Origin of the sequence: Nocardia spongicola (assembly GCF_047200775.1) — a bacterium.
Lineage (GTDB): Bacteria > Actinomycetota > Actinomycetes > Mycobacteriales > Mycobacteriaceae > Nocardia.
Genome location: NZ_JBJZOO010000020.1, coordinates 1 through 57,671 on the forward strand (window position 1 = coordinate 1; position 57,671 = coordinate 57,671).

The 57,671-nt window shown below is 63.8% G+C and carries 44 protein-coding genes (1 of these 44 running past the window's edge); 22 read left to right on the forward strand and 22 right to left on the reverse strand.

Annotated elements, in window-relative coordinates; translation table 11 throughout:
- Positions 1 to 42: 42 nt before the first annotated feature.
- The 4 genes from ACL02S_RS21915 to ACL02S_RS21930 all read right to left on the reverse strand — a co-directional run bounded on the left by ACL02S_RS21915 (position 43) and on the right by ACL02S_RS21930 (position 5,032).
- Positions 43 to 198: a hypothetical protein gene (locus ACL02S_RS21915; protein WP_412804359.1), complete on the reverse strand. Its 156-nt coding sequence runs from the start codon at positions 196 to 198 to the stop codon at positions 43 to 45.
- Between the two features lie 187 nt (positions 199 to 385).
- Entirely contained in the window at positions 386 to 610 is a 225-nt protein-coding gene (locus ACL02S_RS21920) for a DUF397 domain-containing protein (RefSeq protein ID WP_412804360.1), read from the reverse strand.
- A gap of 244 nt (positions 611 to 854) precedes the next feature.
- The gene (locus ACL02S_RS21925) at positions 855 to 1,775 is read right to left on the reverse strand and encodes a DNA-3-methyladenine glycosylase family protein (protein WP_412804399.1); all 921 of its coding nucleotides are present in this window, start codon (positions 1,773 to 1,775) and stop codon (positions 855 to 857) included.
- Positions 1,776 to 2,245: 470 nt separating this feature from the next.
- A complete protein-coding gene (locus ACL02S_RS21930; protein WP_412804400.1) occupies positions 2,246 to 5,032 on the reverse strand; it encodes an FAD-binding and (Fe-S)-binding domain-containing protein in 2,787 nt (928 codons plus the stop codon).
- Positions 5,033 to 5,203: 171 nt separating this feature from the next.
- Here ACL02S_RS21930 and ACL02S_RS21935 point away from each other — a divergent pair, with 171 nt between their 5' ends.
- Positions 5,204 to 7,084, forward strand: a complete 1,881-nt coding sequence (locus tag ACL02S_RS21935; protein ID WP_412804361.1) for an ABC transporter ATP-binding protein — start codon at positions 5,204 to 5,206, stop codon at positions 7,082 to 7,084.
- A 247-nt stretch (positions 7,085 to 7,331) separates the two neighbouring features.
- On the opposite strand, the gene ACL02S_RS21940 is transcribed toward ACL02S_RS21935, so the two are convergent.
- Positions 7,332 to 8,336, reverse strand: a complete 1,005-nt coding sequence (locus ACL02S_RS21940) for an acrylyl-CoA reductase family protein (protein ID WP_412804362.1) — start codon at positions 8,334 to 8,336, stop codon at positions 7,332 to 7,334.
- 143 nt (positions 8,337 to 8,479) lie between these two features.
- Here ACL02S_RS21940 and ACL02S_RS21945 point away from each other — a divergent pair, with 143 nt between their 5' ends.
- From ACL02S_RS21945 to ACL02S_RS21955, 3 genes are all read left to right on the forward strand, one after another.
- The gene (locus tag ACL02S_RS21945; RefSeq protein WP_412804363.1) at positions 8,480 to 9,085 is read left to right on the forward strand and encodes a TetR/AcrR family transcriptional regulator; all 606 of its coding nucleotides are present in this window, start codon (positions 8,480 to 8,482) and stop codon (positions 9,083 to 9,085) included.
- A 35-nt stretch (positions 9,086 to 9,120) separates the two neighbouring features.
- Positions 9,121 to 9,537 (forward strand): PaaI family thioesterase, encoded by a 417-nt coding sequence (locus ACL02S_RS21950; RefSeq protein ID WP_412804401.1) that lies wholly within the window; start codon positions 9,121 to 9,123, stop codon positions 9,535 to 9,537.
- A 978-nt stretch (positions 9,538 to 10,515) separates the two neighbouring features.
- On the forward strand, positions 10,516 to 11,085 hold the full coding sequence (locus tag ACL02S_RS21955; protein WP_412804364.1) for a PaaI family thioesterase: 570 nt from the start codon (positions 10,516 to 10,518) through the stop codon (positions 11,083 to 11,085).
- Positions 11,086 to 11,142: 57 nt separating this feature from the next.
- On the opposite strand, the gene lon is transcribed toward ACL02S_RS21955, so the two are convergent.
- Together lon and ACL02S_RS21965 are read right to left on the reverse strand one after the other, a co-directional pair.
- Entirely contained in the window at positions 11,143 to 13,443 is a 2,301-nt protein-coding gene (gene lon / locus ACL02S_RS21960; RefSeq protein WP_412804402.1) for an endopeptidase La, read from the reverse strand.
- Positions 13,444 to 13,667: 224 nt separating this feature from the next.
- Positions 13,668 to 14,372 (reverse strand): flavodoxin family protein, encoded by a 705-nt coding sequence (locus tag ACL02S_RS21965; protein WP_412804365.1) that lies wholly within the window; start codon positions 14,370 to 14,372, stop codon positions 13,668 to 13,670.
- 168 nt (positions 14,373 to 14,540) lie between these two features.
- Between ACL02S_RS21965 and ACL02S_RS21970 the strand changes: the two genes are divergently transcribed.
- From ACL02S_RS21970 to ACL02S_RS21995, 6 genes are all read left to right on the forward strand, one after another.
- Entirely contained in the window at positions 14,541 to 15,896 is a 1,356-nt protein-coding gene (locus tag ACL02S_RS21970; RefSeq protein WP_412804366.1) for a DUF445 domain-containing protein, read from the forward strand.
- Positions 15,897 to 16,008: 112 nt separating this feature from the next.
- A complete protein-coding gene (locus ACL02S_RS21975; protein ID WP_412804367.1) occupies positions 16,009 to 16,800 on the forward strand; it encodes a TIGR03084 family metal-binding protein in 792 nt (263 codons plus the stop codon).
- Positions 16,801 to 17,246: 446 nt separating this feature from the next.
- Complete coding sequence (locus ACL02S_RS21980; RefSeq protein WP_412804368.1) at positions 17,247 to 18,026, forward strand: hypothetical protein; 780 nt, start codon at positions 17,247 to 17,249, stop codon at positions 18,024 to 18,026.
- Complete coding sequence (gene lhgD / locus ACL02S_RS21985; protein WP_412804369.1) at positions 18,023 to 19,207, forward strand: L-2-hydroxyglutarate dehydrogenase; 1,185 nt, start codon at positions 18,023 to 18,025, stop codon at positions 19,205 to 19,207. Before ACL02S_RS21980 ends, lhgD begins: the two co-directional genes overlap by 4 nt.
- A gap of 154 nt (positions 19,208 to 19,361) precedes the next feature.
- Positions 19,362 to 19,832: an SRPBCC family protein gene (locus tag ACL02S_RS21990; RefSeq protein ID WP_412804370.1), complete on the forward strand. Its 471-nt coding sequence runs from the start codon at positions 19,362 to 19,364 to the stop codon at positions 19,830 to 19,832.
- Positions 19,833 to 19,842: 10 nt separating this feature from the next.
- Complete coding sequence (locus tag ACL02S_RS21995) at positions 19,843 to 20,415, forward strand: ribonuclease H family protein (RefSeq protein ID WP_412804371.1); 573 nt, start codon at positions 19,843 to 19,845, stop codon at positions 20,413 to 20,415.
- Between the two features lie 84 nt (positions 20,416 to 20,499).
- Here ACL02S_RS21995 and ACL02S_RS22000 read toward each other — a convergent pair whose 3' ends face one another.
- From ACL02S_RS22000 to ACL02S_RS22040, 9 genes are all read right to left on the reverse strand, one after another.
- Complete coding sequence (locus tag ACL02S_RS22000; RefSeq protein WP_412804372.1) at positions 20,500 to 21,291, reverse strand: hypothetical protein; 792 nt, start codon at positions 21,289 to 21,291, stop codon at positions 20,500 to 20,502.
- Between the two features lie 133 nt (positions 21,292 to 21,424).
- Positions 21,425 to 22,603: an MlaD family protein gene (locus tag ACL02S_RS22005; protein WP_412804373.1), complete on the reverse strand. Its 1,179-nt coding sequence runs from the start codon at positions 22,601 to 22,603 to the stop codon at positions 21,425 to 21,427.
- Entirely contained in the window at positions 22,600 to 23,703 is a 1,104-nt protein-coding gene (locus tag ACL02S_RS22010; protein ID WP_412804374.1) for an MCE family protein, read from the reverse strand. The genes ACL02S_RS22005 and ACL02S_RS22010 overlap by 4 nt, the downstream gene beginning before the upstream one ends.
- Entirely contained in the window at positions 23,700 to 24,797 is a 1,098-nt protein-coding gene (locus ACL02S_RS22015) for an MCE family protein (RefSeq protein ID WP_412804375.1), read from the reverse strand. Before ACL02S_RS22015 ends, ACL02S_RS22010 begins: the two co-directional genes overlap by 4 nt.
- A gap of 8 nt (positions 24,798 to 24,805) precedes the next feature.
- On the reverse strand, positions 24,806 to 25,804 hold the full coding sequence (locus ACL02S_RS22020; protein WP_412804403.1) for an MCE family protein: 999 nt from the start codon (positions 25,802 to 25,804) through the stop codon (positions 24,806 to 24,808).
- Positions 25,804 to 26,847 carry an MCE family protein gene (locus ACL02S_RS22025; RefSeq protein WP_412804376.1) on the reverse strand — a complete coding sequence of 348 codons (1,044 nt, stop codon included), beginning with the start codon at positions 26,845 to 26,847 and terminating at the stop codon, positions 25,804 to 25,806. Before ACL02S_RS22025 ends, ACL02S_RS22020 begins: the two co-directional genes overlap by 1 nt.
- Positions 26,844 to 28,349 (reverse strand): MlaD family protein, encoded by a 1,506-nt coding sequence (locus ACL02S_RS22030; protein ID WP_412804377.1) that lies wholly within the window; start codon positions 28,347 to 28,349, stop codon positions 26,844 to 26,846. The genes ACL02S_RS22025 and ACL02S_RS22030 overlap by 4 nt, the downstream gene beginning before the upstream one ends.
- 7 nt (positions 28,350 to 28,356) lie before the next feature.
- Positions 28,357 to 29,220 (reverse strand): ABC transporter permease, encoded by an 864-nt coding sequence (locus tag ACL02S_RS22035; protein ID WP_412804378.1) that lies wholly within the window; start codon positions 29,218 to 29,220, stop codon positions 28,357 to 28,359.
- A gap of 4 nt (positions 29,221 to 29,224) precedes the next feature.
- On the reverse strand, positions 29,225 to 30,079 hold the full coding sequence (locus ACL02S_RS22040) for an MlaE family ABC transporter permease (RefSeq protein WP_412804379.1): 855 nt from the start codon (positions 30,077 to 30,079) through the stop codon (positions 29,225 to 29,227).
- A 521-nt stretch (positions 30,080 to 30,600) separates the two neighbouring features.
- Here ACL02S_RS22040 and ACL02S_RS22045 point away from each other — a divergent pair.
- Positions 30,601 to 31,275, forward strand: a complete 675-nt coding sequence (locus ACL02S_RS22045) for a chymotrypsin family serine protease (RefSeq protein ID WP_412804380.1) — start codon at positions 30,601 to 30,603, stop codon at positions 31,273 to 31,275.
- Positions 31,276 to 31,359: 84 nt separating this feature from the next.
- Here ACL02S_RS22045 and lppU read toward each other — a convergent pair whose 3' ends face one another.
- Positions 31,360 to 31,971, reverse strand: coding sequence for an LppU family putative lipoprotein (gene lppU, locus ACL02S_RS22050; protein ID WP_412804381.1), 612 nt, complete (start codon positions 31,969 to 31,971; stop codon positions 31,360 to 31,362).
- Positions 31,972 to 32,069: 98 nt separating this feature from the next.
- On the opposite strand from lppU, the gene ACL02S_RS22055 reads away from it, so the two are divergent.
- The 3 genes from ACL02S_RS22055 to ACL02S_RS22065 all read left to right on the forward strand — a co-directional run bounded on the left by ACL02S_RS22055 (position 32,070) and on the right by ACL02S_RS22065 (position 34,888).
- Positions 32,070 to 32,294, forward strand: a complete 225-nt coding sequence (locus tag ACL02S_RS22055) for a hypothetical protein (RefSeq protein ID WP_412804382.1) — start codon at positions 32,070 to 32,072, stop codon at positions 32,292 to 32,294.
- Positions 32,281 to 33,558: a serine hydrolase domain-containing protein gene (locus ACL02S_RS22060; RefSeq protein ID WP_412804404.1), complete on the forward strand. Its 1,278-nt coding sequence runs from the start codon at positions 32,281 to 32,283 to the stop codon at positions 33,556 to 33,558. Before ACL02S_RS22055 ends, ACL02S_RS22060 begins: the two co-directional genes overlap by 14 nt.
- 427 nt (positions 33,559 to 33,985) lie before the next feature.
- Entirely contained in the window at positions 33,986 to 34,888 is a 903-nt protein-coding gene (locus tag ACL02S_RS22065) for a L,D-transpeptidase (RefSeq protein WP_412804383.1), read from the forward strand.
- Positions 34,889 to 35,029: 141 nt separating this feature from the next.
- Here ACL02S_RS22065 and ACL02S_RS22070 read toward each other — a convergent pair whose 3' ends face one another.
- The 4 genes from ACL02S_RS22070 to ACL02S_RS22085 all read right to left on the reverse strand — a co-directional run bounded on the left by ACL02S_RS22070 (position 35,030) and on the right by ACL02S_RS22085 (position 39,116).
- Positions 35,030 to 37,060 (reverse strand): M13 family metallopeptidase, encoded by a 2,031-nt coding sequence (locus tag ACL02S_RS22070; RefSeq protein ID WP_412804405.1) that lies wholly within the window; start codon positions 37,058 to 37,060, stop codon positions 35,030 to 35,032.
- Positions 37,061 to 37,142: 82 nt separating this feature from the next.
- Entirely contained in the window at positions 37,143 to 37,601 is a 459-nt protein-coding gene (locus ACL02S_RS22075; protein WP_412804384.1) for an acetyltransferase, read from the reverse strand.
- Positions 37,602 to 37,709: 108 nt separating this feature from the next.
- A complete protein-coding gene (locus ACL02S_RS22080) occupies positions 37,710 to 38,222 on the reverse strand; it encodes a DUF4190 domain-containing protein (RefSeq protein WP_412804385.1) in 513 nt (170 codons plus the stop codon).
- Between the two features lie 108 nt (positions 38,223 to 38,330).
- The gene (locus ACL02S_RS22085; RefSeq protein WP_412804386.1) at positions 38,331 to 39,116 is read right to left on the reverse strand and encodes a pirin family protein; all 786 of its coding nucleotides are present in this window, start codon (positions 39,114 to 39,116) and stop codon (positions 38,331 to 38,333) included.
- Positions 39,117 to 39,778: 662 nt separating this feature from the next.
- Here ACL02S_RS22085 and ACL02S_RS22090 point away from each other — a divergent pair.
- The 4 genes from ACL02S_RS22090 to ACL02S_RS22105 all read left to right on the forward strand — a co-directional run bounded on the left by ACL02S_RS22090 (position 39,779) and on the right by ACL02S_RS22105 (position 47,706).
- Positions 39,779 to 41,098: an MFS transporter gene (locus ACL02S_RS22090; RefSeq protein ID WP_412804406.1), complete on the forward strand. Its 1,320-nt coding sequence runs from the start codon at positions 39,779 to 39,781 to the stop codon at positions 41,096 to 41,098.
- A 229-nt stretch (positions 41,099 to 41,327) separates the two neighbouring features.
- The gene (locus ACL02S_RS22095; protein ID WP_412804387.1) at positions 41,328 to 43,013 is read left to right on the forward strand and encodes a glycoside hydrolase family 183 protein; all 1,686 of its coding nucleotides are present in this window, start codon (positions 41,328 to 41,330) and stop codon (positions 43,011 to 43,013) included.
- Positions 43,014 to 43,149: 136 nt separating this feature from the next.
- Positions 43,150 to 46,779 carry a hydantoinase B/oxoprolinase family protein gene (locus ACL02S_RS22100; RefSeq protein WP_412804407.1) on the forward strand — a complete coding sequence of 1,210 codons (3,630 nt, stop codon included), beginning with the start codon at positions 43,150 to 43,152 and terminating at the stop codon, positions 46,777 to 46,779.
- A gap of 111 nt (positions 46,780 to 46,890) precedes the next feature.
- Entirely contained in the window at positions 46,891 to 47,706 is an 816-nt protein-coding gene (locus ACL02S_RS22105) for a hypothetical protein (RefSeq protein ID WP_412804388.1), read from the forward strand.
- A gap of 22 nt (positions 47,707 to 47,728) precedes the next feature.
- Here the strand turns inward: ACL02S_RS22105 and ACL02S_RS22110 are convergent, their stop codons facing one another.
- Complete coding sequence (locus ACL02S_RS22110; RefSeq protein WP_412804389.1) at positions 47,729 to 49,189, reverse strand: CCA tRNA nucleotidyltransferase; 1,461 nt, start codon at positions 49,187 to 49,189, stop codon at positions 47,729 to 47,731.
- A 144-nt stretch (positions 49,190 to 49,333) separates the two neighbouring features.
- On the opposite strand from ACL02S_RS22110, the gene ACL02S_RS22115 reads away from it, so the two are divergent.
- The 4 genes from ACL02S_RS22115 to sigM form a co-directional block, all read left to right on the forward strand.
- A complete protein-coding gene (locus tag ACL02S_RS22115; RefSeq protein ID WP_412804390.1) occupies positions 49,334 to 49,870 on the forward strand; it encodes an NUDIX hydrolase in 537 nt (178 codons plus the stop codon).
- Complete coding sequence (locus ACL02S_RS22120; RefSeq protein ID WP_412804391.1) at positions 49,867 to 52,437, forward strand: DUF6049 family protein; 2,571 nt, start codon at positions 49,867 to 49,869, stop codon at positions 52,435 to 52,437. The genes ACL02S_RS22115 and ACL02S_RS22120 overlap by 4 nt, the downstream gene beginning before the upstream one ends.
- 710 nt (positions 52,438 to 53,147) lie before the next feature.
- Positions 53,148 to 57,002 (forward strand): murein biosynthesis integral membrane protein MurJ, encoded by a 3,855-nt coding sequence (locus ACL02S_RS22125; RefSeq protein WP_412804392.1) that lies wholly within the window; start codon positions 53,148 to 53,150, stop codon positions 57,000 to 57,002.
- A gap of 282 nt (positions 57,003 to 57,284) precedes the next feature.
- Positions 57,285 to 57,671, forward strand: the 5' portion of a protein-coding gene (sigM, locus tag ACL02S_RS22130) for an RNA polymerase sigma factor SigM (RefSeq protein ID WP_412804393.1). 210 nt of this gene lie beyond the right edge of the window; only the first 387 of its 597 coding nucleotides appear in the window; its start codon is at positions 57,285 to 57,287; its stop codon lies beyond the right edge, outside the window.

The following is a 57,671-nucleotide window of genomic DNA, read 5'->3' on the forward strand; positions in this document are numbered from 1 at the left end:
CGCCCGGCCCCCGGGTTCCCCCCCGGGCCGCCCGACGCACTTTTACAGTATTGCCACTACACCGAGAGCCACGATCCACACCACCAGGCCGACGAACAGCGCCGACAACACCGATCCGGTGAGGATGAGAACACCGAACGCCGACACCGCGAACAACAATCCGACGATCAGCCATTCCACCCAATCCCCCGGCCACATTTTTTTGTTCCGGAGATGGGAACCCTTGAGCCCTCGGTCCACGAGAAAAAATTACCCCGAATCGCTCGGGGTAAACATGATTTCGTTGTCGAATCTGTACACGTTCGTGATCCGCGTACGCAGGCTTCCCACCCATACGTCCGGGACCAGCCACTTCAGGCCGGTACTCGCCGAGTTCGTGCGGCGATTACCTGGTACGGGCGAACTCGCCGTCATGTACGCCCGCGGTGAAAGCAGCCCACTCGCCCGGCGTGAAGATCAACACCGGCCCCTCCGGGTCTTGCCCATTACGCAGTCCGACATGTCCGTCGGCGAGCAAAGCCACCTCGACACCGTTGTTTCCCGCCCCTGCCGTTGCCTTCCGCCAGGTAGCCCCGGTCAGATCGATATTGGCATCGCCCCGAACGCTCATGACATGGACTCCTTCGTTTCCAGCCGGATCAGCTGTCTACAGATCACCCGAGCCGATACACCCACCGGACGCATCCGTGCCCGATCGTACCGCCGACCGCCGTCGCCGTCCGGCATACGACTGAGCTGACCACCACGCCGTGCGCGATACGATTCCGGCCGAGTCCACCAGGTCGACCAGGCAAGCGGATCGTATTCGCACCGGGCACATCGGTAACCGGCGTAAATGCGATGCGTGTATCCGCTCAGCGCCTGCTGTGGTCGGTATGCGGGGAACGCGGGCCGAACTTCGGTTTGCGCAGATGGCCGCTGATCGCGAGGAGGCGGATTGCCCGGTATCGGTGCGGGCGCAGCGGTTCCAGGTATTCGACCATCGCATCGTCATCGATAGGGCGGCCGAGCAGAGTCCAGCCGACCATGGCGGCGAGGTGGTAGTCGCCGACCGACAATGCGTCCGCATCCCCGAAAGCCCGCTGCGCGATCTCCGCGGCGGTCCATACCCCGATACCGGGAACACTGCGCAGCATACGGGCCGCATCGGCGGGATCGGCCTGCGCCGTGCGCTCCAACGACTCGGCTATTCCGGCCGCACGGATAACGGTCTGCATCCGCTGCGGTCCGACATCGGCCCGATGATAGGTCCAGGACGGAATCCGCCGCCAGGTATCGGCATCCGGCGGTAACCGCATTCCCTCCGGAGCAGGGCCCGGCGCGGGTTCCCCGAACTGTCCTACCAGCTTTCGCCACGACGCGTACGCGGACCGTGTGTGTACCTTCTGTTCCAGTACTGCTGGCACCAATGCCTCGAAGACCAGGCCGGTACGCAACATACGCAGGCCGGGAAAGCGCCGGTGCGCATCGACGAGTTTCGGATGATCGGGGACGAACCCCGAGAGATCTTCGTCCAGACACAACATGCGCTCTAGGCGGTCGAGGAATTCCGCCGCGCCCGGACCCCAGGCACGAGCCCGCACCGCACACCGGCCGGATCGAGTCAGGCGATAGGTCACCGGTCCGGTGGGAAGCCGGGAGGCGTGCCAGTGTGCGCCGTCATCGGTCACCCGGTGACACGGATCGCAGCGGCCACGGCCGAGCGGAGCAAGGGTGCTCGCCAGATCGATCGGCCGGTCCGCCGTCACGGTCCGGACGGATCCCGGCTCGACCATCGCACTGCGCACCGCATCATTCTGCCCGCCGCGACGCGCGGTACCGCGGCATGCCCCCTGCGCACCCGGGTGATTATCATCTGACGTACAAGGAAACGCTCGATATCGATTCCGTATGAGCCAAGCTCTCGTATTCCACTCGACACGACGCGGAATACGGCGATCCCGATTGCGATCGGCGAATGGCCTGCGTCGTCACTACGGAGGTTCCTGATGATCACCACCATGCTCAACTGGTTACTCGATGCTTGGGGCGATCTCTTCGCCGGAAGCTCGGGTTACCAGATTCCGCCGGGTACCTTACCCTTCGGTAGCTGAGCCGCACGGCGAAAACCACCAGGACGTGATGACCGCGGGCAATGCGGCATGAGCGGACGCTCAGTCCGAGACGAATCCGCCTGACACCAGAGAAGCGGATGATCCGCGCCATGGACTCGACAACAGCAGCACGCGACGAGATCCGGAAAAGCTCACTCTCCCAAGAGGAATTGCGCTAGATGCCTGCCGCGCCGCCCGGCCAAGGCGGATGCCTGGGTGCGGCAGGAGAAGCCGTCCGCGAGGAGGATCGAGTCCGTGTCCGCCGCACGTAGTGCGGGCAGTATGCCGTTCTCGGCCACGGCAGCCGAAATATCGTAATGACCGGTCTGCATGCCGAAATTTCCCGCCAGACCGCAACATCCGGTGATTTCGGTGATATCCACCCGCATATCGGTCAACAACTGACGATCGATATCGAATCCGAGTACCGCATGCTGGTGGCAATGCGGCTGGACCACCACCGACTGGCCTGCTCGTACCGGCGGACGCCAGGTCGGCTGCTCGGCGAGAAACTCGGCCAGCGTGCGCACCGCGGCGGCGATCGGCACAGATCTCGGATCGTCCGGAAGCAGTTCCGGCAGGTCCGCGCGCAGGACCGCGGTGCACGACGGTTCCAGGCCGACGACTACGCCGCCTGCCTCGACGTGCTCGGCCAATGCCGCCACCGTTGCGCGCAGCCGCGCGCGGGCGCCGTCGAGCTGGCCGGTGCTTATCCAGGTGAGCCCGCAGCACACCTGGCGGTCCGGAATCCGGACGCGGTAGCCGAGGCCGCTCAGCAGCCGCGCCGCGGCCAGCGCGATCTGTGGATCGAAAGCATTGGTGAAGGTGTCAACCCACAACATCACCACACCGCTGCCCCCGGCCGTGTTCCGTTCCTCCGGCGCATAGGCCGATTCGGCGAGCGCGGCGCCGAAGTCCAGATCACGCCAGATCCGGCGGAAGCTGCGCTCGGCCAACCGGGGCAGCTCACGGTGCGGATCGATACCCGCCACCCGCGACCCGATACGCCGCGGCACAGCGCGCTCGATCATGGCGTTGACCACGCGCGGCATCCGAGTCGCGATGGTCAGCCAGCGGGGCAGCCACCCCAGCGAATAATGATCGACCGGACGTAGCCTGCGGCGGTAGCGGCGGTGCAACACCTCCGACTTGTAGGTGGCCATATCCACCCCCGCGGGACACTCCGACCGACATGCCCGGCACGATAGGCACAGGTCGAGCGATTCGGCGACAGCCTCCGACGACCACGGCAAGGCGCCACGCACCACTTCCTGCAGAACCCTGGCCCGCCCGCGGGTGCTGTCCTTCTCATCTCTGGTCGCCAGATAGGACGGGCACATGAAACCACCCTCGGCCCGGCACTTACCCACACCGACACAACGATGGACCGCCGCGCCAACATCACTGTCATGCGGAAACGCGTAACCGCTCGACGATCGGACCGGCGGCAACCCAGCCAATCGCAGATCGGCATCGAGCGGACGCGGCGCGACGAGCACTCCTGGATTCAGCAAGCCGTCCGGATCGAACAGCGCTTTGTATCCGGCGAATACCTCGAGCACCGCGGGGGAGTACATCACCGAGAGCAGCTCCGAACGAGCCCGGCCGTCACCGTGCTCACCGGAAAGCGAACCCCCGTACCGGACCACCAGCTCGGCCGCGTCGAAGAGGAAAGCGCGGAAGCGCTGCGGTGCGTCGGCGATGGGGAGATCGAGCCGGACGTGGATACAGCCGTCACCGATATGCCCGTAAAGCAGTCCATCCACGCCGTGGTCGCGGGTCAGCGCGGCGAAATCGCGAAGATAGGCGCCGAGCCGGTCCGGCGGAACAGCCGCGTCCTCCCATCCCGGCCAGGCCGGATGTCCCTCCGGGGTACGGCCGGCCAGCCCGGCGCCATCGGCTCGGATCTGCCAGAGCGCGGTGGCGGCACCGGAATCGGTGACGATCCTGGTATCGACCGGGTCCGCGGTGCGGCACAACCGCTGTGCGACGGCCACCGCCTCGGCCTGTGTCTGTCCCGCGGTCTCCACGAACAGCCAGGCGCCACCGCGCGGCAGATCCGGGACCGGTCTTCCATGCGCGCGTACCGCCTCGACCAGCCGCGCATCGATACCTTCTACCGCGATCGGCGCGCAGGCCATTACGGCGGCGACATCATCGGCCGCGGTGGCGATATCGGGGTAGCCGAGTACGGTGAGCACCGTCGCCCCTGGCACCGCGACCAACTCCACCGTGGCATCCAGCAGCAGGCCACAGGTGCCTTCACTACCGACGAAGGCCTTGGCCGCCGACGCACCGTGCTCGGGCAGTAGCCGGGCCAAGTTGTAACCGGAGGCTTGGCGGTCGAAACGTCCGAGATCGGTCCGGAGCACCGCGAGGCTCGCCCGGCTGAATTCAGTGAGGCCCGGCACCACGGACAGGTCTGCGGCCAGGGTGCGCTCGGTGCCGGTGCCGTCCACGATGCGCAGTTCGCGCACGGTGTCACAGGTGCGCCCCCAGGCGACGGCCCTCGGCCCGCACGCGTTGTTGCCGATCATGCCCCCGAGGGTGCAGCGACTCTGCGTGGAAGGGTCGGGGCCGAAGCGCAGCCCGTGCGGGCGGACGGCACGCTGTAACTGCGAGAGCACCACCCCAGGCTGCACCGTGGCGACACCGGCTGCCGGATCGATCGCCACGATCCGGTTCATGTACCTGCTGAAGTCGAGCACCAGACCGGGGCCGATCGCGTTGCCGGCCACCGAGGTTCCCGCACCGCGCGCGGTCACCGGAAGTCCTTGCTCACGGGCGTATTCCAGGGTGGCCATCACATCGGCGTCGGTGCGTGGGAAGACGACACCGACCGGACGCACCCGATAGTTCGACGCGTCCGAGGAGTACTCCGCGCGGCGGCGCTCAGAGGTGTCGACCTCACCCTCGATCGTGCTGCGCAGCGCCGCCATCCGGTTCTCGGTCACCTCGCCAGCCTAGGCGTGCGGGCTCGCGGCCGGCAGAATCATTACCTCGTCGCGTCTCCGCGAACTCGACCTCAACCAATGTCTTGATCTCAACCAATATTGAGGTCTTAGTGTCGGTGGCCGGGTGTCCGATAGCGGGACGAGAGAGAGGACGACGTGAGCATCGAATCCGTGGCGCGCAGCCAACTGTATCGACGTGCGAATGCACCGCAGGAGCTGAGGCCGTTCCGCCGCGCCACCGTCGAGCGCATCCTCCGGTTCGCGGCGCCCCATCGCCGTCGGATCAGCGCGTTCCTACTGTTCAGTGTGATGTCGGCGCTGCTAGCGGTGGCCACACCGGTGCTGGCGGGGCGGGTCGTCAACGACATCATCGAGGGTGCGCCCGCTCGGGTCGTGATCATCCTCGCGCTGGTGATCGGCGTGCTCGCGGTGTGCGACGCCGGGCTCGGACTGGCGACTCGCTGGATGTCGGCAGGGATCGGCGAAGGGTTGATTCTCGATCTTCGCACCGCTGTGTTCGACCATGTGCAGAAGATGCCGATCGCGTTTTTCACCCGGACCAAGACCGGTGCGTTGGTCAGTCGCTTGAACAACGATGTGATCGGCGCCCAACGCGCGTTCAGCGACACCTTGTCAGGGGTGGTGGCCAACCTGGTGACCCTCGTGCTCACGCTCACTGTGATGGTCGGTATTTCCTGGCAGATCACGCTGCTGGCACTGATGCTGCTTCCGGTGTTCGTGGTCCCGGCGCGCCGGATGGGCAACCGCCTAGCGGACATGCAGCGGGAAGCGGCCCGGTTGAACGCGGCGATGAGCACGCAAATGACGGAACGGTTCTCCGCGCCGGGCGCGACACTGGTCAAGCTGTTCGGCCGACCGGAGCGAGAATCCGACGAGTTCGCGGTGCGGGCGCGCCGGGTCCGGAACATCGGCGTACGCACCGCGATGCTGCAGACCGTGTTCATCACTTCGCTCACGCTGGTCTCGGCGCTGGCGATCGCCCTGGTCTACGGGCTCGGCGGCTGGTACGCGCTGCGCGGGCAGCTGGACGCGGGTGCGGTCGTCTCCCTGTCGCTGCTGCTGACCAGGCTCTATACGCCGCTGACCGCGCTGGCGAACGCCAGGATGGAGATCATGGCCGCGCTGGTGAGCTTCGAGCGGGTCTTCGAAGTGCTCGACCTGAAACCGCTGATCGAGGACGCACCCACCGCGAGCCCGGTCCCGGCAGGCCCGGTTTCGGTGGAGTTGGACGAGGTGAGCTTCAGCTATCCGGCAGCTGACAAGGTGTCGCTGGCTTCACTGGAAGACGTGGCAACCTTGGACTCCCGCGGCGGAGTGGAAGTGCTGCACACCGTGTCGCTACGCGCAGAGCCCGGTGGGATGATCGCGCTGGTCGGCTCCTCGGGATCGGGGAAATCAACTATTGCCCAACTGATTTCCCGCCTCTATGACGTGGACCGCGGCGCGGTGCGGTTGAACGGTGTCGACGTACGCGAGCTGACCACTCGGTCGATCCGGGAGACGGTCGGACTTGTCACCCAGGACGGGCACCTGTTCCATGACACGCTCCGAGCCAATCTGCTGCTCGCCCGTCCAGAGGCCACCGAGGACGAACTCTGGGATGCGCTGGAGCGCGCCCGGCTGCACGAGCTGATCGCCGCACTGCCGGACGGACTGGAGACGGTGGTCGGGGAACGCGGCTACCGGCTGTCCGGCGGGGAGCGCCAACGTCTGACCATCGCGCGCCTGCTGCTAGAGCAGCCACGAGTGGTGATCCTGGACGAGGCGACCGCCGCACTGGACTCGACCTCGGAAGCCGCTGTGCAAGAGGCGCTTTCCGAAGCGTTGCAGGGCAGAACCGCGCTGGTGATCGCCCATCGCCTGTCAACGGTCCGCGCGGCCGACCAGATCCTGGTGCTGGAAGACGGTCGAATCGTAGAGCGCGGCACCCACACCGAGCTGCTGACCGCGGACGGTCGCTACGCGCAGTTGTACCGCACCCAGTTCGCCGACGAGCCTGCCACGGTCGCGGCATGATCTACGCGCACCTACTCGCGGAAGTCGGCGATATCGCAGCTCGGTGCCCGGCACGAGTCGCAGGCACGATGCGGTTTACGCGGTTCAGCGTAGTGTTCGAGGCATCAGGCCTGCCTACGCTGTGACCGGTCAGCTATCACTGCGCGGGTAACCGTGAGCTGTCCGCAGGCTCACCCGGCCACGATCCCGAGCAAAGGCCGAAGTCCGCTCGGCTGAACCGAGCCGATCTTCCGCACAGTGACAGCGATCAGAATTCGCCCGCGACACCGAGGACAGTCCGGCCCGAATGAGTTCCGTCCTTGATCGAATGCAGCACCCGATGCGCTTCGGTGACCGGAGCGTAGTTCTCCAGAGTCGAAAGATGCCGCGGACGTAGCTCTTTGCCGAGCCGAGACCACAGCTCGCGGCGCCGCTCGATCGGGACGTTCACCGAATCGATACCCATGAGCGCGACCCCGCGCAGGATGAACGGCAACACCGTGGTCGGCAGTTCGGACCCGCCGGTGAGACCGCTGACCGCGGCCGCTCCGCCGTAGCCGATGGCGCTGAGGACAGCGGCGAGCGAGGCGCCGCCGACACTGTCGACAGCCGCGGCCCAGCGCGCTGTGTTCAGCGGCCGCCGGGCGGCGCTCGGATCCTCCGGAAGCCTGCCGATCACCGCATCGGCGCCGATTTCGCTGAGCAGATCGCCCGCGTCGGTTTTGCCGGTGGAGGCGATGACCTCGAAACCGAGGCCGGCAAGGATGTCGATGCTCACGCTGCCTACCCCGCCGGTCGCGCCGGTGACCAGGACCGGGCCCGCATCGGGAGTGAGGCCGTGGTCGAGCAGGGTTTGCACGCTCAGAGCCGCGGTAAAGCCCGCGGTGCCGAGCGCGGCGGCTTCGCGCGGGCTCAGATCCGTCAATTTGACCACCCAGTCCGCGGGCACCCTGGCGTATTCGGCGAAACCGCCGTGCTGGGAGACACCGATCTCGTACCCGTGTGCGATCACCAGGTCGCCAGGGGCGAAATCGACAGAGGAGTTCCCGGAGGACTCGACCACCTCGCCCACGAGATCGATACCGGGGACGATCGGGTACTTGCGGACCACCCCGCCACCCTTGGTGATCGCCAGAGCGTCCTTGTAGTTCGCGCTCGAGTAGTGCACTTTGATCGTCACATCGCCCGGCCCGAGGAAACTCTCATCGACCTGCTGCCTGGTCAGGACGATCCCGTCATCCGATTCGTGTGCCACCATCGCCCAGAACTCCATGCCGACGAGCATACGAGTGCCCGGCCCGGTCCGGGTGTTATTGCGCGAGCGGCTCCAGGTCGCCTCGGCCACTGAGCTGATGCCATGTGCTGCATCGGATGCGGTCTATTGCGCTACCATGCGGACAGAACTAAATTCTGTATATGCAGATTCATGATCGGCTGCTCTTGGCAGCCGAGCGACAGTTCGCCGAACACGGGGCGCTGGACGCGAAGCTGACGCAGATCCGCGACGCGGCGGGTGCCAGCGTCGGGGCGCTCTACCATCACTTCCCGGACAAGGCCGGCTTGTATCGACAGGTATGGGCCAACGCACTCGCCGACTACCAACAGCACTTCTGGGCGGTGATCGGCGGCAACACCAGCGCACGCGAAGGCATCATCGCCGGTGTGCGCGAACACCTGCGCTGGGTGGGCGACAATCGCTACCGGGCAATGGTGCTCAGTTCAGCGCGTCCACCAGGGCTGCGCGAAAACGAGAGCAATCGCCGTTTCATGACCGACGTCGCGCGCTGGTGGCGCACCCATGCCGGCTACGGAGCAGTGCGCGATCTTCCGCTCGACCTGGTCTACGCGCTGTGGCTGGGACCGGCACAGGAGTACACCCGCCAGTGGCTGGTCGGCGAGATGCGCGGCACTCCAACCGAAGTCGCGAGCGAGCTCGCCGAGGCCGCCTGGCTCGTGCTCGCCACCGATCCCACCCGGACGATCGACACCCCCACCGAAACCGAAAGAGAGGTGCGGGATTGACTGCCGCAACCCACGGCATCGCCGCAGCCAGCGACATCACAGCCGCCAAGCAAGTACTCGCCGCACAACCATTCGCCGACCTGGTCGGCACCGAGATCACCGCGTTCGGCGATGGCGCCACCACACTGGTCGTTCCCATTCGCCCGGAACTCCGCCAGCAATTCGGCTTCGTGCACGGCGGCGTGCTCTCCTACGCGGCTGACGCCGCACTCACCTTCGCCGCCGGAACAGTCCTCGGCCAGAATGTCCTCACCGGCGGTTTCACCATCACCTACCTGCGTCCGGCCGCGGGCATTCGCTTACGCGCGGAAGCAACTGTCACCGATTCGACACGTCGGCAAGCCGTCGTGCGCTGCGAGATCTACACCGAAACCCCGGATCGTGAACCGGTGTTGTGCGCGGTGGCGCAGGGGACCGCTCGGAGCATAGAGCGGGACCTCACCGGTGCGTGATACCGGCCGCCGCCGAATCGTGCGCTGATGTCGGTGGGCAGCGCATTGCGCTCCAGCTGCCTCGGCACCAGGAAATCGCGGGCAGTGGCCTTTTCGCCGCCTCGGATTCGTCGTCTCGGATCGAGCCGTCCTTCCTACCGTGACAGCCCACGAACCAATGGCCGGATATACCGGCAAAAGAGCACGTCAAAAGCTCGTAAACGGGATGAGCCCAGGAGAAGGAGCCGGACCGGATACGGTTCCGGACAGCTCGGGCATGAGTACCGTATGTCGTATTTACCCACCGTAGCGCCCGTCCAAACCAACTTCATGCGGTGAATTCGATGTGATCTATTGCATTCTCAGGCGGGGCACACTACATTCTGGTTAGGAAAATTAAATATGAAATTTTTACGAAAACTGCTGCTGGTGAGCGGCATTCCCTGAGTGCAGGATGTGGATGCAGGACAGGCAGCGCTCCGCGACGTAGCGGATGTGAGCGCCGAAACATGCTATACCACTTTCCCTCGAAACCGGTCGATATTATATCGGTAGAGGAGAATCTGCGCTCTCATAGGGGCCAGCAGCATTTCCGGGCGGCGGTTGACACCAGTGCCGATACGCGAAGCCATCGTCGAGGTACGTGCGCGTAAGCGAGTGCAAACCGTATTCGAGCAACGAAGCTCGACACTTTCGCCAGGACTGCACGAGAGTGAGAGCAACCGCCGCTTCATGACCGACATAACGCGTTGATAACGCATCGACGTCGGGTACGAAGCATTTCTTGATTCTCTCATTTCATTTCGGTCTATGCGCCACGACCCATTTCGGTCTGTGCGTTACGGAAAATATACGACCGAAACATCCACCGTAAGTAAATGGGCAGCGAGACCCCCAGTGCCCAACCGAAATCGCGAGTGAGTTCGCCGACGTCGTCCGGCTCATGCTCGCCTCCGGTCGCCCTGAACTATCGAAGCTCGAGCCATCGAAGGAGAGGTCATGACACTGACCGCCACACCCCTGACCGACACCGCTCCCTTGACTGTCGACGCCGACGCCACCGCCGACGCCACCGCCACCGCCGATGTCGGCACCGGTGTACGCGCACTCCGGTGCGATGAACTCGACGCCAGTCTCGACTTGAACCGCCTGCTCGAAAGCGCCCGCTTAGTACTCGCCGCGCAACCATTCGCGCGGCTGCTCGACACCGAGGTCACTGCGGTCAATCACGGCACGGCCACCCTGGTCGTCAATATTCGTCCGGATCTGCACCAGCACATGGGATTCGTCCATGGCGGAGTGATCTCTTACGCGGCCGATATCTCCCTCACCTTCGCGGCCGGACCTATCTTCGGGGCGAACATCGTCACCAGCGGTTTCACCATTACCTACCTGCGGCCGGCCGCGGGCATACGCCTACGTGCGGAAGCAATCGTCGTCGACGCGACCAAACGACAGGCCGTCACCCGCTGCGATATCTACGCCGAAAACCCTGGCTGTGAACCAGTGCTGTGCGCAACGGCACAGGGGACCATCCGGGCCGTGGGAGAAAGCCCCCACCGCCGGTAAGACAGCAGACAGAACCGGGTGCGGAAGTTTCCGCACCCGGTCTCGTCGCTACTGCGGTCAAGCCGTCGCCGCGAAGGCCTGCTGCTCCACCGCCGGTTCGATAGCGTAAGCCAGGATTTCGGACACCTCGGCGACCGGCCGGACATCCAGTGCGGCAAGCACTTCGGCAGGCACATCGTCCAGGTCCGGCTCGTTGCGCGCCGGGATGAATACCGTCTTCAGGCCGGCCCGCTGCGCGGCGAGCAGTTTCTGCTTCACACCACCGATCGGCAGCACCCGGCCGTTCAGCGTGACCTCACCGGTCATACCGACATCCGAACGCACCTTGCGGTCGCACGCCAGCGATACCAAAGCAGTCACCATGGTGACCCCGGCGGAGGGACCGTCCTTGGGCACCGCGCCCGCGGGGAAGTGGATATGGATGTTGCGATCCAATACCTCCTGCTCGACACCGATCTCCGCCAGATGCGAACGCACGTAGGTCAAGGCAATCTGTGCGGATTCCTTCATCACGTCGCCGAGCTGACCGGTGAGGGTCAACGAGCGCTCCCCGGCCGCGGCATTGGCCTCGATATAGAGGACATCACCACCCGCACCTGTCACGGCGAGACCGGTCGCCACACCGGGCACTGCGGTGCGTTCCACCGAATCAGGGAGGAAACGCGGACGCCCCAGGTAATCCTTCAGATTGCCGAGGCCGATGGTCAAGGCTCCGGTGTCTTCCTCAACCGGCTCCGGGGAACCCGACGCGTGCTCGGACAGCCGAGTCGCGGCTTTGCGTAGTGCCTTGGCGATCAGCCTTTCCAGCTGCCGGACACCGGCTTCCCTGGTGTAGTCGGCCGCGATCTCGCGCAATGCCTCCTCGGTGATGGTCACCTCGTCTGCGGTCAGCGCATTGCGCTCGAGCTGCCTCGGCACCAGGAAGTCGCGGGCGATGGCCACCTTGTCGTCCTCGGTGTAGCCGTCGACGGTGATCAGCTCCATCCGGTCCAGCAACGGACCAGGGATGGTGTCCATAACGTTCGCCGTTGCGATGAACAGCACATCGGACAGGTCGAGGTCCAGATCCAGATAGTGGTCGCGGAACGTGTGATTCTGCGCCGGGTCGAGCACCTCGAGCAGAGCCGCCGCCGGATCACCACGGAAGTCCGAACCGACCTTGTCGATCTCGTCCAATAGGACCACCGGGTTCATCGAACCGGCTTCCTTCACCGCGCGCACGATGCGACCGGGCAGCGCGCCGACATAGGTGCGCCGGTGACCACGTATCTCGGCTTCGTCGCGCACGCCGCCCAGTGCGACACGAACGAATTCGCGGCCCAAGGCCCGCGCGACGGATTCACCTAACGAGGTCTTACCGACACCGGGCGGTCCGACCAACACCAGCACCGCGCCGGAACCACGTCCGCCGACGATCTCCAGGCCACGGGCGGCCCTGCGGGCACGCACCGCCAGATACTCGACCATCCGGTCCTTGACCTCGTCCAAACCGTGGTGATCGGCATCAAGGACCGCGCGGGCGGCCGAGACATCGGTGCTGTCGGTGGTCCGTACCGTCCACGGCAGTTCGAGCACGGTATCCAGCCAGGTGCGGATCCAGCCGGATTCCGGGCTCTGATCGCTGGCCCGCTCCAACCTGCCGACCTCACGCAATGCCGCCTCGCGCACGGTATCGGGCAGGTCTGCCTGCTCGACACGGGTACGGTAGTCGTCGGCTCCGTCCGGCTCGTCCTCGCCGAGTTCCTTGCGGATGGCGTTGAGCTGCTGGCGCAGCAGGAACTCCCGCTGGCTCTTCTCCATACCCTCGCGGACATCCTCGCTGATCTTTTCGGTGATCTCCGCTTCAGCGATATGTTCTTTGGTCCACTCGATCAGCGTGGTGAGTCGTTCCACCACATCAGGGGTTTCGAGCAGTTCACGCTTCTGCGCCGAGGTCAGGTACGGCGCGTAGCCCGCGGTGTCGGCGAGTGCCGATGGATCGGTCAGCTGATTGACCGCGTCGATGATCTGCCACGCCTCACGCCGTTGCAGCACCGAGACGACCAGTTTCTTGTACTCGGCAGCCAGTTCCTCGGTACGGCCATCCGGAGCGGACTGCTCCACCAGCTCGGCCTCGACCCACAATGCGGCGCCAGGCCCGGTGACCCCGTGGCCGAGCTTGGCACGGCGCTCGGCCTTGAGGACGGCTGCCGGGGCGCCCCCACGCATCCGGCCGACCTGTTCGATGGTGGCGACCACACCATAGGTGGCGTAGCCCTCGGTCAGTCGCGGTGCGAGCAGCACGGAATCGGTCTCGGCCGCGCGTGCGGCATCGATCGCGGCCTGTGCTGATTCGTCCAGTTCGATGGGCACGACCATGCCCGGCAGCACGATCGGATCGGTCAGGAACAGCACCGGCAGGTTCTGGGGTGTAGTCACGTCTTCGACCCTTCCAAATGTTGAGCGTTGCCTACTCAACCCCAGGTCGTTCACGTTTGTTCCCCCTGCTCAGCGCGTTCGCCGCAGGCGAAACACAGGCTCCTTGCCACCGCGTCTCGCCCGGTGACGTCTTGCTCAGGGCTCAGGCGTGTTCTGGTCGGGTCTCACCGGTAGTCGGGGTTCTCGAAGTCGAACCGGCACCCGGCATCCCATTCCGAACGCTGGTTGCCGTGCGCGGGGATACCGTGATTGTCCTTCAGTAAACGTGCCAGGTGCAGCAGATTCCAGGTCATGAAGGTGGTGTTGCGGTTGGTGAAATCATTCTCCGGCCCACCCGAGCCGACATCGAGATATGACGGTCCCGGTCCGGCCTCCCCGATCCACCCGGCGTCCGCCTGCGGTGGGATGGTGTAGCCGAGATGCTGGAGGCTGTAGAGGATATTCATAGCGCAATGCTTCACCCCATCCTCGTTTCCGGTGATGAGGCATCCACCGACCCGGCCGTAGTACGCGTACTGACCTGCCGCGTTGAGGGTTGACGAATTCCCGTAGAGCCGCTCGATCACTTTCTTGGTGACCGAGCTGTTGTCACCCAGCCAGATCGGCCCGGCCAATACCAAGATATCGGCAGCCAGCACCTGCTGCTGCAGTACCGGCCACTCATCGGTGTTCCACCCGTGTTCGGTCATATCCGGCCAGACACCAGTCGCGATGTCGTGGTCGACTGCCCGGATATGAGAGACCTGAACACCCTGCTTCGCCATGAGCCTGGCGCTGACATCGATGAGTCCCTGAGTATTGCTCTGCTCGGGTGAGCGCTTCAGTGTGCAATTGATGAACAGCGCGCGCAGGTCATCGTAGGTAGTCATGTCGTGCAGTGTCCTGCCGGTACCTCGACGGAACAAGGATGACGCGCAGAAGATCTCTCCCGGCACATCTGGCGTTGACACTCCGCCAAGCCAATGAGAACGTGGGGGCCTTGTTATTCCGTCATTCCATACCGGCGGTAGCGTCGGCTCGGCTCAGGGGGTCCATCGATGTCGTCGCTCGCCGCCGGCGTGTTCATCGATTGGGAAGCACTGACCGGGCAACCGAAGTTCGTGGTCGATCTGATCACGTTTCCGATCTTCAGCGCACTGGCGGGATGGCTGACCAACTGGACCGGCGTGCTGATGCTGTTCTGGCCGGTCCAGTTCCGCGGCATCCGCATTCCCGGACTGGGAGTGCTCTATCCGTTCTTCCCCCGTCGAGTCCAGGTGCTGCCGACCTTCTCCAGCGATGGCAGACGCCTCGGATTCCAAGGTTTCATTCCGGCGCGAGCCGAGAAGATGGCCAGTATCTGCGTGGACAAAGCGCTGATGCGTATCGGCAGCCCCAAAGACTTCATTCATGAACTGGACTTGGACGTTATCGCCGATTACGTCGCGGTGCTGGCGCGCGCGCAGGTCAAGTCCTTGGTCGACGAACTGATGTACCGGGAGAACCCCGAGCTGTGGCGCACCGTGCCACGTACCGCTAAACAGCTGGTCTACCAGCGAGCCGATCGGGAACTTCCCGCCCTGTCACGTCGGGCGTTCGCCTCGCTCGGCGACAATGTCGACCAGCTGATCGATATCAAGAGCTTCGTGATCCGCTATCTGCGGGAAAATCCGGCCATTCTGAAAGATCTGACCACCACGATCGCGGCACCGGAGCTGCGATTCATGGTGCGAATCGGCTTGCTCGGCGCGCCGTTCGGGGTACTGCTTGCCCTCTACCTGCATGTCCACCAGCACATCCCGGTAGTCGGCTGGATACCGGGCTGGGTGATCGTGTTACTTGCCTCGGCGGCGATCGGGGTGATCGTGAACGTCATCGCCGTGAAGATGGTGTTCGAGCCGGGCGATCCCCAGCCCAGGTACAAATACCTGTGGAAGCAGGCGCTACTGGCGAAACGGCAGCCGCAGGCCGCGACCGATCTCGCGCATATCCTTGCCTACCAGGTGCTGACCCTGGCCAATCTCTCCGCGGAATTGCTGGATGGCCCGAACGGCGACAAGACAAGGCAGCTGCTGGAGCGCTTGATCGCCGAGGAGATCAAGCGGCAGCTCGGGCCGACCACCACGCTGGTGCGGGCGGCATTCGGACACCGCCAGTTCGACAACCTCCCGGTCGGCGCGGCCGGTGCCGCGGTCGGCTTGGCGCCGAGCCTGGTCGAGGACGAGGCGTTCGCCTTGGACCAGGCTGTGACCATCGACGAATTCGCGGCGCGCAAGCTGCGGCGGTTGACCCCAGGGGAGTTCATGGAGATGTTCTACGCCTCTGTCGAGCAGGACGCCTGGCTGCTGTATCTGCACGGTGCAGCGCTCGGTCTGCTCGTCGGTGCGGCTCACCTGGTCGTTTTCGGCTGGTAGCCCGCGACCACGACCAAGATAAAACAATCATGCTTGCCTTTTTCTGAGCTCGCTGCGATGCTGAACCACGGCAGCACACGAAGCGATGTGCGTGGAATCGGCAAGGAAAAATATGGCTGACCTCAACGCTTTGCTCGGCGATTTCGCCGATGAATGCGCAGACCTGGAACAACTCGTCGGCCCGTTGGCGCCCGAGGAATGGGCACGCGACACACCGGCGCCCGGCTGGACCATCGCCCACCAGATCGGCCATCTGGCCTGGACAGATGAGATCGCGACCATCGCGACGGCCGACCCCGACCGCTTCCACCGGATGGTGGCCGAGGCCGGTGAACGCGTGCTCACCTTGGTCGACGACGAGGCCGCGAGCGCTGCGGCGCAACCGCCCGCCGAACTACTCGAACGGTGGCGACGTGGCCGCACCGCCCTGGCCGATGCGTTACGCGAGGCGCAGGCAGGCGCCAAACTGCCATGGTTCGGTCCGCCTATGAGCGCGGCTTCGATGATCACCGCTCGCTTGATGGAGACCTGGGCGCACGGACAGGACGTGGCCGATGCGCTCGGCGTGCACAGAACTCCCACAGCGCGGCTACGTAGTGTGGCCCATATCGGCGTACGTACCAGGAACTTCGCCTATATGGTGCATGCGAAGACCCCACCGACGGCGGAATTCCGCGTAGAACTGACCGCACCGGACGGCACATCCTGGTCGTGGGGCCCAGCAGATGCCGAACAGCGGATAACCGGACCCGCGCTCGATTTCTGTCTGCTGGTAACCCAGCGCAGGCATCCGGACGACCTCGCCATCAAGGCATCCGGCGACGCCGCCACCGAATGGCTCACTATCGCCCAGGCTTTCGCTGGTCCAGTAGGTGCGGGAAGGGTAGCGGGCCAGTTCACCTGACCCGCCGACACCCGGCCGATCCGAAGAATCCGGTCAGAGAAAATGAGGAGCGGGCGAGCGCCACACTTGAATGCGCCGTGTTCGTTTCGACGGCCGGACGCCGTTGGCCGGGTATCTGGATCGGCAGTCGAGAATGACGCTCGCCAGCTCCACAGCTGGATTACCCGCTCCGGGATCGCCGGAAACCTACCCGGGTGCTGACGCGAAAGCACAGCTGAGCTCGAGTTCCACACCGCGGTCAACGGATTCGTCATTCCGGCATGCTGATCCGCTGCCACAACGCGATGCCCTCCGCTCGGATCCCACTCCCTGAGCATTGCCCACATCGGTGCGACACCTCGCGGCAACCCCGGTAGCCTGGTCGGGTGCGCTGCTTTCCATAAGGCGGTCGGCTCCATAGCGGAGCCGGGCGCGGGGAGCGGCAGTACAGGGAGGAGGAACGCATCATGACAGCACACCGACCCAATCAGTTCGTCCGGCATGCCGCAATCGTCCTCGCTGGTACCGCCAGCCTCAGCCTCACCGTCGCCGCGGGTACCTACGTTGTCCATCAGATCGCCGATACCCAACGCCCAGCCACCCGACTCGCCGCGCCGGTTGTCCCGCTCACACCGAAGGAGACGCACTACGGCCCCGCTTCCGTCTCCTATCCGGCGGTAACCGGTGGTTATCCGGCAGTAACCGGCGTCAAGACCTCCTATCCGATACTCGCGGGCAAGAGCACCTCCTATCCGATATTCACCGGCAACAGCTCGAATACCCCTGCCGCGCTTCCCGAACAGCGCGATGCCGAGCCGAAGCCGGCTGCATCACATGATGTGCCAACGGTCACCCAGGAACGTGCCGCGAACAGGCAGCGGGAACTCCGGCTCGGCGATGCCTATATCAGGACACAACTCGCCGAGGGCGAGAACGACACCGTGTCGATTACTGTCGACACGAATGCGCTGGCCGTACTCACCGGCTTCTTGCCCGCGGTGCCCGCACCCGAGCAGAACGGCGACCCCGACGACGCCGCTGTCGTCACCACCCTGCGCACCGATCTGAACACCCAGAACGGTGCAGTACGAATGGAATTATCCAGCCCAGGGGTCGGGGAGCGCACTCTGCGACTGGACCAGCCCGGTACCACCGTCCCCCCAGCGCAGTCCGTGGACAGCGCCGCCACGAACACGAAAACGGAAACCGCGCCTCCGAACACTGGAGCGGAATCCATCACCATATGAGTGCCTACGATTTCTGCGTCATCGGCGGCGGGATCGTCGGCGTCGCGACCGCGCACCGGATCCTGACACGCCATCCTGGCGCGAGCCTGGTACTGCTGGAGAAGGCTCCTGCCCTTGCCGCGCACCAAACCGGACACAACAGCGGCGTCATCCATTCCGGTATCTACTATCAACCGAACAGCCTCAAAGCCACGCTGTGTCGCCGTGGGGCGGAATGGACCAAGGATTTCGCCGCAGCACAAGGCATTCCATATCGAGTCTGCGGAAAACTGCTTGTCGCGACCAACACAGTGGAATACCGGCGCATGCTCGCCTTATACGAACGCTCGATCACCAATGGCGTAGCTGTCGAGTTGATCGACGCCACGGAACTCACCCGGCGCGAACCGCGAGTCACGGGGCTCGGCGCCCTGTTCGTTCCCGGCACCGGCATCATCGATTTCACCAGGGTCACCGATGCGCTCGCCGAAGAAGTCCGAGGCGCGGGTGGCGAATTGGTGCTCGGTGCCGAGATAAAGACGCTCACCGAAACCACCGATACGGTGACCGCCGCTGGTCCGGCGGGTTCCTGGACGGCACGCCGTATGGTGGTCTGCGCGGGATTGCAGGCCGACCGGATGGCCCGAGCGGCCGGACTGCGCACCAACTTCCGCATCATTCCTTTCCGTGGCGAGTACTACCAGTTACCACCGGAGCGAGCCGGATTGGTTCGCACGCTGATCTATCCCATTCCCGATCCCGAACTTCCTTTCCTCGGTGTCCATGTGAGTCCGACGATCGACGGCACGCTGACCGTCGGCCCCAACGCGGTGCTCGGATTGGCCAGGGAGGGCTACGAAAAGGGCAGCTTCGACGCCAGGGACGCACGAGAGATACTCGGATTCACCGGATTTCATCGAGTAGCCACAGCGAACATCCGTACCGGCCTGCGCGAGCTTCGCAACTCACTGTTCAAACGCGGGTATCTGGCGCAATGTCGGCGCTATTGTCCGGAGCTGACGGCCGCCGATCTGCTTCCTCGGGTAGCAGGCATTCGCGCTCAGGCGGTACTGCGGGATGGAACCCTGGTGCACGACTTCATGATCGAGCGCACCGCACGTTCGATCCACCTGCTCAATGCTCCCTCTCCCGCGGCGACTTCAGCCATGTCGATAGCGGAGCATATCGTCGACCGGCTTTGATCGAGCAACATCCGCGCGACCGGCCTCCGCGCATCCCCGGAAGGCATCGACGCCGGAACGATCCGGCAAGACCGCACGTCGAGTTGCCCGCAGTCCTCGAATAAGCAGCACAGCTATAGTATTTTTAACGCCAGTCGTGGGACAGGGAGGGCCTATGGGCCACATCAGGTACGCGAGTGACGTCGGAGCGCCGATCGAGGTTGCCTTCAACTACGCGGACAACCCGCTGTTCGTACCCAATTGGATGTTCGGCATCGCGGACTTCATACCTGCCGGCGAATTGGATCATGGGCTCGGCGCCGTTTTCTGCACCAGCTCCCGTATCATCTTCCTGCGGCCGAACTCGACCTGCGAAATCACCGAATACCGACGCAATGCCGCGATCGGGTATACGCTCCGTGGACGCGTGTCCGGAACGTTGACGTTGCGCTTCGATCCGCTCGGCTACCGGCGGTCGGTACTGACCTCCGAGGTGGAGTACAGTCCACCGCGCGGAATGATCGGCCGCCTGAGTGCCGGTCTGGTTGATGCCGGGGTCAAAGGGGCACTTCGGCGAACGGAGTCCCAGTTACGGAGGGAGATAGAGGAATTCTACGGTACCGATCTTGTCGGCCGGATTGCGTAAGGTGCCGCCCATGATCATCGTGAGCACCGACGGATCCTGCCTCCGCAATCCCGGCGGCGCCATCGGCTGGGCTTGGGTCAACCATCAGGGCTCCTCGGCAAGCGGAGCCGCCGCGGCCGGAACCAACCAGATCGCGGAATTGCGCGCGGTGCTGGAGGCGATCATCGCCCACCCAGGACCCGAACCCCTGCTCATCGAAAGCGACTCACTGTACGCGATCAAATGTGCCTCCGAGTGGGTATCGGGCTGGCGGAACAACGGGTGGCGTACCTCCAACGGAGGGCCGGTGAAGAACGTCGAGCTCATCCGACAGATCGATCAGACGGTCGCGAGCAGACCGGGGCCGGTCCGATTCCGCTGGGTTCGTGGACACGTGGGCAACTACTTCAATGAGCAGGCCGACGCACTGGCCGGAGAAGCGGCTCGGCAGGCCGCCGTCGCCTCGACGATGACCGAGACGAATACCGCGGAAACGCCTATGGCAACCAGACCCGAGGTACCGAAGGCCCCAGCAGCACCGAAACGCAGAACCACTCGAAAGACCGCAGCCGAGCCGGCGCCACAGGCATTGACGCTGTTCTGATCCGTTCGCTCGGATCGAGTACTGCCCGGGTGCCCCGGTGGCGGGTGCGCTCCGCACCACCAGGACACTCTGCCGTTCACTCGGCTACGGCGTCGGCTCACCCGCCGGTCGCTGCTCACCCGATGGTGCTTGCTCGCCTGATGGCTCCTGCTCATCTGATGGCTCCTGCTGGGGAACGCTACCCGGGGCAGGCGCACCCGACAGACCAGCACCCATGCCCTTCAGCATCGGTGAGTCGAGCTGTTCGATCAGCCACTTGTCGCCCGATTTCTGCAGCTGGGCAATCACCACGACAAACTGCCGCCGTGGAGTGGGTTCGGTGAAATTGGTCCGGTATTGCGTGAGAGTCACCAGCACCTCGGCCGACGTCTCGTCACCTGACTGATAACCGCATTGCACGTCATCGACCCAGGACTTGACCTTTGCCTCCACCATGGCGTCCTGAAGTCCCTTTTCCGCGTCGCTGAACTCCTGAAGGAATGTACCGGTGGAGCCGGATTTCACCTTGGTGAAATAGTCGTCGAGATTCCTGGAGTAATCATAGACTGAGACATCAGTACCAAATTTACACGCGGCATCGGTTGCGTCCCGGATAGCGTCGAGCTTGTCACCGCGGTCGCTGTTCTGCAAGAAAAGGAACATGCCCGCGGTAATCGATGCCATGGCGATCAGCGCGGCAACGAATACGGCAGCCAGTGCGAAAGAACCGGATCGTCTCGGCTCGGTATACGGCATAGCGCTGCTGTGCCGGGAATCGCCCTTCGCCGAGCCAGCCGCATCCTTCGCCGAACCCGCTTCATCCTTCGGAGTCCCGCTCATCGCTTCGGTGTCCTTGTCGTTGGCAGCGCCCTCAGGCTGGGCGTCGTCGATAGACATCGGTACAAACCTGCACTTTCCCGGCGCGTATAGACACGCACCGATCGGCTGAGCGGCCCGCGACAGCGAACCGTACACGTTCTGCCGGCGAGTATGCCCGGCCAGAGCGATAGCCTCCAGTCCGGGTACGAATTCACCGTACCGGGGGAAGAGTCCGCTCGTTGGGGTCCACACCCGGTGGCATATGCGCGCCGTTGTTCGGTACGTCGGGCCGCGGCGCGTTCGCTGCCCCGCGGATCAGCTGACCCGGCGGTGGATCCACACAGTAGTTCCACTTCGGAATCGAACCGTCCTGCACCAGTTCGGGACGAACGTGCGGTGTGTCGTAGGCACAGAAAGGCCGTGGCCAGATATCCAAGATCGTATGGAACTCACCATCGTGGGCTGGAATGCCCAGTGCCTCGGCACCGAGTGCCAGTGAAGGGAACAATGCCCGCAACGCGGGTAGCCGTAGCTGCGCCGCCCTGGTGATCGCCTGGAAGTTGGTCACCAGGCTGGTGATCGGATCCGCCGTCTGCTCCAGCACCGCACCGAGTTCGGTGAGCTGGCCCGGCGTCTGTTCCAGCAGTCGTCGCAGCTCCGCATCGGCGTTGTTGAACTGTTCGAACAGCGTTCTGGAATTGCGGGTCAGCACGGCCAAATCCGGCTGCGCATTGGATGTGGTGGCTGCGATAGTCCGCAGATTAGTGATCAGGCTCGTGGTCTGCGGCAGCAGCGAGTCCAGACCGGCCATGGCGGTGCTTATCCCGTTGATCAGGCCGCGTAGCTGATCAGGTCCCGCGCTGAGCGCGATGTCCAGCTCGTTCAGAATGACCTTGAAGTGGTCCGGATTGATCTGGGCGATCAACGCACTCGAGTTGTCCAGGACCGACCATACCGGGGTCGGCGTATGGATCTTCTCCGGATCGAACCTGATCACCGCACCGTCGGCCAGATAGGGCTGCTGCTCGACATTCGGCCGGAAATCGAGGTATTGCTCACCCACACCGGACAACGCCTGCACCGCGATCTGGGTGTCCACCGGGATCTCGTACTTCGCATCGATCTGCGCGGTGGCCGCGATGGTCTGCCCTCGGTCGATCAACTCGATCGCGGTGACCTTGCCGATTCGCCATCCACGCAGTGTCACATCGCTGCCGGGCTGCAGACCACCGGACCGGTCCAAATGCACCGTGACGGTGTAGTCGGAACGCAACGGGTTGACTCGCATGACATTCACAATCAGGTAGGTGGCTCCCACCAGCAGCACGAGTATCAAACCCAGATTCGACAGCAGCAGTTTGCGCCGCAGCACTGTGGACAGGAAGGTCATCGCGGTGCTCCCTCCACCCGTTCCTGCACCACTTGCAGCACTTGCAGCAGGCTGCCTGCGAAATCCTGCACATCGCCCAGATCCGGGACCTTGCCGTGCTCCGGATCGCTGAGCACGCTGAGATCGAGATTGGTCACATTCAGGAACACCGCGAAGCTGTTGCCGCGGAAGGTCGCGTCGACCTTCGGCCGCAGCACCCGTAGCCGGTCGAACAGTACGCCGAAATCGTCGCCGGTCGCGGCCAATGCGTCCATCAGCTTCTGGGTGTTGTCCAGCAGGCCGGCCAGCTGGTCGGTGGAAGTATCGGCGTAATCGCCCAAAGCGGCGCTGCTGGTAGAAAGCTTGGTCAGCAGATCGCCGAGAGCTCGGTTGTTCTCCGCGATGGCACCGATCATCTGCGGTAGCGTATCGGCCACTTCGCCGAGTTCAGCCCGCCGCGACTCGATTGTGCCTGCCAGAGTGTCGAACTCACTGAGCACACGGTCCACCCTGGCGCTGTTGGCGTTCAAACTGCCGATCACGCCGGTCATCTCGGTGATCAGGTGGGCAAGCTGATCACCACGGCCACCGACAATGGAGTCCAGCTCGCCGGCCAGCTTCGACAGACTGGCGATACCGCCACCGTTGAACAGCATGGAGACCGAGATCAGCAACTGCTCGACCGTCGCACCGGCGGAGGTGCTGTCGAGCGTGAGTGTGTCACCGTCGTGCAACATCGCCGCGCCCGGCTCGGTCTTCGGCTTCGATACCGCGACGAATACATCACCGAGCGGAGTGGCCTGGCGTAGCTCCGCGGTACTGCCCTTGGGTAACTCGATGTCTTTGCGGATGGTCAGATCCACAACGGCCTGGAAGTTCTTTGTCGTGATACTGCTGACCACACCGACATCCGAGCCGCCGATCTTCACCTTCGCCTGATCGGGCAGATTCAACGCGTTCTCGAATACCGCGTGCAACGTGTAGGTATCGCCGCTCACACCCGGCTTGGGCAATGGCAGCGTCTCCACTGCCACCCCACAACCCGCGGCGCATCCCACACTGGCTACCGCTGCCACGGCGACCAGCGCCCTACGCACCCTGCTCATCACCAGGTAGCTCATTTCGTCAGTCCGAGCAGCGCGGCGGTCAGCCCGTAATCCGGCCCGAAGTCCTGCATATTCCCGGTACGGCAGCCGTCGGCCCGCATCTGAACGCGTTCACAGAACAGACTGACGATTTCTCCGGACAGCGCGGTACCGATCATCGCGTGTAGCCGGACATACCCGCCTTCGCGATTGACGATGCCATTGATGTTCTGCATGACCATCGGCGCCAGGTCGACGACTTCGGTGATGCCGTAAGCGTTGTCCCGCAATTGCTGGGTGACGGCGGTCAGACCGGTCATGGTGCCCGACAGCTGATCCTGGTACTGCGACAACGTGGTGCTCGTATTCGTCAAGAACACACTGAGCTGGTCGAGCGTGGCCTGCAGACCAGGGGATTGCTCGGCGAGCACATCGGATAGCTGAGTCATCTGATTGCTGAAGTCCCGCACCGACTGGTCGTTCTCGGCCAGCATGGTGGTGAGCTCGTTCAGTTTGATGATGATGCTGGAGATCGCATCCTTGTTGTCGATGCCTACCTTCAGCGCGCTGGACAGCGCGGCGAGGGTATCACGGATCTGCGCACCATTGCCGTCGAGCATGGGATAGAGCACCCGGCCCGAAAGCGGACCGATACCTTCGGTATCCGGCTCCGGTTTCAGCGCGGCGGCGAACTGATCGATCGTTTCGATCATCCTGTCCAGCTCGACGGGGGTTCTGGTGTTCGCCTTGGGGATATGCGCGCCTTCGGACATGGTGTCACCGCTGGTGTAGACCGGAGTGAGCTCGATATGCCGGTCTGTCACGATAGACGGCGAAACGATCGCGGCCATCGCCTCTTTCGGGATCTTGACATCGTTATCGATGGACATGTGCACCTCGACCAATGTGCCTCTGGGCACAACTTTGTCGACCGTGCCGACAGCGAGCCCGAGCACCGTAACCGGATTGCCCTCGTAGACCCCGGCGATGTTCTCGAAGTCCGCGGTGATCCGCATGGTATTGCCCAATGCGTTGTCCACCGAGCTCGGCAACAGCGAGCAACTACCGGTTACCAGCGCCACGGCACCGATCATGAGCGTTTTAGCGACGGTACGCGCCGAAAAAGTCATGCGAAATGTCATCCCTGGCACCCCTCGATAACTTGGGCGAAGCACAACCAGTTGTCCGGAAACACCCATGGCAGGCCGACATCACCGTACGGACCGCTACCACCCCACGAGTTCGCCAAGTAGCGCAGGGACGGCGGCATAATCGACAGCAACCGGTCCAGATTGTCCTTGTTCTTCTGCAACCCCTCGGACATGGTGTTCAGCTGCTGAAGCATCGGACCGAACTGATCGTTGTTCTCCGCACCGATCTGCTGCAACTGCTGCGACAGCGTCGCGATATTGTCGAGCAGCTGCCGCAACAGCGCTTGGCGCTCCATCACCCGGCTGGCGATGGCCTCACCCTGAGTGATGATGAGCAATACGCTGTTACGGTTGTCCGCGAGAATTCTTGTGACCCGGTCCATATCCTGGAGCAGGGCATTCACCTCGTCCTTGCGGGTATCGATCACCCTCGCCAAGGCGCCGACACTATCGAGCGCCTGCGCGGTCAGCTCGGGTGCGCCGTTCAACTGCTCATTGAGCAGGTTCAGCGATGTCGCGAGCTGCTCGGTGTCGAGTGCCTCGAACTTCGGGGTTCCGGTCTGCACCACATCGGCCAGGTCATAAGGCACCGAGGTATTGGACAGCGGGATTCGCTTACCAGGCAGCCCTGCGCCATCGCCTGGCTCCAGGTCGACGTATCTAGCGCCGAGCAGCGTGGCCATCTTGATCGCGGCGCGCGCATCCGGGCCGAGTTGCACATCGTTATCCACGTTGAGCGTGAGCAGCACGTGGTCTCGCTCCAGTTCAGCGGCAATCACCTGGCCGGATTGCACGCCGGCGATATTGACCTTGTCACCCACCTTGATACCCGCGGCCTGAGCGAACTCCACCTCGATCGACTGTTCGCCGACCCCGATGAACTTATAGGCACTGGACACAACCAATAGGAGCACGATGAGCATGCCGCCGAGCAGACCGAGCCAGAAGTGCCTGTTGCTGTCGAACCTGGACTTGAGCTTCGTCATCATGGGCGGCACACCGCCGAATGTGAAGTACCGCCGATCTGCGAGAACACCCCGCGGGGGAAGAGCACCCCGTAGAGCGAAACATCCAAACCGCACATATAGGCGTTGGCGTAAGCACCCTCGGAACTGTGCCTACCCGCCGCCGCGAGGACGTTCGGCAGGTCGATGGCCGCTTGATCCAGTTTGGCGCCGTTCTCCAACAACAGAGCGAGCGCCGCGCTGGTCGAGTTCTGCGCGGTCCGCAGTTCTGGCTGGATCCGCCCCATCATATCGACCAGCGAGGTGGTTGCACTCGCTATCTGCTCTGTCGAGGCGAGCAATGACTGCCCCTGTTCGTACAGCCCACCGATCAAAGCCCGGGTCTGCGTTACCAGGGTCTCCAATTCATCACCTCGCTTGGCCAACCCCGACATCACACCCGACAGATTGGTGATCACATCGGAGAGAATCGCGTCCCTGCGCTGGAAGTCGGAAGCCAGCTGCGCAGCCTGAACAATGAAAGCGCTCAAGGAGACCCCATCACCCTGCAACGCCTGGATGAAGGTCTCCGACAAACGGTTCACCTGCTCCGGCTGCAACACCTGGAATAATGGTTGAAATCCGTTGAGCAGCGCCGATATATCGAACGACGGTTCGGTTCGCTCCAGCGGAATCGACTCGTTGTCCCGCAGCGGTGTCGGATTCGGCGCTTCACCCGCGGCCAGTGCCACGTACCGCTGACCGATCAGATTCTGGTAGCGGACCAAGGCTTTGGTGTCGTCGTAGACGGTCTGATCGCGCTGTACGACGAACGTGACTTCGGCGACCACTTTGCGCAGGTCCACATCACGATTCAGCTCGATCTTCTCGACCTTGCCCACTCGCACACCCGCCATACGCACGTCGTCACCCTCGTGCAGACCGAGCACATCGGAGAACGTCGCGGTGTAGGTGTAGGTATCACCATTGACCCTGCGCGCCAATGTATTCCACACAACCATCGTGACCAGGATCGACACCACGACGAAGAGGCTGAACCCGATCAACGGTTTACGGATGCTCATCGACCGGCACCACTATCGGATACCTGCATGGTCCCGCCCTCCAGAATCGCGCTCAACAGCAGATACTCCACAGTGGTCGGCTTGCGGCCGAGCAGTGCGATAATCGCCGAATCACCCTGATAGGAGATCGGCGCACCTGAAGCCTGTGCCGCGGCAGGCGTAGCGGCCGGAACCGGGGGTGTCGGCATGCCCGGCAGCACCAGACCCGGTGGCAACATCGGGAACAAGCCCTCTAGCGGAGTGCCCGCGAACGGGGCAGGCACCCCTCCGGCAGACGCTCCTCCGGCAGGCGCGGCCGTGTCCGCCGGACCCAGTCCAGGAGTGGTGAGACCGGGAATCAATGGCAGTCCCGGCATCGGCATCAGCGGAGGCAGCCCGGCAGCCGAGTCAAGTGCGCGTGGCTTCAGCTTTTCCGGCAGCTCGCCGATATCGGCGACAGCAGGGGCGGTAGCGCAGCTCGGACCGGCCAGCTCGCCGTAACGCGGACAATCGGCCACGGTATACGGCCGATACGGGGTCAGCGTGATACCCGCGTTCCAGACCTGCTGCTGCTGCGGACCCCAGGTGAAGGTGGTGTCCATCCGGCGCATGGTCTCACTCAGGTTCAGCAGGCTCCGGGTGATCGCACCAGGGTCTGCTGTGAGAGCACCGAACATATCGTTGGTTCCCGCGGTCACCTCGATACCCGCGTTCGGATTACGCGCGAACAGATCGTTCAGCGTATCCACAGTCCCGCTGAAACCGGTGATCAGCGCGATCAGCTCGCTACGGCGATCGGCGATGGTGCGCGCGGTCTGCACCGAACTGCCGAGTACATCGACCAGTTCGGGCGCGGACTGGTTGAGTGCGTGGAACGATGCGGAGAAGTCGCTCAGCAGCACGCCGAGATCGGGGATCGAGTCGTCGACCGCTTGCAGCCAGCGGTCCAACCGCTCGATGGTTGAGCCTGGCATCCGGCCACTGCCGTCCAACGCCTGGGACAAAGTGCCGAGCACTCGGCCGAACTGCACCGGGTCGATCCGATCGAGGATGGCACGCACCGTGGTGAGTGTGTCCTGCAAGGCGATAGTGCCCTTGCTGCGGTCCTCCTCGATGATGGAGCCCTCGTGCAAGTACTGATCCGCGGGACCGTTGAAGACCAGTTCCACAGAAGTGACCGCGAACAGATTGCTCGGCACCACCCGCGCGGTCACCGTGGCCGGGATGTCACCGGCGAACTCCGGCTTCATCTCGATCCGAACCTGCTGCAACTCACCTTTGGCCGCGACATCGACATTCTTCACCGCACCGACGAGTAGGCCACGGAACTTGACGTCGGCCTGCTCGGGCAAGCCATCGCCGGTAGTGGTCAGGTTCGCCGTGACAGTGACCTTCTCTTGGAAATACCCCTGATAACGCAGCATCAAGAAGCTCAGTACCAATGCGAAGACGAGCAGACCACATACGCCCGCGATGAGCAGCTGCCGCATGGTCGGCCCGCGCCCGCTGGGATCGATGATCATCTGATGCTCACCCCGAGATCCGGATGCCGGGGTCGACGCCCCAGATCGCCAATGTCATGAACAGGTTCGCGAAGACAACCGCGATGATGCACATCTTGATTGCCCGCCCCGCGGCCACACCGACACCCTCGGGGCCACCGGAGGCGAAAAATCCGTAATAGCACTGGATGAACGTGGTGATCGCGACGAACAGGATCGCCTTGATCAGCGAATAGACCACGTCCATCGGGACCAGGAACTGATAGAAATAGTGCTGGTAGGTGCCACTCGCGGTATCGCCGATCAACTGCACGGTCACTGCGCAGGAGATATAGGCCATGGCCAGCCCCAGGCAGTACAGCGGGACGATGACTACCATCGCCGCGAACATCCTGGTGCTGATCAGATAGGGCAACGGCCGGATGGCGATGGACTCCAGCGCATCGATTTCCTCGGAAATCCGCATGGCGCCCAGCTGTGCGGTGAACCGACAGCCCGCCTGTGCCGCGAAGGCCAGCGTCGCCAGCAACGGGCCGAGTTCACGTGTTGTCGCGAACGCCGAGATAGCACCGGTGATCGGGCTCAGGCCGAGCAGGTTCAGTGAGTTGTAGCCCTGAATAGCAACGGTCATACCGCCGAAGGAACTCAGGATGACAACGACGCCGATAGTACCGCCACCGACGACGAGATTGCCGTTTCCCCAGGTCACATCCGAAAGTAACCGCCAGACCTCCTTGGGATAGTGCTTGAGCGCCAAGGGAATCGAGCCGAGTGAGCGCAACAGGAAGAACACCTGGTGACCGAGTCTGGCCAGCCGATCGACCTGCGCCCGGCCGTATTTCCGGATTGTCTCCAGAGGCCGTAGCAGCGGCGGTATATAGGTTGATGACACCAGCTCAGACCACCTGTGACGGGAGTAGCGCGTTGTACACCTGGGTGATGATGACGTTCACCCCGAACAGCATGATGGCGGAACTCACCACCGCGGAATTCACCGAGTTCGCGACACCGCCGGGACCGCCTCTGGTGTTCAATCCGGTATCGCAGGCGATGATCGCCGCGAGCAGACCGAAGATCAACGATTTCACCAGAGCGACGAGCAAATCGGTGGTCACAGCGAACGAGGAGAAAGTGCCCACGTACGAGCCCGGCGTACCGTTCTGCGCGAAGATATTGAAGATGTAGCCGGTCAAGAAACCGACGAAAATAACGAAGCCGCACAACAACACACTGACCAGCATCGCGGCGCCGAGCCGGGGGGCGACCAGCCTGCGCATGGGGTCGACCCCCATCACCTTCATGGCGTCTATCTCCTCACGGATGGTGCGCGAGCCCAGATCAGCGCACACCGCGGAGCCGACGGCGCCCGCGATCATCAACGAGGTCACCAAGGGCGCACCCTGCTGGATGATGCCGAGGCCGTTGGCAGCGCCGATGAACGAGGTGGCGCCGACCTGACCGGCGACCGATCCCACTTGAATGGAGACGATCACACCGATAGGGATGGCGACCAGCAGCGTAGGGGCCGCGGAAACACTGGCCATGAATGCGCACTGCCGAATGAACTCCCCGAAGGGGAAGCGCCTGCGGAAAATCGAGACGAACAACTCGGCGACAGCCGCGAAGCCCATACTGATCTGGCGTCCGAATGTCTCCAGCGAACGTTTCGGGTGATCACGCCAGTATGACCTCGTCCAGTCCACCGCATCACCGAACCGTGATCCTGTGGACGGACTCTCGGTCGACTGCACTGACTACCCCTCCTCGGCGCCGGTTGACTGCTCCGGCGACTCGTTTGCCTGACGCACTTTACTACGCGGTAGTGCAAAACACACCACAGATTTGTGATCACCGGCATAGATGCCCTCCGTCGGCTCGAAAACCGATGCGGCGGGCACCGACACATTGGGGTGGAACCCAAAGCGATCGCTCCACCTTTGGCATACGTGACAACCTGACTGTTCGGAGCGTCTCCGGCTCGATCCGATCCGGATAATTACCGAGGAGAATGTTCATCGAAAATCACATTTGATTCACAAGGCGAACACGCCGGCTGTGTGCCGCACCGCGCCGAACCCGCATCAGATTTCGCTATCCTGATAGCTATTAGCTATTGTTCTGAGTAAGATACGTTATCGCTGAAATGTATGAAACACGGACAAAGCGTGCCACAGTAGGGACAACCCGCGGTGGGTGACGCGCCCGAAACCGATTCCTGACACGATGGGTGCGACAGATTGATATCGTGCGGGCTTCCGACCACTGGAGGGACATGTTCAGCAAACTCGCCAAGGTGGCACATGCCGCCTTCGCCGTCGCTCTTGGCGCGGCGCTGATCGGTACGGGCGCAGGGGCCGCACACGCCCAACCGGGCCCGCCGGTGGTAGGTGGTGGATCCGGGATCATCATCGACAACCGATTCGAGTGCACGGTCACGACCGTCGGCTACGACAGTGCGAGACGTCTGGTCGGGCTGACCGCAGGACACTGCGGAGATCCCGGTTCGGTGGTCTATGCCGAATCCGATCCGGACGCGGGCATGATCGGCCGGTTCGCTTATTCCAATCATGAACTGGACTACGCCGTCATCCAGTTCGTACCCGGGAAGATCACCCCGGTGAACCGTATCGGTAACGTCACCATCACCGAAATCGGCGCGCCGGCGACCTTCCCTCAGATCGTCTGTAAGGAAGGCAGGACCACCGGCAATACCTGTGGTGTCGCCTGGGGCGATGTATTCCAGACGAATGTCGAGACCTGGAGTCAGATGTGCGTGGTCGAGGGCGACTCCGGCGCGCCGGTTGTTTCCGGCACCACATTGGTCGGCATGGTGAACGCCTATCTGGCCATTGCGTGCTTCGGTCCTGAAGTCGGCACCAATATGAGCGCGATCGTGACCGACCTCGACGCACGCGGCGGTATCGGCGCGGGCTACGTACCGATCTGATCAGACGCCACAGCCTGCTCTGCCATCAACTGTCGGGTGGCCCGAACGGAACATACTTCGTCCGGGCCACGCGACACGTTCCGGTCAGAACTCCTCGACGCAGACCACGAAGCGACGCTCGTCATAGACATACCCGCCACTGCTGCTGCACTCTTCGACATCATCGGTGCCCGTTTGGATCTCGATCACCTTCACACCATGGATGGGGGCGGGATCAGTGCAATCGATATGCTTGGGGTCGTCACCACCGATATCCATGCAGCCGCCGACCACCCAGTCGATATCCAGACACAATGCGCCCAGTTCGACACCGTTGAGGGACTCGGCGTAGTAGCTGTCGGCGTCGTCGACGCATTGCGAGCTCTTCGCCTTCTTGTCGATCACCCGGTAGTTCGAAGCGCGACTGCCGCATGAAGCCTTTTCGATGGTCGCGTCGTCGACGGTCCTGCCGAGGTTCACGCAGTCATCGATATCGGCTTGGAAGTCGATACTCCCCTCGGTCTTGCTGCTGTTCGGAGCAGGATTTCCCGAGGAAGGCCGCGGCGTATCGGTCAGCGAAACGGCATCCACCATCTGGTTGTCCATAGCAGGCTGGGCAAAGCCATCGATAGTGGAGCTGCATCCGAGTAACGAGAGCCCGATCGCGCCGGCGAGTCCAGCGACAGCAAGACCACCCCTGGTCAGTTGACGAGACACCTACAGTCCTCCCGAGCTGTCGCGCTCCGAACCCATGCCCCCGTAAGAATCCGAAGTTGCCCATATCCGCGCTTGCAATACCACGCCATGGATACACCATGGACCGAGCGCACGTCGAGTCAGCGCACAACCGGGATTGCCCCGGATCACCGGGCATCGATCTCGCGGCGATGGGGTATCCGATACGGCTGTGCCTGTGGCCGGATCTGTCCCGCTGTACCCGGCACACGCTGGTACATCAGCTGAACGAGTTACCCTGGTTGACCAGCCCGCTATACGGCGGTCAGGAGGTGACTCATGGTTTCGGCAATGGCCTCGGATGACTTCGAGCCCGCCGATTCGGCGAGCAAAGAGCCGGTGACACCACTGGTGGACCCGCGATTCATCCGCCTGGCGGATCAGTTCTTCGGTATGTTCGCCCAACCGGCCCGAGGCGGCGGCGCCCTCGCGGTCTACCTGGACGGTAGGCCCGTCGTCGATATCTGGGCAGGCTGGGCGGACAAAGAACGCCGCTGGGACAGCGATACCGTCACGCTGACCTTCTCCACGGGCAAGGGCGTGGCCTCGACTGTGCTGCATCGGATCGCCGAGAAGGGTCTGATCAGCTATGACGTTCCGGTGGCCGAGTACTGGCCGGAGTTCGCCGCGCACGGCAAAGACGAGATCACGGTGCGCGACGTGCTCTCGCACCGAGCCGGGCTGCACAGGGTACGTGGCCTCGTCCCAGGCCGCGAGGGCATTCTGAATTACGACGCCGTGATAGAGGCGCTGGCCGAAAGCCCACCGGATCCGCGGCGCATCCGCACCTCGGGATATCACGCGATCACCTTCGGCTGGCTGGTCGCCGAGATCGTGCAACGGGCAACCGGGAGACCGTTCACCGAGGTGGTGCGCACCGAGATCGCCGAACCGCTCGGCTTGGACGAGTACTGGTACCAGGTGCCGGAATCCGAACGACGCCGGATCGCCAAGATTTTCCGGCCCATCAGCCCACCGGGGATCCGATGGAATACCGCCTCGTCGGTGCTGTCCTGGGTACGGCCCATGCGCGGCCTCGCTGAGGCTGGTATGCCGGAAAGCTTCGATGAGCTGGTCCACGACCCCCGGGTGCACGACTCGGTGATGCCCGGCTGGAACGGCGTTTTCTCGGCACGCGCACTGGCGCGGATGTACGGTGCGCTGGCCAACGGCGGTGTGGTCTACACCGATCGGCATGAGCCGGGTTTCCGGCGGACCGGTACGGCCGCCGTAGAGCACGACGTGCGATTGTTGAAGCCGGAGACGATCACGACGATCGGACAAGTGCAGCCGGCCCCGAGCCGCGACTATGTGCTCGGCCTGCCACTTCGCTTCACACTCGGGTACCACCGCCCGATCCTGATGGCCAAACAGCAGCCACAGAACGCGTTCGGTCACTATGGCGTGGGCGGATCCGGTGCGTATGCCGATCCGGATCTAGGTATGTCGATCGCGTTCGTGACCAATGGGCTCGGCAGCATGATCACCGCGCTCGGTGACGCCAGACTCGCGCGACTGGCGGCGACCGCACAGGCCACCGTGCTCAAGCACAAGCAGTCCGAGCAGTAAGCCGGGCCAGGGGCGAATCAGAGCTCCTGGCAATCAGGGGCCGGTACGCGACCACACCCGTTCGCGCTGCCCTATACCGTAATGACCGGTCCGTATCGTCCGATCTCACTCGAAGACATATGTGTTGTTTATCACTTCGATAACGTGGACACCTCCCTCGGTAGTCACCCACCGAGGCCCCGGCGATCTTTTGCGACCGAAAAGTTACCTGCTCGAAGGGGAAATTTACCCGTATTGATATACGGCATCATTTTTTGTGATGTGGGCCATATTCCAAGCCGTTGACGCATGACTGTGAATCGCACGTAGCTCCGGGGTGCGCGGGACGGTAGGAATGGACGATAGGTCGGGCCGCCAGTACCCGCGGGGCATCCTTTCCGCTCCGCGCTGAATGAAGGATCTCGCTACCGAGCGCGAGCGAGAGGGAATGGACCAGAAACCTATGCACACCGCGTCACTACCCGTTCGCTATGCCGGAGCTCGGCTCATCCGCCGGATACGCGAAGGCGTCTTGCTGTCCGCCGCGATCGCGGCGACCGGCATGCTGCTCGTCGCGCCCGCGCAAGCCGAACCGATTCCGGAAGTCGGCACCGGTTCGGCCATCACGACCACCCCGCCCGAACCGCAGCCGAACTTCGCCCCACCCTCGATCAATATCGCCGATGGCGAGGTGGTCGGCGTCGCACAACCGATCATCATCACCTTCACCGAGCCGGTGACCGACCACGCCACCGCCGAGCAGGCCATCCGGATCACGTCATCGAAGCCCGCGCCCGGCCACTTCTACTGGCGCGGTGACCGGCAGGTGCGCTGGCGACCGGACGAATTCTGGCCGGACAACACCGACGTGCTGGTAGAAGCAGGCGGTACAACCAGCTCGTTCCGAATCGGCGACGCTTTCATCACCACTGCCGACGACAACACACACACCATCACCGTCACGCGTAATGGCGAGGTGGTGTACGAGATGCCCACCTCGATGGGCAAGCCCGAGCACGAAACCCCGAACGGCACCTACATCGTCGATGAGCAGCTGCGCACCATGACCATGGACTCCTCCACCTATGGCGTGCCGATCACCGACCCGGAGGGCTACAAGCTCGAGGTCGAGTACGCGACCCGAATCTCCTACAGCGGCATCTTCGTTCACGCGGCACCGTGGTCGGTCGGTCAACAAGGCGTGTCCAATGTCAGCCATGGCTGCCTGAATGTCAGTACCGAGGATGCCAAGTGGTTCTTCGAGAACGCGCGCAAGGGTGATCCGGTGATCGTGCAGAACACCACCGGCGGCACACTCAGCGCGAGTGACGGACTCGGAGACTGGAACTGACAGTGCGCCGATCGGCGCGAAACCGCTTATGACGAGCGAACACCCGACATAGCGGATTCGCGCCGTGCCGAGACCGAGAACAGATCGCGGTGTTCTTCGTGGTGTGGCCGACCTGCGATCGGCCGCCACACCACGAAGAAATCACCAGATCTTGACCCGCTGCGCGGGCTCGAGGTACAGCGCGTCACCAGGTTCGATATCGAACGCTCGATAGAAGCTGTCGATATTGCGTACTACGGCGTTGCAGCGGAACTCGGGCGGCGAATGCGGGTCGACGGCAAGCCTGCGGATGGCTTCTTCCGGCCGAGCCTTGGTTCGCCAGACCTGTGCCCACCCGTAGAACACCCGCTGCAGCCCGGTGAGCCCATCGATCACCGGTGCTTCGGCGCCATTCAGCGAGATTCGGTACGCCTCGAGCGCGATGGACAGCCCACCGAGATCACCGATGTTCTCACCGATGGTGAACTCACCGTTCACGGTGTGCTCATCCGGCAGATCCTTGGGGGAGAGCGCAGCGTATTGGTCGATCAACGCCATCGTCCGCTTAGCGAATTCAGCGCGGTCGGCATCGGTCCACCAATCGACCATATTGCCGTCACCGTCATACTTCGCTCCCTGATCATCGAAGCCGTGGCCGATCTCATGGCCGATCACCGCGCCGATGCCGCCATAGTTGGCCGCGTCGTCGGCATCCATATCGAAGAACGGCGGTTGCAGTATGGCAGCGGGGAAGACGATCTCGTTCATCCCCGGGTTGTAGTAGGCATTTACTGTCTGCGGTGTCATGAACCACTCGGTACGATCGACCGGGCCACCGAGCTTATCCAGTTCCCGATCGTGTTCGGCGGCATAACCGTTGCGATAGTTACCGACCAAGTCCGCCGGATCGATCACCACGGCCGAGTAGTCTCGCCAGGTGTCCGGGTAGCCGATCTTAGGGGTGAACTTCTCCAGCTTGGCCAATGCGGCCTGCCTGGTAGCCTCGCCCATCCACTCCAACTCGGCGATATTCCGCCGGTAGGCCTCTTGGAGATTGGCCACCAACTCGACCATCCTGGCCTTGGCCTCCGGCGGGAAGTGTTCAGCTACATACAGTTTGCCGACAGCCTCGCCGAGCAGGTCTTGTACCACCGCGACGCCGCGCTTCCAGCGCTCCCGGTTCTCCTCGGCGCCGGTGAGCGTGCGACCGTAGAAATCGAAGTTCTCCTCGACCAAGGCATCGGTCAGATAGGGTGCGCGGGCACGTAGTACCCGCCATACCGCCCACAGCTGCCAGTCCGCCAGCGATTCGGCGGCCCAGACCTGCGCGAAGGTGCGCAGGTAATCCGGCTGGCCGACCACAAGCTCCGTGAACAACTCCGGTCCTGAGCGCCGCACACCTTCGGCCAGCCCGCATGTCCACGCGTTCCAGTCGAACTCGGGATTGTCCGCGACCAATGCGGCATAGGTGGTCAGGTTGTACCTGAGCTCGGCATCGCGGCGACGAACCACATCCCAGTGCCCTGCCGCCAGCTTCTGCTCCAACGCGAAGATCCGCTGTCCCGCGGTATCGAGTTCGGCAGGCAACAACGCCGCGACCTGTGGGTCCGCGGCGGCTAGAGCGAACATGCGGTTGATATGCGTGCGGTACTTCGCACGGATCTCGGCGTACTCGTCCTGCCGGTAATACGACTCATCGGGTAGGCCGATACCGGACTGGGTGGCATGCACCAGGTAGCGGGTGGAGTCCTTGCTGTCGGTATCGATGTAGAGGGCGACGGCGCCACCGACACCGGTGCGCTGCAACCGGCCCAACAGCGCCGCGAGCGCCCCCTTGTCGGCTACTTCGGCGATCTCGGCCAGTTCGGCGGCGATCGGGGCGAGCCCGGCGGCGGCCACCGCGGCGGTGTCCATGAAGCTGGAGTACAGGTCACCGATCTTGCGGGCATCGCTGCCCGGCTTGGTATCCGCCGCGGATGCGGCGTTCAGGATGATCTCCTGGACGTCCAGCTCGGCCTGGTCGTAGAGCGCCCTGAAGGCGCCGTCAACCGCGCGATCGGCAGGAATCTGGTGTTGCGTCAGCCATTTGCCATTGACGTGCGCGAACAGATCGTCCTGCACCCGTACGCTCTGGTCGAGATGGGACAGATCAATACCGGAAGGACGGCTCAGCTCGGAAGTCACAATCTCCAGTATGCCGATGCGCGGCGCGACGTTCCCCGATCATGGTCCACCGGGTGCCGCACAGGAGCGGGGGCTCGGAAGTCGGGCCGATTCAGCTCCGCCTGCCCAGATGGAGGATAGGGAAAGGACGGCCATCGGCGTCGGTCTCACAGCGATCGAGTACGGCGAAGCCGTGGTGTCGGTAGAAGCCGAGCGCCTGTGGATTCTGTTCGTTGACGTCGACCGACAAGTCGGGGATATCGGCCAGCGCTCTGCGGAGCAGAGCGGATCCCGCGCCATGACCGCGGTGCACTCGATCGACGAAGAGCATCTCCAGCTTTCCTTCAGCTACTCCGGCGAAACCGATGGGAACGTCTTCTTCCACCACAGCGACTGTCAGTTCGACGGCGGCAAGGTACTCGGTCGCCATGCGTCGTTCGTAGTAATCGATGTCCTCTTGGGTCAGGAAATCGTGTGTCGCTTCCACCGCACTGCGCCAGATCCGCACGAGATCCGGCCACTCCTGTGTGCCGTAGCAAGGGCGTAGCACCGTTCGGCTGAAGTTATCCACTCCAACGAGCGTATCGGCGGCGAATGTGTCCGCAAGGAATTTTCACGGACCGACGTGCATCGGTGCGCGGCAGTGGATGCGATCGCCACGACCAGGGATGCGCTGCGGCTACCGGGGAGCAGGTGCGGGTGCTGGAGTAAGCGTGGTGTCGTATTGGTCCTGCATCCTCTGATTCCACTCGCGCTCACACTGCTCGATCGCAGCCTGATCGCTGCCCGCCTTGCTCAGGCAGTCCATGAAGTCCTTACCACCGGAATCGACGAAAAAGCTGTAGCCGACGATAGCGATCAGGGTGGCGGCGACGAGGCCGAGCACACCGAGGATCAGACCGGTGACCGCCATACCGGTCCCGCCCGCGGTGCCCGCACGAGCCTTGAACAGGGCTACCAAACCGATGATGATGGCGAGAACACCGAAGAAATAGCCACCGATGACCGTCAAGCTGCCCAAAAACCCGAGGATACCGAATACCAAAGCGGTAATCGCCAGGCCTTTGGTCTTGGGTGACTCCTGCCAGTAGGCGGGTTGCCCCGGCGGGTACTGACCCGGCTGCGGGTACTGACCCGGCTGCGGGTACTGACCCGGCTGCGGATACTCACCCGGCGGCGGATACTGCGACATGCTCTTCCTCTCCGTGGTACCTCGCGCTGCTCGATCGGACCCGTGGTCCGCAGGTACGCGACAGCCACTCTATGATCCCGCTTCCGGAACGGCGTCGCCGCGAAACAGCTATTGCGCGCCGAGCCGGGCGTGCATCTCCCACACCAGAATTTCGGATGCCTGCCGCGCGATCACCCGCTGACCACCGGTTCTGGTCAAGCGCACCGCGTCGCCCGTGTAGAGCGAGCCGACACCTTCCATCTCGACCTCACCACGCGCGACGAACACATGCAGGTACGGCGCCTCTGGCAGATCGATCAGCTGCTCCGTGCCCGGCTCCACCGCCATGCGCGCCACGTGCAGTGCCGAATGGCTGCTGTTGATGGCGATAGCGGTCCGATCGCGGTAACGCGGCAAGCCAGAAGCTACGGTGACCAGCTCACCACGAGCCAGCTCATCATCGATCTCCAGCTGTTCATAGCCCGGAGCGATGCCTGATTCATCGGGCACCACCCACATCTGCACGAAGTGCACCGGCTCGTCATGCGCGCGAGCAGCGGCGTCCAGCCGCCACGAATCGTTTTTCTCCGAGTGCAGGATGCCGGTGCCCGCGCTCATCCGCTGAGCGAGCCCGGGGTAGATGACGCCGCTGTGACCCAGTGAATCCTGGTGCACGAGGCTGCCACCGAGCACCCAGGTGACGATCTCCATATCCCGATGCGGATGAGTATCGAAGCCCTGCCCGGGGGAAACGATGTCTTCGTTGTTGACCAGCAACAAACCGTGATGAGTGTTATCAGGATCATAATGTTCCCCGAAGGAGAACGAATGCTTCGAATCCAACCAGGAGACTCGCGTCTTCATGCGGTCGCCGCCACGGTGGACATCGATATGTGGTGTCGTGAGTGCAGACATTGTGGTCCTCCTCTCGGGACCGTGCGCCGATCGCCATTCGGGTAGAAGCACTTCCAGCACAGTGCTCCACATTCCTAGTAAATTGAGCTGCACTCGGCATTTTACGCGAGCGACCAGGAGATGAACGGGAAGCAAGCAGAACCGACTGGTAGGCCGATATCGCGGGACATCTCGGCCGGATAATCCGTAGCATCACCGATCACCATGCGCCACAAGGAAAATCGGCGGAAGAATAGACTACCGGGGCCGGGAGGCGCAACCGGAGCGGATAGCGACTCCGTGCTGGATTCACCCGCTTTTCGCAGTGGTGCGCTCGGCGAGACGGACTCCGGGTAGTTGCTCAGATCTCCTTCCACTATCACGACCGTATGTAGGTGAGCTCGGCGAACTTGCCGAATCACGACATGATATTCCTCGAGTGCGTAGCGCGGAAATTTCCGGAGAAAACGGGTTCCGAACCCGCGACATCCACGCTATCCGCGATGTTGCCGGAGCACTGATATCACCTACTTCCTCTCCGGATTCGATTACCCCGCCGCTACTGCGTCGAATGCGTGAATACAGCCTTATCGTCACAGCGGAGCCAGGTGATATCCGATGTTTCCGGAAAACACAGTACGCTCACCGACGTGTCGACTGGTCACGCCGAAGATCTCACTCCCATGGAGCGGGGACAGGCCGGGTTACGCGCCGCGCTACGAGAAAGCCCTGGCGTCGCACGGCTGGCCGTGGTGCGGTTCGCCGGGCAATTCGGTGACGGAATGTTCCAGGCGGCGTTGTCGGGCGCGATCCTGTTCAACCCGGAGCGACAGACCGATCCGCTGGCCATCGCGGCGGGCTTCGCAGTGCTGCTATTGCCGTATTCGCTGATCGGACCGTACGCGGGCGCACTGCTGGACCGTTGGGATCGGCGCACTGTGCTACTGACGGCCAATGCCCTGCGCGCGGTCTTGATCACCATGGTGAGCGTGGGATTGCTCGCCGGAATCGGCGAGTCGGCGCTGCTACTACTGGCTCTTGCCGTGGTTGGCGTCAGCCGGTTCGTCATGGCCGGTGTGTCCGCCGCGCTGCCACGAGTCCTGGCCCAGGCGTGGCTGGTGCCGATGAACTCGGTGTTCGCCACGGTGGCTTCCGGGTGTGCCGGGCTCGGCGCGGCCATCTCGGTGGGGCTGATCGGGCTGATCGGGGCCGGAGATTCCGCCTCGGCCCTCGCGGTCGCGATCAGCGGTGCCGGATCGGTACTCGGCGCGGTGCTGGCAGCCGGATTCCGGCCGCATGTGCTCGGTCCGGTACCCGGTACGGCGGCGGAAGGGAACACGGTGCACGCGATCGTCACCGGATTGCGTACCGGGGCCATGGCAGTCTGGCAATCGGTTACGGTCACGACGACGATGTCAGGGATCTGTGTACACCGGATCGTCTTCGGAGCGAATACGCTCATTATGGTCTTGGTACTGCGGCAGGGCGCGGAACACGGTTCCGGGGTCGGCGGCGGTCTGGTCGGCTTCGGCGTTGCCATTGCCGCCACCGCGGCGGGCATGTTCCTGGCTGCTGTCGTTGCGCCACTGCTCATCCCCCGGCTGGGACGGCCGCGAACCGTGCTCGCAGGCTTGGTCACCGCGATGCTGGTGCAACTGACGTTGGTCACGCCGATCGCATTCGCCGATTCCGGCCCCGAATTACCGCGCGCGCATCAGCTCCTGCTGCTCGGCGCGTTCCTTTTGGGACTAGCCGGACAGACGATCAAGCTGACCGGTGACGCCTCGATGCAGATCGATATCGATGACGCGCGGCGTGGCCAGGTGTTCGCCTTACAGGACACGGTCTTCAACATCGCGTTCGTACTTGCGATAGCGATGACGGCAGTGGTCGTTCCGGACGATGGACGCGCACCGGCGGTGGTCCTGGCAGGCGTGGCGATCTACGCCGCGGGAATTGTGGCCGTCGCGCTGAACACGCGGCGCGCGAAACACATCCGATGAACAACTGGACACCGACTTCTACGGTGGGATGACCTTCGGATTCCTCCTCCCACGCTTGCCTGCTTCACTCCGGTAAGTTGACCTGTCTGCGGCCGACCGACAGGAGGCATCACGACATGGTTTCTCCGGTGAACAATCCCGACGCGGTACGAAATAGTCTGGTTGTGTGGCAAACTCGGCCTGCTGTTGAGCACCCGCTCGCCGGACAGCCGTCGGCCGCGTCGAAGTGATGCGCGCATCCCGAATCCGCCTTCCCTCAGTAGTGGCGCTGTGGGTCGTATCGCTCGCCGGGACTCTCGCCGTGCCGATACCAGCCGCGCAAGCCGCCCCCTTCCCATGGGCGCCGCTGCCGGTGAACAACTGCGGTGAGACCGGGTTCGACCCGCTCTATCGGGCGCCGAACCCCGCGCAACCGCCTTCGCCCCCACCACTGCCACCACAGATCGATATACCGGTACCGATCCCGGAATTCACCCCGGTTCCGGTGCCGGGCCCGCCACCGGACAACACACGGATCGTCCCGGATCCGCTGCCTGTGGATCCCTGCGCCAACCCATGCCCCGATATCAGGGACAACGTCGAGCCCGAGTCGAATTCCGCCGCCACCGACGCCGAAGCAGCACACGATTCGGGGCCGAACTCCGATACCGGAGACGGCTCTGGTTCTGGCTCCGGCTCTGGCTCGGGTTCAGGCTCCGGCTCTGGCTCGGGTTCAGGCTCCGGCTCCGGCTCCGGCTCCGGTTCAGGCTCCGGTTCGGGCGATGCGATCCTGCTGCCGCGTATCCAGTTCCGGCCGGAAATCGAGCCGATCCCGATCCCTGTCCCGGTACTCGGCGGTCCCCGGATAGAGCCGCAGTCTGCTCCCGTACCGGCGATGCGTCCGATCGAGCCCGGTCCGCTCGCTGCGCCGGTACCCGTCCCCGATGTCGAGGCAGTGCGACTGGTCGGTCAGGTAACCGGGCCCGGCTCCGCCAACCGCACCGATATGCGCTGGCAGGTCGACGGTACCGATCTCGGCCTGATGTGGGAGACAGCACCTGGCGAGGTCGCCGTGGTTTTCGGCGACACCTTCGGCAAAGGCTGGTCCAGTGGCGGGGCAGGCCACGACGACCAGGACTGGCGCAGCAATGTCATCGCCTTCAGCACCGATCGAGACCTGTCCGATGGTCTGACGCTGGACACCTTCGTCCAGGACAGCCGCTGCCATGCGGCAGAGATCCTGACCAGCCGCAAGATCAGGAACTGGGAGACCACCACTATCCCTACCTCTGGCTTCGCCCTCGGGAACAGGCAATACCTCAGCTACATGTCGGTGAACCGATGGAGTCGTATCCCCGGCATGTGGTGGACCAACTACGGCGGGATCGCCTACTCCGATGACCACGGGCACACCTGGAAGAAAGACCAGCACGCCAGATGGGGCAACTCCTTCGGCCTCGGCACGTTCCAAGTAGCCGCGATGGTGCCCAAGGGCGACTATGTCTATATGTTCGGCACGCCCAACGGGCGCATCGGCATGATCGGGCTGGCCAGGGTGCTCGCAGAGGATGTGCTGAACAAGTCCGCCTACCAGTACTGGGTGAATGGCGACTGGGTGCAGGCGGCCGAGCAGCGGGCCACGCCATTGGTCCTCGGCATAGCCAGTGAGCTGTCGGTGCGCTACGACCGGGAGACCGATCAATGGCAGATGGTCTACCTGGATCCGGCCCTCGGCGCGATCGTGCTGCGCACCGCGGCGAGCCCGCAAGGTGCGTGGACCGACGCGATACCACTGGTCTCCACCGCCGACTATCCGAAATCCTACGGTGGGTTCATCCATCCATGGTCGACAAGTGAAGATCTGTATTTCACACTCTCGGAATGGGATAGCTACAACGTGTATCTCATGCATGCCCGGCTGACTCGGCCGCGCTGACCGCATCGGCCAGTGCTGTGGTGGACCCGCGGCCGCACTGGCCGATGCGGCGAACCACCGTTGGTATCGTGCGCGATGCGATCGACCGGCGTGGCGGTCCGCAGAACGGGAGACTCCGGTGACCGAGACAGACGCGATGACATCCGACGCTCCGCGACCGGGGTGGCAGTTCTGGATCGACCGAGGTGGCACCTTCACCGATATCGTGGCTCGGCGGCCGGACGGCGAGCTCGTCACACATAAACTCCTGTCGGAGAACCCGGCGCGGTACGCCGATTCCGCGGTCGCCGGGATCAGGGAAATCCTTGCCACCACAGATGCCGGCACTGCCGCCGAGCAGCGGATCGACGCAGTCCGGATGGGTACTACGGTCGCGACCAATGCCCTGCTGGAGCGTAAAGGGGAACGCACAGTCCTGGTGATCACCCGTGGCTTTCGCGATGCCCTGCGGATCGCTTACCAGAATCGTCCGCAGATCTTCGCCCGCGAGATCGCGCTCCCCGAACTGCTGTACGAGCGGGTCATCGAGGTGGACGAACGGATACTCGCCGATGGCACAGTGCTGCGGCCACCGGACCTCGATACCCTCGCTACCGAACTGAAACAGGCGTATGAGCAGGGCATACACGCCGTCGCCGTGGTGTGCATGCACAGCCATCTCTATCCCGCGCACGAACAAGCCATCGGCAGGGTGGCCAGTGCGATCGGCTTCCCGCAGATCTCGCTGTCCAGCGAGGTGAGCCCCTTGATGAAGCTGGTACCACGAGGGGACACCACCGTGGTGGACGCCTACCTCTCACCGGTACTGCGCCGCTATGTCGAGCAGGTCGCCGAGCAGCTCGCCGGGGTACGGCTGATGTTCATGCAATCCAACGGCGGCCTCACCGAAGCCGGAAAATTCCGTGGTAAGGACGCCATTCTGTCCGGCCCGGCCGGCGGTATCGTCGGTATGGTCCGGATGTCACAGCTCGCCGGATTCGACCGGATCATCGGCTTCGATATGGGCGGAACCTCCACCGACGTCTCACATTTCGCAGGCGAGTACGAACGGGTGTTCACCACGCAACTCGCCGGGGTGCGGCTGCGCGCCCCGATGCTGGATATCCACACGGTGGCAGCCGGTGGCGGTTCGATCCTGCATTTCGACGGCAGCCGCTACCGGGTCGGGCCCGACTCCGCGGGCGCCGTACCAGGACCGGCCTGCTATCGCGGTGGCGGACCACTGACCGTTACCGACGCCAATGTGCTGCTCGGCCGGATCCAGTCCGCGCACTTTCCCCGGGTTTTCGGTACGGACGGCGATAAACCACTCGATGCCGAGCTGGTCGGCGCCCGGTTCGCCGAGCTGGCCGCCGAGATCGCCGAATGCACCGGGGACGATCGCACACCGGAGCAGGTTGCCGAGGGCTATCTGCAAATCGCCGTCGCCAATATCGCCGCCGCCGTCAAGCGGATCTCTGTACAAAAGGGCCACGATGTCACCCGGTACGCGCTGACCACATTCGGTGGTGCGGGCGGCCAGCTCGCCTGCGCGGTAGCCGATTCCCTTGGTATCAGGACCGTCCTCGTCCCTCCGATGGCCGGTGTGCTGTCCGCACTCGGCATCGGGCTGGCCGATACCACTGCTATGCGGGAACAATCCCTGGAATTACCGCTGCTACCGGAGTCGATGCCGCGGGTAAGCGCTACCGCCGACGCGCTGGCGGCCGCCGCTCATGCGGAGTTGCTGGCCGAGGGCCTGCCGGAACAGCGAATCCACGTGGTGCGCCGGGCCCAGCTGCGCTACGACGGCACCGATACCGCCCTCACCGTGCGGCTCACCGATCCAGCCGAGATGACAAGGGATTTCACGGAACGTCATCGCACCACATACTCCTTCACGCTGCAGCGCCCGATTGTCATCGAAGCCCTCTCCGTCGAAGCCATCGGTCGCACCGAACCACCTGAATTGACCGGCCGCACCACTCCTCGGAGCAACGAGGCAGGGCCGGAGACTGTTCGCCTGCATACCGGTGGCATCTGGCGCGAGGTACCGCTGTATCAGCGCGCGGAATCGGCACCGGGCCAGACCGTATCCGGGCCCGCCGTACTAGCGGAGGCCAATGCCACCACCGTGGTCGACGAAGGCTGGCAGGCGAGCGTGAACGACATCGGACACCTGATCATGGAGCGGGTAGCCGTGGTCGCGGGACCGGAAGCCGGTACCGAAGCGGATCCGGTCTTACTCGAGGTCTTCAACAACCTGTTCATGTCCATCGCCGAGCAGATGGGCGCACGGCTGGAATCGACCGCGCAATCGGTCAATATCAAAGAGCGCCTGGACTTCTCCTGCGCTTTGTTCGACCCCGACGGCAATCTCGTGGCCAACGCACCGCATATCCCGGTCCATCTCGGCTCCATGGGCACCAGCGTCAAGGAGGTCATCCGGCAGCGAACCGATGCGCGACGATCAACGGCCGCGGACCGGGCGGCCATGCGCCCAGGCGACAGCTACGCGGTCAACGACCCTTATCACGGCGGCACCCATCTACCGGATGTCACAGTGATCACACCGGTATTCGACTCGGCGGGCGAACAAATCCTCTTCTATGTCGCCTCCCGCGGCCATCATGCCGAAATCGGCGGTATCGCGCCGGGCTCCATGCCTGCCGACAGCCACCGCATCGAGGAGGAAGGGGTGATCTTCGACAACTGGCTGCTCGTCGAGGACGGCAGGTTCCGGGAAGAAGAGACCTACCGGCTACTGACCGAAGCGCCGTATCCGTCCCGCAACCCGGCCACCAACCTTGCCGACCTGCGCGCCCAGATCGCGGCCAACGCCAAGGGCGTCGCAGAGGTCGGGAAGATGATCGAGCACTTCGGACTCGACGTTGTGGAAGCGTATATGCGCCACGTCCAGGACAATGCCGAAGAGTCGGTGCGCCGCGTCATCGAAGCGCTCGACGACGGCTCGTACACCTACGAGACCGATCTGGGAGCCGTTATCCGGGTTCAAGTCACAGTGGATCGAGAAAATCGCAGCGCCACAATCGATTTCACCGGAACATCGGCACAGCTTTCGGGAAACTTCAACGCGCCCTATGCGGTTGCCAACGCAGCGGTTCTGTACGTCTTCCGCACCCTGGTCGCCGATGATATTCCGCTCAATGACGGCTGCCTGCGTCCGCTGCGGATCATCGTGCCATCCGGATCCATGCTCGCTCCCGAACCACCCGCTGCCGTTGTCGCGGGCAATGTCGAGACGTCCCAAGCGATCACCGGCGCGCTGTACGCGGCGCTCGGGGTACAGGCGGAGGGATCAGGCACCATGAACAACATCACCTTCGGCAACGATCGCAGCCAGTATTACGAGACCATCGGTTCCGGGTCCGGCGCGGGAAACGGCTTCGCGGGCACCAGCGTGGTCCAGACGCATATGACGAACTCGCGGCTCACCGACCCGGAGGTTCTGGAGTGGCGCCTGCCCGTGGTGCTGGAGGAATTCTCGGTGCGCACGGGCAGCGGCGGAGCAGGCCGCTGGCGCGGTGGGGACGGCGCGGTACGCCGCCTGCGGTTCACCGAACCGGTATCCGTCTCCACTCTGACGAGTCACCGCAGGATCCCGCCTTACGGCATGGCAGGCGGTGCGCCCGGTGCACTGGGTCACAATCAGGTCGAACGCTCCGACGGTACCGTCACGCATATGCGCGGCGCGGACTCCGCACAGCTGGAACCAGGGGATGTGCTGCGGATCGAAACTCCGGGAGGTGGCGGATACGGGTGCTGACCCACCGTTCGAGAACGCTCACGCGCCCACACCCGAAACCGAGCTGATACCCCGAACCACCGCATAGCACGATAGCGATGCGCTCCCGAGGCAAGTACGCTCTGTCCAATCATGGCGACGTATTTCGATCCGAAGTCCTGGTCGCTGCTACGGACCATCGATCTCGGAAAACGCCTGCTGGAGCCGCCCACGCTCGAACAGTGGGTCACGCTGAGCACCGCGTGGCTGGATCCAGTCGCCGACCTCGGCGCCGGGACCGTCACGGCGCTACTGCCCGACGTGCTGATGACGATGCTCAGCGAAGGCATCCTGAGCCGGTTCGGCGGACAAGCGGTCGACGTCACACTTCTGGACCACCGCCTGCAGGCCACCCTGCAGGTGCTGAAGGTGCGTCGCCGAGGTGCGCATTTTCAGACCAAAACGGTGCTATCGCAGCTGCGCTGGGACGACTATCCGATCGAAGCCGTGACCGTCATCGCACACGGTGTCCGTTTGATTCCCGGCGTGCCGACCAAAGCGCGCGCCGCCCGGCTCGATCTGATCGGCACCGTGACCACCGCGGCGTTGATCGGCTGGCTCAACACCCGAGCACTGGACTGGTCACTCGAGCAGCACCCGAGCGGGCTGATCCAGGCCAGGCATCGCCGACGCCCGGTCACCGCGCTGGTCGATGCGTCGATCGCCGGCAACCTACTGCATGTCGATGTGCGCAGAGCGAGCTGGCGAGGCGTGCCGGTACCGCGCCAGGTGCTCGGTGGCCACACCGTACCGCTGGAACAGCTCCCCGAGGCGACGCGGATCACCCGCGCCACCAGGGAAGGCGAGCTGATCCGGTTCCGCATCGAGCTATCGGAAATCACCGGTTCGTTCGACCTCGCTCAGATCCGCTCCGCGATCCTCGCGGGTACCACTCTGATCGTCTTCTGAATCCGATCGGTTCCGGGCCAGATCAGTTCTGGGTCTTCCACCACTCGAGCAACGCTGACTCGGCTTCAGCACGAGTGAGCGGGCCGTGGTCGAGCCGCAGTTCCTTCAGATAGCGCCACGCCTTACCGACCGCTGGGCCCGGTGACAGGCCGAGCAACTCCATGATCGCGGTGCCGTCCAGGTCCGGGCGGACCTTGGCCAGATCTTCTTGTTGCCTCAGCCGCTCGATCCGCGCCTCCAGCTCGTCATACGTGGCGCGCAACGCGGCGGCCCTGCGCTTATTTCGGGTGGTGCAGTCGGCGCGGACCAGTTTATGCAGACGGGGGAGCAGCTCACCGGCATCGGTGACATAGCGGCGAACCGCCGAATCGGTCCATTGACCTTTGCCATAGCCGTGGAAACGCAGGTGCAGGAACACCAGCCGGGCCACATCCTCGGTGAACTGTTTCGGATACTTCAGCGCTCGCATCCGTTTACGCACCATCTTCGCACCGACCACCTCGTGGTGGTGGAAGCTGACGCCGCCGCCCGGTTCGTTGCGCTTGGTATCCGGCTTACCGATATCGTGCAGCAGCGCGGCCCAGCGCAGTATCAGGTCGGGGTCGCCTTCTTCCTGGTCGATGGCCTGCTCGAGCACGGTGAGCGAATGCCAGTAGACATCCTTGTGCTGATGGTGCTCATCGATCTCCAGTTTCATCGCGGGAACCTCGGGCAATACGCGCTGAGCCAGCCCGGTCTCACACATGAGGTTGATGCCGTCGATCGGATGGGCACCGGCGATCAGCTTGTCCAATTCGACACGCACCCGCTCAGCGGTGATCCGATCGATCTGGGCGGCCATCGCGGTGATCGCGTCCCGCACTCGCGGATGCGGCTCGAAGCCGAGCTGCGAAACGAACCGCGCGGCGCGCAGCATCCGCAATGGATCGTCATTGAACGAATCCTCCGGCGCGGCCGGCGTGTCGAGCACGCCCTTGAGCAGGGCATTCATCCCACCGAGTGGATCGATGAACTCCATCGCACCATCCGCGCCGATCCGGACCGCCATCGCGTTCACAGTGAAGTCCCGCCGGACCAAATCGCCCTCGAGCGAATCACCGAAAGTCACCTCTGGATTGCGCGACACTCTGTCGTAGCTGTCCGCGCGGAAAGTGGTGATCTCCAGTTGCTGACCCGCCTTGACCGCACTGACTGTGCCGAATGCGAGACCGCCGGTGTCCCAGAGGTTATCGGCCCATCCGCGCACGATGTCCTGCACCACCTCCGGCCTGGCATCGGTGGTGAAGTCCAGGTCGGTCCCCAACCTGCCCAGCACCGCATCCCGAACACTCCCACCGACCAGGTACAACTCGTGCCCCCGCGCCGCGAACAACTCCCCGAGGGGGGTCAGCACATCCGACAAGCCACCGAGGCTCACCGCCGCGGCGGCAAGCAATCGGGTACGTCTATCCAGCGCAGCATCCTCTGACTTGGGCGAAACCACGAATGAGCAGCTTACCGAGCCGGGATGAAGCGGATACCGGCACAGCCCGCACGACGGCATCCACCTGGCGCCGACCCGGCTCGGCGCAGGCACTGCGGGTGCAGTGGCGCAGGCGCCACGGACTGCGCACAGTAGGATTGCCAGGTGTCTCCGGCCGATCGCGCGAACAGTCGACGCCGCCAGCCTCGGCGTCGGGGTTCGGCTGTCGGCGCGGCGAAACCGCGGATGCGCACAGTACGGGAAACCTCGGCGGGCGGGTTGGTCGTCGACGGACTGAACGGTCCACGGGATAAGCGCAGTGCGGCTCTCATCGGACGCACCGATCGCCGCGGGCGGCTACTGTGGTCACTGCCCAAGGGACATATCGAAGAAGGTGAGACTGCCGAGCAAACCGCGATCCGCGAAGTCGCCGAGGAGACCGGAATCATCGGTGTCATCGTCGCTGAACTCGGCAGCATCGATTATTGGTTCGTAACCGAAGGTCGGCGGATACACAAAACAGTGCATCATTATTTGCTGCGTTCGGTCGGTGGTGAGCTATCGGACGCCGACGTGGAAGTTACCCGAGTTGCTTGGGTGCCATTGAGCGAGCTGAATTCTCGGCTGGCCTACGCCGATGAACGGCGGCTGGCCGAGATGGCGAACAAACTGATCGACCGGATGGAGACCGGCAAGCGATGACGCGTGGACTGTTCCGGATCTTCGTGGCGGTCCTGACCATCCTCGGCTCGGTGACGATGCTGCCACTGCTGGATTCCGCGGTGGTGACAGCTCAACCGGCCGGGACCGACACCTCGTCGAACCCGAGATTTCTGAAACTGTCGCTGGATTCGGTGTCGCCTGCCACAGTAACCACCATCAGTGATCCCATACTCACGGTCGCAGGCACAGTCACCAATATCGGCGACCGGAGAGTCGACGACATCACCATCCGCCTCCAGCGCGCGGCTGCGATCACCGCGCCGAGCGGATTACGCACGACATTGCGTCTCGACGAGGCCAACTACGGCGTGCACGGCGAGTTCGAGGACATCGCGCAGCGGCTGAATCCAGGACAGCGTAAACAGTTCACGCTGCGCATCCCGTTGCGCTCCGCCGACGGCACGACATCGCTGAACATCACCGAGCCCGGCGTCTATCCATTGCTGCTGAACGTCAACGGCGAACCAGCCTATGGCATCCAGGCCAGGCTGGACGATGCCCGATTCCTGCTACCGGTACTCGGTGTGCCACCAACACCGAACAACCAGGATTCCGATTCGGTGATCCCTCCGGTGCCCGCGCCGACCAACGCGCCGGTGGCGACGACATTGCTGTGGCCACTGGCCGACCGGCCGAGGCAGATCGCGGGCAGGCCCGGCGGTATCGACAGCACCGTACAACTCACCGACGACGAGCTGGCCACTTCCCTCGACAAGGGTGGCCGCCTCGATCAACTGTTGACGGCGCTGGAGGCGGTGATCGGCACCACCGAACAGGGCACCGACTGGGACAGCACCCTGAACACAGCAGTCTGCCTCGCCATAGATCCCGATCTATTGCTCACGGTACGCGCGATGACCGGCAGCTACCGCGTGCTGGCCAGTCCGTCCGACCCGGAAGGCGCCACCAGAGCAGGCACCGGAACCGAACAAGCGCAGACCTGGCTGGATCGGCTGCGCGTACTGGCAGGGTCGATGTGCACGGTGGCACTGCCGTTCGCGCAAGTCGATCTGGCAGCGCTGGCAGCGGCCGAGGACCCCGCGCTGGCCGAGCGCGCGATCGACGATCCCGCCGACATCATCGATTCGATCCTGTCCACCCGCTCGGTGCGTGGAGTCAGCGTGCCGGAATCCGGCAGCATCGACAGAGAAGCAGGACTGCTCCTGCGCAACCACGGTTTCGAAACCGCTGTGCTCGCCGCGAGCGCGACCATCTCCCAGAACAACGCGAACTGGGCCCGGTCGAGCAGTAGCGAAAGCCAAGACACCCGAGACACCACAGCGGGTGCCGATGTGGTCCGGCTGCCCGATATCACCACGGCCGGGCCGCCCCCTACACCTGTGCCCGCGCTACCGGATCCCTCCGGCACAGCACCACCGACTCCTGATGCCCCGGCTCCGGCCACCGATCCCGCGCTGCGGGCGGTCAGATTCGACATCTGGTCGGCCACCGCGCTGGCCGCGGTCGGCTCCAATCCGCCTACGCCACCCTTCACCCCGACCCAGGCCCGCTATGAGATCACGAGCGATTCTCGTTCGGCACGGCTGCAGGACGCACTGGGAGCCATATCGTGGAGCGCACTGAATCCGGAGGCCGACCGGTCGCGGACACTGTTGCTGGTCCCGCCGCAGCAGTGGGACGCCAACCGGCAAGAAGCGACCGCGCTATTGCACCAGCTCGACCTATTGCTGCGCAGTGACCTCGCCACAGCACGCCCATTCCAGGATCTGGTAAGGCTGCCACCGGACCCGCAACCCCACGAACTGGTCTATCTCGCACAAGCCGCACAGCACGCGGTACCGAACCGATTCGTGCCACCCACACAGGACCAGGGCCGCCGGATCAACGAGATGATGCGCGCGATGGTAGAGGTGCCGGGAGCGGAGCCGACGCCACGGGCTTTCCTGACGCCGTTACGGGATGACCTGATCCGCGCACTGAGCCTGTCGGATCGGCGAGGCGGCGAGGCAGCGAGGCCGAATACCTTCACCCAACGCAGACTGGATCAGACGACCCGGACGGTGGATGAGCTCTACCGTTCGGTCACCGTGCTACCTCCGGGCGGTGTGTACACACTCGCTACCGAGCAGAGCCCATTACTGCTGGTCGCCCGCAACGATCTGCCGGTGGCCATCCAAGTCAGATTCCGTATCGAGGCGCCGGCCGAGACGAATATCACCGATCCCGGCGAGCAGCAGCTGCCACCGAACGGGTCACGATCATTCCGGATCCCCACCGAGGTGAGCGACAGTCGCAACCTGGTCATCCCCATCTCGCTCACCACGCCGGAAGGAATCGCGCTCGGCAGTCCGACCCAGGTCTCGGTACGGTCGAACGCCTACGGTCAAGCCTTGGCGATAATTACAGGATGTGCCGGTTTCCTGCTGCTCTTGCTGGTCAGCCGCCGACTGTGGCACCGTTTTCGTGGACAGCCGGATCCGGCGGACGAGGGTTTCGATTCCGGCACCAGGCGCCGCGCCAACCGCTATCGGCGCGCGCGCAAACGGATACTGCGGGAGCGGAAGCGACGTCGGCGAACGCAGTGAGGAACTCGCAACAGCTGCCCCGCACCAGCCACTTCTACCTGCATCAATGTGTAATGCCGCCGTGTCGTGTGGCACGGTAGAGGACAATCAGGTGTTCCCGTACCGGCCCGGACCGGCGGGGCGACGGACAGAATATTCGCCGATCATGGTGAACCGGTGGGGGTACGGATATCCCGGCATGTACAGGAGGCAGGATGAGTGACGATGGCATATCGGCTCATCGCCCCCGACAAGGCGATGAGCTCGAAGAGCCACCGATCCACCGCGCACCGGCCGCGCCGTGGGAACGCCGACCACCCGAGTCCGGGTACCCGCATGAGCAGGGTCCGACCAGGAACGGCGACCGGACACCACGGGTGCCGCCGATCGACCATCCTCCGGCCGCGCCACCGCCGAGACCCGGGCAGCGTATGCCACCACCCCCATCCGATCCCCGATCGGAACGACGGCCGGTGCCGCCACGTCCCGGTGGCAACCCATACCAGGGTCGACGGCAGTATCCCGCCCCACCGCCTGGATCCGCGCAACCTCGCCCTGTGCCACCTGCTCCCGCGCGCCCCGGGCCTGGACAATCCGGTCCGTTGCCTGCAGGTACCCCCCGACCCGCACCACCGAACGCGCCGCACCAACCGTGGTCCGGCCCCCTTCCTGCCACACCACACCCACCGCGTTCCGGACCCATCCCGGCCACACCGCCGGAATCCGGCCGGATGCAGCCACCTCGTTATGCCCCGCCACGGCCACATCTGCCACCTCCGGATCAGCGGCAATCAGCTCCGGCTCACCATGAGCCTGCCGGTCAGGAACACCCGCGTACGGTGGCAGCACCGGCACGCACCGATACCACGAAGCCACCACAGGCAGCCGAATCGAAGCAGAATGCGAGCTCCCGGCTGCTCAGTGATTCCGGATCGATCGCTTTCGCGACACTGATCAGCCGGATCACCGGATTCGGGAAGCAGCTGCTGCTGCTCACCGTGCTCGGCCCCGCGATAGCCAGCGCGTTCACCGTTGCCAGCCAGATCCCGAACATGATCGCGGAGCTGGTACTCGGCGCGGTGCTCACTGCGATCGTGGTGCCGACGCTGGTGCGGGCCGAACAGGAGGATCCCGATCACGGCGCGGCATTCGTCCGGCGCCTGGTGACCGCGGCCTTCGTGGTCCTCGCCACCGCTGCGCTGCTGGCAACAGCGGCAGCTCCGGTGCTGACTACGCACGTGTTCTTGTCCGACGACGGCCAAGTGAACACCGCTCTCACAACAGCACTGGCCTTCTTACTGCTGCCTGCGATCTTGTTCTATGGCATGTCGGCGCTGCTCACCGCAATTCTGAACACCCGGCAAATGTTCAAGCCCGGCGCATGGGCGCCTGTGTTGAACAATCTGGTTGTCCTGGTCGTACTCGGCCTCTATGTACTGATGCCGGGGGAGATCACCCTGGATCCAGTACGTATGAGTGATCCGAAGCTGCTGGTGCTCGGCATCGGTGTCACGATCGGTGTGGTCGTACAAGCAGTCAGCCTGGTTCCAGCGATTCGACGGGCCGGCATCGACCTGCGCCCGCTCTGGGGGATCGATGCGCGCCTCAAGCAGTTCGGTGGAATGGGCGCCGCGATCATCCTGTATGTCCTGATCAGTCAAGCAGGTTTCGTCTTCGCGACTCGGGTTTCCTCGCATGCCGATGCGGCAGGCCCGGCGATCTATAACAATGCGTGGCTCCTGCTGCAACTGCCCTACGGCGTGCTCGGCGTTACGGTGCTCACGGCGATTATGCCGCGGTTGAGCCGAAACGCCGCGGCAGATGATACGCCCGCGGTGGTCGATGATCTCTCCGCTGCTACCCGGTTGACGATGATCGCCCTCGTCCCGGTAGTCACGTTCCTGACACTGGCAGGCACACAGGTCGGCCATGCGCTGTACGGCTACGGCAATTTCGGTGGTGCCGATGCCGAGCGTCTCGGCCTCGCGGTCAGCTGGTCGGCATTCGCGTTGATTCCGTATTCTCTGGTGCTCATCCACCTGCGCGTGTTCTACGCCAGGGAGCAGGCGTGGATTCCGACCTGGATCATCCTCGGCATCACTACTGCCAAGGTCATCTTCTCTGCGCTCGCCCCTGTTGTCACCGATGCCGAGCATGTGGTGATAGCGCTCGGCATCGCGAACGGACTCGGTTTCCTTGTCGGCGCCGTAGTCGGTGGCTATCTGCTGCACCGCAGCCTCGGTAACCTCCGGATGGCCAATGTCGGCCGCACCGTGAGCCGGGTGCTGCTCGCCTCGCTTGCCGGTGGCGCGGTGATGTGGATCGTGGACCGGGTACTCGGCTTGGATCGACTGAGCGCGTCTTTCGGCGGTCCTGGCTCGCTGCTCCGGGTGGCCATCACCGCACTGGTCATGCTCGCGGTGGCCTTCGGCTTGATGCGACTGGCCGGTATCCCGGAAATTGTCGCTATTACCGTGGCCGTCTCCCGACGCTTCGGTTGGACTCCGCCCGCACCGGATCTCGACCTGGACAGCCCGGCCGAGGACCCGTATGCCACGCAGGTACTCCGACGGCCCGACCCGTACTTCGCCTATTCGCGGTTCGATCCGTACATGGATGCCCAGACCATGGTGCTGCCGGTGATCAGAGCCGATGCTGTTGACATCACAGGTATGGGTGAATTCCCGTACCCTGTTCGGCAGAGAAACACAAGTGGCGAATTCGCCGGAAGCTCGACATATCAGGGCGAAGGAGGACCGAGGGTGAGCGACGACGCGGCGGATAGCGTCCCGGCCGCTGATTCTGCCGCGACCACGGCCGGCGGACTGTCCACCGATGCACCGTCCACCGATGCACCGCCGACCGCGGGTGAGTCGTCCGATCCTGCGCATACGAACGAAGGACAGGCAGCGGCGCCCCCTGATCGGGATGCGGCGAGCCGATCAGGTAATCAGCCACCACGCGATCCGATGTACGACACCGGAACGTTCCCTGTCGGCTCGCCGGAGATGCCGCCGATGGGTGGTGAGAACCCGGCCGAGCGGCGAGTTCCGCGTGGTCCCAAGCTGATTCCCGGCGCTTCTGTAGCCGGTGGCCGCTACCGGCTGTTGGCCGGCCACGGTGGAGCGCGTGGCTTGAAGTTCTGGCAGGCACTCGATATCAAGCTCGACCGCGAGGTGGCGCTGACCTTCGTCGACGCCGATCAGAAAGCGGCCGACAATGCTGGTCACGATGGACCGCAGGCGATCCTGTCCCGCACGCTCCGCTTGGGCCGGATCAACTCGCCCGGCCTCGCCCGCGTCTTGGATGTCGTACGTGGCAGTTCAGGCGGCATTGTGGTGGCGGAATGGACCCCAGGCCGTTCGCTGCGTGAAATGGCCGATACGGTACCTTCACCGATCGGTGCCGCGCGCGCTATCCGCGCTCTTGCCTCAGCGGCCGAGCTGACCCACCGAGGTGGCGGGGCGCTGTCCATCGATCATCCCGACCGGGTGCGCATCAGCGCGGCAGGTGACGCGGTACTCGCTTTCCCCGGCACACTGTCCGATGCCGACGCACAAGCCGACGTTCGCGGTCTCGGCGCGATGCTCTATGCGCTGATCACCGCGCGCTGGCCGATTCGCTCCGAGGCAGGCACCGCAGGCACGGTCGGCGGACTCCACATGGCCGATTTCGGTCCGGATGGCACCCCGGTGGAACCACGGCAGATCCGCCCTGAAGTACCGTTCGAGATCTCCGCGGTCGCCGTCCGCTCCCTCGAGTCGAACAAAGGCGTACGTACCGCCGCTACGGTTCAGCATGTCCTCGAGCAGGCCTCGGTGGTCGATCAGAAGACCGACTTCATCCCGGTGCTGCGGCTCGGCCAGCGGGCGTCCACGGATAACGACGATTCGCTCGCCGATCCGGAACTGCTCGCGGCGGAACGAGAACGAGCACAACGGATGATGTGGATCATGATCGGGCTCGGCATCCTCGCCGCGCTGGTGGTCGGCATCGTTATCTGGTGGATGGTCAGTGTGTTCGCGCCGAGCGCCTCGGAGGCGCCACTGAACGAGCAGAACAACATCGGTCTGACGACCGATATCAGGCCCGAGCCGACTCCAGAGGCCGCAGGCCCGAACCTCGCGCCGATTGATGCGCCGACCAGCGTGCCGATCGCCGTGACCACCGTGTCGGTGTTCTCCCCCGAAGGCACCCCGGACGGTGTCTCCAACGCGCGAGCGGTGCTGGACAACGATCCGGGCAGCATGTGGCGCACGGATCAGTATTTCCAGCAGTTCCCTGCGCTCAAGAAGGGCGTCGGGTTGATGGCGACGCTACCGAGCCCGGCCAAGCTCATGAATGTCTCGATTCACTCGCCCAGCGCGGGAACATCGGTGGAAATCCGTACCTCGCCGACCAGTTCACCGACACTGGATCAAACACAGCTGATCGGTTCCGCCCTGCTGGGGGATGGTGTCACCGATATTCCGGTGCAAACCGACCAGGCCGCCCGATACGTGCTCATCTGGATCACCGAACTGAGCACTGCTGGAAATCAATTCCAAACGTCCATCGCTGATATCCATTTCGACGCCGTGCCATAGCCTGATCCCACGGCGTCCGGACCGGACCGGAGCCGCATACCCTTTATCGCATGCGGCTCCGCTTACCATCCCATTCTTCTGGTTGCCGCCGAATCGTTATGGACGATATGATCTTGGAACGCTCAGCAGGGGAGCTTCCCGGGTTCCGGAACTCTCGATCCTGGATACTGCGCAATCTCGGTGCCGGCCACCCGCACCGTTGCCGTATGAGTACCGTCCCGGGGCCGGCATTACTATCCGAATTGGACGTTGCTCGAATTGAACAAGGAGTCCCACGGGGGGATGCCACGGTCGATCGCTTACCGTGAGCACTCGTTCGCGCCCGGCGAATACACCGACGCCGAACTGCTGGCAGCACATGTCCGTGGTCAACGCCATGCGTTCGCCGAACTGCTGCGCAGGCACAACGACCACCTCTGGCAGACCGCCCTGCGCACCTCCTACACCCGTGAGGACGCGGCCGATTCACTGCAAGACGCACTGCTGGCAGCCCATCGAACAGCTGCCTCGTTCCGCGCCGAGGCCGAGGTGCGCAGTTGGTTGCACCGAATCGTGGTCAACGCCTGCCTGGATCGAATCCGGCGGAACAAGACCAGGCACGCGTTCTCACTTTCCCCGGATACCATGCCCGAGCCGAGGGACAACCGCGACGAGATGGCCGAGCTGGAG

Excerpts from the sequence above, each read along its gene's own strand:
- ACL02S_RS21975 (WP_412804367.1), top strand. The coding sequence starts at position 16,009 with ATGGCTGACCTCAACGCTTTGCTCGGCGATTTCGCCGATGAATGCGCA.
- ACL02S_RS21925 (WP_412804399.1), bottom strand. The coding sequence starts at position 1,775 with ATGGTCGAGCCGGGATCCGTCCGGACCGTGACGGCGGACCGGCCGATC.
- ACL02S_RS22100 (WP_412804407.1), top strand. The coding sequence starts at position 43,150 with ATGACATCCGACGCTCCGCGACCGGGGTGGCAGTTCTGGATCGACCGA.
- ACL02S_RS22085 (WP_412804386.1), bottom strand. The coding sequence starts at position 39,116 with ATGTCTGCACTCACGACACCACATATCGATGTCCACCGTGGCGGCGAC.
- ACL02S_RS22000 (WP_412804372.1), bottom strand. The coding sequence starts at position 21,291 with ATGTCTATCGACGACGCCCAGCCTGAGGGCGCTGCCAACGACAAGGAC.
- ACL02S_RS21920 (WP_412804360.1), bottom strand. The coding sequence starts at position 610 with ATGAGCGTTCGGGGCGATGCCAATATCGATCTGACCGGGGCTACCTGG.
- ACL02S_RS21990 (WP_412804370.1), top strand. The coding sequence starts at position 19,362 with ATGGGCCACATCAGGTACGCGAGTGACGTCGGAGCGCCGATCGAGGTT.
- ACL02S_RS21955 (WP_412804364.1), top strand. The coding sequence starts at position 10,516 with ATGACACTGACCGCCACACCCCTGACCGACACCGCTCCCTTGACTGTC.
- ACL02S_RS21965 (WP_412804365.1), bottom strand. The coding sequence starts at position 14,372 with ATGACTACCTACGATGACCTGCGCGCGCTGTTCATCAATTGCACACTG.
- ACL02S_RS22020 (WP_412804403.1), bottom strand. The coding sequence starts at position 25,804 with ATGACGAAGCTCAAGTCCAGGTTCGACAGCAACAGGCACTTCTGGCTC.
- ACL02S_RS21930 (WP_412804400.1), bottom strand. The coding sequence starts at position 5,032 with ATGGCGGCGCTGCGCAGCACGATCGAGGGTGAGGTCGACACCTCTGAG.
- ACL02S_RS22120 (WP_412804391.1), top strand. The coding sequence starts at position 49,867 with ATGACGCGTGGACTGTTCCGGATCTTCGTGGCGGTCCTGACCATCCTC.
- ACL02S_RS22030 (WP_412804377.1), bottom strand. The coding sequence starts at position 28,349 with ATGATCATCGATCCCAGCGGGCGCGGGCCGACCATGCGGCAGCTGCTC.
- ACL02S_RS22060 (WP_412804404.1), top strand. The coding sequence starts at position 32,281 with ATGGCCTCGGATGACTTCGAGCCCGCCGATTCGGCGAGCAAAGAGCCG.
- ACL02S_RS22010 (WP_412804374.1), bottom strand. The coding sequence starts at position 23,703 with ATGAGCTACCTGGTGATGAGCAGGGTGCGTAGGGCGCTGGTCGCCGTG.
- ACL02S_RS22065 (WP_412804383.1), top strand. The coding sequence starts at position 33,986 with ATGGACCAGAAACCTATGCACACCGCGTCACTACCCGTTCGCTATGCC.
- ACL02S_RS21980 (WP_412804368.1), top strand. The coding sequence starts at position 17,247 with ATGACAGCACACCGACCCAATCAGTTCGTCCGGCATGCCGCAATCGTC.
- ACL02S_RS22090 (WP_412804406.1), top strand. The coding sequence starts at position 39,779 with ATGGAGCGGGGACAGGCCGGGTTACGCGCCGCGCTACGAGAAAGCCCT.
- lon (WP_412804402.1), bottom strand. The coding sequence starts at position 13,443 with ATGGTCGTGCCCATCGAACTGGACGAATCAGCACAGGCCGCGATCGAT.
- ACL02S_RS22045 (WP_412804380.1), top strand. The coding sequence starts at position 30,601 with ATGTTCAGCAAACTCGCCAAGGTGGCACATGCCGCCTTCGCCGTCGCT.
- lhgD (WP_412804369.1), top strand. The coding sequence starts at position 18,023 with ATGAGTGCCTACGATTTCTGCGTCATCGGCGGCGGGATCGTCGGCGTC.
- ACL02S_RS22015 (WP_412804375.1), bottom strand. The coding sequence starts at position 24,797 with ATGACTTTTTCGGCGCGTACCGTCGCTAAAACGCTCATGATCGGTGCC.
- ACL02S_RS21940 (WP_412804362.1), bottom strand. The coding sequence starts at position 8,336 with ATGGAGTTCTGGGCGATGGTGGCACACGAATCGGATGACGGGATCGTC.
- ACL02S_RS22125 (WP_412804392.1), top strand. The coding sequence starts at position 53,148 with ATGCAGCCACCTCGTTATGCCCCGCCACGGCCACATCTGCCACCTCCG.
- ACL02S_RS21915 (WP_412804359.1), bottom strand. The coding sequence starts at position 198 with ATGTGGCCGGGGGATTGGGTGGAATGGCTGATCGTCGGATTGTTGTTC.
- ACL02S_RS21970 (WP_412804366.1), top strand. The coding sequence starts at position 14,541 with ATGTCGTCGCTCGCCGCCGGCGTGTTCATCGATTGGGAAGCACTGACC.
- ACL02S_RS22025 (WP_412804376.1), bottom strand. The coding sequence starts at position 26,847 with ATGAGCATCCGTAAACCGTTGATCGGGTTCAGCCTCTTCGTCGTGGTG.
- ACL02S_RS22005 (WP_412804373.1), bottom strand. The coding sequence starts at position 22,603 with ATGACCTTCCTGTCCACAGTGCTGCGGCGCAAACTGCTGCTGTCGAAT.
- ACL02S_RS22055 (WP_412804382.1), top strand. The coding sequence starts at position 32,070 with ATGGACCGAGCGCACGTCGAGTCAGCGCACAACCGGGATTGCCCCGGA.
- ACL02S_RS22105 (WP_412804388.1), top strand. The coding sequence starts at position 46,891 with ATGGCGACGTATTTCGATCCGAAGTCCTGGTCGCTGCTACGGACCATC.
- ACL02S_RS22095 (WP_412804387.1), top strand. The coding sequence starts at position 41,328 with ATGCGCGCATCCCGAATCCGCCTTCCCTCAGTAGTGGCGCTGTGGGTC.
- ACL02S_RS21945 (WP_412804363.1), top strand. The coding sequence starts at position 8,480 with ATGCAGATTCATGATCGGCTGCTCTTGGCAGCCGAGCGACAGTTCGCC.
- ACL02S_RS21995 (WP_412804371.1), top strand. The coding sequence starts at position 19,843 with ATGATCATCGTGAGCACCGACGGATCCTGCCTCCGCAATCCCGGCGGC.
- ACL02S_RS22080 (WP_412804385.1), bottom strand. The coding sequence starts at position 38,222 with ATGTCGCAGTATCCGCCGCCGGGTGAGTATCCGCAGCCGGGTCAGTAC.